The organism is Corynebacterium sp. HMSC066C02, assembly GCF_001814945.1.
GTDB lineage: Bacteria > Actinomycetota > Actinomycetes > Mycobacteriales > Mycobacteriaceae > Corynebacterium > Corynebacterium aurimucosum.
The window spans coordinates 1-56,768 of sequence record NZ_KV818469.1 but is presented as its reverse complement, the minus strand read 5'-3'; the positions used below and the strand labels follow the sequence as shown (position 1 = coordinate 56,768).

Here is a 56,768-nt window from a genome sequence, read left to right as displayed (position 1 = left end):
GCTGAAGAGCTCGAGAAGATTGCGGCCACCGTGGACCCAGCTGAGCTGGGCGCACCGGAGTGGGCCCTGGAAGAGATTCGCGCACGAGGCGAGGACCCGAAGCGCCTTGAGGGGCTGATTGCCCCGGGCCAGTACGTGCTGGATCCGAACATGGATGCCCAGGAGATTCTGACGGACCTGATCACCCGCTCTACGAAGAAGTACAACGACACCAACATCGTTGACCGCGCCCAAGCAATTGGTCTGAAGCCCTATGAGCTTCTAACTGCCGCTTCATTGGTGGAACGCGAGTCCCCGGCCGGTGAATTCGACAAGGTTGCTCGAGTGATCCTCAACCGCCTCGATGAACCGATGCGCCTCGAGTTGGACTCCACCGTGAACTATGGCCTCGAGGACGTGGAGCTGGCCACCACCGATGAGGACCGCCACCGCGAGACGCCATGGAATACCTACGCCAAGGACGGTCTGCCTGATTCGCCGATTGCCTCGCCTTCGGAGGAAGCTATCCAGGCCATGGAGAACCCGGCGGAAGGAAACTGGCTCTTCTTCGTCACCGTCGATGACAAGGGCACCACCGTGTTTACCGATAACTACGATGAGCACCTTGCCAACGTCGATGATGCGGTGCGCTCTGGCATCCTGGACAGCCAGCGCGAGGCCGAAGGTGCGCCGCCAGCCGAGGAGCAGTAAACCAATGCCGCGCGCCGCAGTCGTGGGCAGCCCCATTGCCCACTCGCTCTCACCAGTCCTGCATAACGCTGGGTATGAGGCCCTGAGCCTGAAGGAGTGGGACTATACCAAGCATGAGGTGACGGACTTGCCGGCCTTCCTCGCCGAAGTAGGCGAGGAGTACTGCGGTTTCTCCGTCACCATGCCGCTCAAATTTGATGCCCTTGCTTGTGCCGATATCGTCAGCGAGCGAGCTGAGCTCATTGGCTCCGCGAACACCTTGGTACGCACCCCGGAAGGGTGGCGCGCGGATAACACGGATACCGAAGGCGTGCTGGGCGCGCTCGATGAGCTTTTGGGCTCTTCCCAGCCGTCTTCGGCGCTGCTCATCGGCGCCGGCGGAACCGCGCGGCCGGTCCTGTGGGGGCTGGCTCAGCGCGGAGTGAAGGACGTTACCGTGTTGAATCGCTCCGACCGTTTAGCTGAGCTGCGTCCGCTCGCTGACGCCCTCGGTCTCACACTCCATGCGGCAACCTTCGAGGATGATCTAGCAGGCCTTGCGAGAGCAGTAGATCTCCTTGTCTCCACCGTGCCCTCTGCTGCGTTGGAGGGATACCTGACGCAGCTGGCCAAGGCTCCGGTTTTTGACGTTATTTATGATCCGTGGCCTACTCCGCTCACTGTGCATGCGGCCGCTGATGGCTACCGGGCCGTCGGCGGGCACATCATGCTGGCTAATCAGGCTTATTCGCAATTTGAGCAGTTTACCGGGCATACTGCCCCGCGGGCAGAGATGCTGGCGGCGCTCAACAAGGCGCTCAAGCTGCCCTAAGCAAGTCCCCACAGCTTGGTGCGTGCGTCTTGTCCGCCCACGCGGTAGGCTGCGGGACCATGGGGGAACTGCTTTTCTTGGCGTGGGGGTGCGCTTTAATTATTTATGACCTGCGTTTCAAACGCCTGCCTAACTATCTGACTCTGCCTGCCGCAGCCTTATCGCTGTGCTGGTTCAGCGTGGCCGGGCTGCTGTGGCCGGGTATCTACGTGGTGGCGGCGTTGCTAAGCCGCGCCGGAAGCATCGGCGGGGGAGACCTCAAACTGGCGCTGCCGCTGGGAATGGTGACCGCACACGTGGCGGGCGTACCGGGGGTTGCGCTGGCGATGATGGGGGCGTCGCTGAGCACGGTGCTCTGGGGCTATATAACCAGGGATAGGACACCCGCGCATGGACCCGGGATGTTGATTGCCGCAGGACTTGTTGTGTTATTTAGCCCCGACATGGTGTGATAGCAGGCCTAGTGGCCCCGAAGGAACCCTTGGCGTGTGATAATAGTCCGCATGCTTCGTTGGACTACCGCAGGTGAATCTCACGGCCAGGCACTCGTTGCACTCATTGAGCACATGCCGGCCGGGGTTCCCGTTTCCCAAGACGATATTGCTCTCCAGCTCTCTCGCCGCCGCCTCGGCTACGGCCGCGGCGCCCGCATGAAGTTTGAAGCTGATGATCTCACTCTGCTCAGTGGCATTCGCCACGGCCTTACCCTGGGTAGCCCCATCGCTATCATGATTGGCAACACGGAGTGGCCAAAGTGGACCACCATCATGTCCCCGGATGCGCTAGATCTCGATGACCCGGAGACTGCTAAGGCGATGGCTTCCGGTCGCGGTGCTCCGCTCACTCGTCCACGCCCTGGGCACGCCGATTTCGCCGGCATGGTGAAGTTTGATCACGCGGAGGCCCGTCCCATTCTGGAGCGTTCCTCCGCACGCGAGACCGCTGCCCGCGTCGCCGCGGCCACCGTTGCCCGCAACTTCCTTCGCGAAACCCTGGGAGTCGAGGTGCTGTCCCACGTCATCTCCATTGGTGCCTCAGAACCTTATGAGGGCCCGCACCCTAGCTTTGCGGACCTTGAGGCCATCGACGCCTCTCCGGTTCGTGCCTGCGATAAGGCCGCAGAGGAATCGATGATCTCAGAAATCGAGACCGCCAAGAAGCAGGGCGATACCCTCGGCGGCATTGTAGAGGTCATCGTGGAGGGCCTGCCGATTGGTTTAGGCTCCCATACCTCGGGGGAGGACCGTCTCGACGCGCAGCTCGCCGCCGCCTTGATGGGGATTCAGGCGATCAAGGGCGTTGAAGTAGGCGACGGCTTCGCTGAGGCGCGCCGTCGCGGAAGCGAGGCCCACGATGAAATGGTGCGCACCGATGAGGGAGTGGACCGGGAGAGTAACCGGGCTGGTGGCCTGGAAGGCGGCATGACTAATGGCCAGACGCTGCGTTTGCGTGCGGCGATGAAGCCGATTTCTACCGTCCCGCGCGCCCTGAAGACCGTTGATATGGCTACGGGTGGGCCAGCCACTGCCATCCATCAGCGTTCTGATGTCTGTGCAGTTCCAGCGGCTGGCGTGGTGGCCGAAGCCATGGTGGCTCTCGTCCTTGCGCGTGCCGTGTTGGAGAAATTTGGTGGCGATAGCTTAGCCGAGACCAAGCGAAACATTGCTGCCTACCAGGATTACGTGGCTAGCCGCTTGGATTGGGGTGAGGCATGAATTCCCCGCACGTCGTTCTCGTAGGGCCTCCTGGCTCCGGAAAGACCACCATTGGCCGACGCCTCTCGCGCGCGCTGAACTGCGAGGTTGTTGACTCTGATGCCCTCATCGAGGCCCGCTACGGCAAGGCTTGCGGCGAGATTTTCTCTGAGCTGGGTGAACCAGCATTCCGTGAGGTCGAAGCCGAAGCGGTGCGCGAGGCACTCGCCACTACTGGCGTGGTGAGTCTAGGCGGCGGGGCAGTGCTGACCGAATCTACACGCGCCCTGCTCGATGGCCTGACTGTTGTATTCCTTGATATCACCCCCGAAGAAGGCGTAACCCGCACGCTGGGGGACAGCAACCGTCCCGTGCTGGAGTCTGCGGACCCGCTGGCGCACTACACCCAACTTTTGGAAACGCGCCGACCCCTCTACAGCGAGGTCGCTGACTTAAAGGTGCGCACTGGTGTGCGCTCCCCGCAGCAGGTGGTGGGTGACATCTTGAGCTTCCTCGAAACCCTCTAAGACGACGAAACTTCTTTACCCGCTACGTGTCGACGCCTCACGAACCCTGCCACCCCAGCCGAAGGAGCACCACCCATGCACACCATTGCTGTTAATGGACCATCGCCTTATGAGGTCACTCTTGGCAGTGGCCTGAGTACCGCCATGATTGAGCGCGCCGCGGCGATTGGGGCGGCTAAGGTGGCAATCATCCACCAACCGCCGCTCGCGCAGGCTGCCCAAGACTTAGTTAAACAGGCTCGCGTACAGGGGATTGAGGCCACCGCAGTTGTGGTCCCCGATGCCGAAGCCGCCAAACGGATCGACGTGCTCGCCCGCTTGTGGGATATCTTCGGAGAAGCAGGTTTTAGCCGCCGCGATGCCGTCATTGGCCTAGGCGGCGGTGCGGTAACGGACCTGGCTGGGTTTGCTGCGGCGACGTGGATGCGCGGCATCCCGGTGATTCAGGCGCCGACGACGTTGCTCGCCATGGTGGATGCCGCCGTGGGCGGCAAAACCGGCATCAACACAGCCGCGGGAAAGAACCTGGTTGGGGCTTTCCATGAGCCGGACTCAGTCTTTGTTGATGTGGAGCATTTGCGCACACTGCCAGCCGAGGAAATCGTCGCCGGTTCTGCAGAGATTATCAAGACTGGCTTCATCCATGACCCGCAGATCATTGAGCACTACCTGAAGGATCCCGCCGCATGCCTTGAGCCCGACGGCCTGCTGCCGGAGCTCATCGAGCGTTCTATTGCGGTCAAGGCACACGTGGTGGGTCAGGACTTGAAGGAATCGGGGCTGCGCGAGACTCTCAATTACGGCCACACCTTTGGCCACGCCGTGGAGCGTCGCGAGAACTACTCGTGGCGACACGGCCGCGCGGTAGCGGTGGGCATGATGTTCATTGCCCACCTATCCCACGCGCGCGGGCTTATCGATGCCAACCTCGTGGCCACGCACCGCGACATCTTGACCAGGATTGGGCTGCCGACCACTTATGAGCAGGGCCATTTCGAGGAGCTGCTGGATGCAATGCGCCATGATAAGAAGAACCGCGGCGGCCACATCCGCTTTGTAGCGCTCACCGGGATCGGGGAAACCACGCGCTTGGAAGACGCCACTGATGAGGAGCTGCGCGCAGCCTACGCGCAGCTGACCGTATAGGAATTTAAGGAGTTCGCCATGACCATTCTCGTCCTCAACGGCCCGAATCTGAACCGCTTGGGCAAGCGCCAGCCAGAAATCTATGGCAGCGAAACTTTGGAGGATATAGAGACTCGCGTCCGCGCGGCGGCGGGGGAGGAAGAGATCGTCTTCTTCCAATCCAACCACGAGGGCGAACTCATTGAACAGGTGCATCGCGCTGCCGACGAAGGCTGGCCTGTCATCATCAACCCGGGCGGTTTTACACATACCTCGGTGGCCCTGCGTGATGCCTTGGCGGAGGTAGCCGATGGCCCCGGATTCGTCGAGGTGCACCTATCCAACGTGCATGCGCGGGAAGCATTTCGGCAGCACTCTTACCTGAGCCCCATCGCTCGCGGTGTTATCGCGGGCCTCGGCTCTTATGGATATGTCGCGGCACTGGGGTACTTCCTGGCAGATTAGCTATCATGGAGTATCGCTTGAATTGATTGGAGTGGTTCTCTCATGGCATTAGCCGATACTCGTTATGGCAACCGCCGCCGCAAGCTCATGACTGAGCTGACTGGTCAGCGCATTGACGCCATTATCGTTACCCACCTGACGCACGTGCGTTACTTGACCGGCTTTTCGGGATCGAATGGTGGACTGCTGTTGCGCAAGGACCTCTCCGCGCTCATGGCAACGGACGGTCGCTACACCACGCAGATCGCGGAAGAGGTTCCGGACATCGAAGCCAGCCTTGGTCGCGATGTAGGCCCGCACTTGCTGGGGCAGGTTTCTCAAGATCTGCGGGTGGGCTATGAAGCCGACTATGTCACTGTCGCACAACTGCAGCGTCTGGAGAAAGCAAAGCCGGAGGGCGTGACTCTGGTACCGGTCACCGGCGTGATTGAGAAGATTCGCCTGGTCAAGGATCACGTTGAGCTGCAGAAGCTCGAAGAGATAGCGGCCTTGGCCAACCAGGCGCTCACCGATCTCGTAGAGGCTGGGGAGGTCGCCGCTGGGCGCACGGAACGCCAAGTCGCTGCCGATTTGGAATACCGCATGCGCATGCTCGGCTCGGAGCGCGTGAGCTTTGACACCATTGTGGCTTCCGGTGAAAACTCCGCTAAGCCCCACCACGGTGCGGATGACCGCGAGTTGCGCAAGGGGGATTTGGTTACGATCGACTTCGGTGCCCACCTGCGCGGCTTTAACTCCGACTGCACACGCACCTTCGCTATCGGTGAGGTCACTGAGTTTGCCCGTGAAATCTACGACATTGTCCTGCGCGCCCAGGAGGCAGGTGTGAAGGCAGCGGTGCCAGGTGCCAAGCTTGTCGACGTCGACGCGGCCTGCCGTGACATCATCACTGAGGCCGGCTATGGCGAGTACTTCGTTCACTCGACTGGCCACGGAATCGGCCTCGACGTGCACGAAGGGCCCTCCGCAGCGAAAACCGGCAAGGGCGAGCTCGCCGAAGGGATGACGCTGACCATTGAGCCGGGCATCTACGTTCCTGGTAAGGGCGGCGTGCGGATCGAGGACAGCCTGTTTATTACCTCAGGGGCACCAAAGATCATCACGGCCTATCCGAAGGAACTTCAGGTGCTGTAGCCAGCACCCCTTCGTACCGTGCAGCAGCCGCGTACGGTATGCTTAGACACTGTTTTCATAGTTTCGACTACAAGTTATTTGGGAGAGTCATTTCATGGCAGATACCACTGATTTCAAGAACGGCCTCGTTCTGAAGATCGACAACAAGCTGCAGCAGATCGTTGAATTCCAGCACGTCAAGCCTGGCAAGGGTCCTGCATTCGTGCGCACCAAGCTCAAGGATGTGGTTTCTGGCAAGGTCACCGACAAGACCTTTAACGCTGGTGTGAAGGTGGAGACCGCCAACGTTGACCGCCGCGACATGACCTACCTGTACAACGATGGCCAGAACTACGTGGTCATGGATGATAAGACCTACGAGCAGTACGAGCTGCCGTTTGATAAGTTCGGCGACGCCGGCAAGTTCCTCTTGGAAAACATGCGTGTCCAGGTCTCCTTCCACGACGGCGACGCTCTGTTCGGTGAGCTTCCGATCTCCGTTGACCTGAAAGTTGAGCACACCGAGCCAGGTCTGCAGGGTGACCGCTCCAACGGCGGCACCAAGCCGGCGACACTCGAGACCGGTGCCGAGATCCAGGTGCCGCTGTTCATCGAGACCGGTAACACCCTCAAGATCGATACCCGCACTGGCGAGTACCTCTCCCGCGTCAACAACTAAGATGACCCGACCAGAGCCTAACTATAAGCGGCACACCGCGCGCTACCGCGCGCGCCGCCGAGCTGCGGATATTCTCTTCGAAGCAGAATCACGCGACGTTGATCCGGTAGCCATCGTGGAAGACCGCGTCGAGCTTGCTCGCGACCCGGAAAACGGCGTGGCGCCGATCGCGGACTACACCCGCGAAATTGTCAGCGGAGCAGCTGAAGAGCTGGACGCCATTGACGATGCGATTGCTCGTTACCTCTCCAGCGAGTGGTCGCTCGAACGCATTCCCGCCGTTGACCGCGCGATCATGCGAGTATCGGTATGGGAAATCCTCTTCAACGCGGATGTTCCGAACGCTACCGCGCTCGTTGAAGGCGTGGAGCTTGCTTCCGAATACTCCAATGACAAGGCCGCGCCTTATATCCATGCGGTGCTGGATGACGTCATCCAATCACAGTCTGCGGATAGCCCGATGGCCTCGTCCTCTGCCGAGGAGCCCGCAGAGCCCGCTGAGACTGCGGAAACGGAAGGGGACACCGAATAGGGACCCACCGCTGGCGTTAATTGTTTCGCCAGCCCTTTCCAGAAAAACTCCGGCCAGTTAGCTTTGCGGACTGGCCGGAGTTTTGTCTTGGACGGGTTCAAATAGAAAACTGCCCTTGTTGCCAAAGATCTGGCCAGATCTTGAGGTGAGGGCGAGAAACTTTGGCAACAAGGGCAGTTGCGGCGGTGGTGCCGCGCGTGCGTCGGTGGTTGCAGTGCAGTGCGCTAGAGCAGCGAAGAGAGGAAATCCTTCGTGCGCTGGTGCTGAGGATTGTCCAAGACCTGCTGTGGGGTGCCGGTTTCGATGACGCTGCCGCCGTCCATGAAAACGATGGTGTCGGCGACCTCCCGGGCAAAGCCCATCTCGTGGGTGACAACGAGCATGGTCATGCCATCGGCGGCAAGTTCCTTCATCACGCGGAGCACCTCACCGACGAGCTCGGGGTCGAGGGCGGAGGTGGGCTCGTCGAAAAGCATGAGCTTCGGGTCCATCGCAACCGCGCGAGCAATGGCGACGCGTTGCTGCTGACCACCAGAGAGCTGGACTGGGTAGGCGTCCGCCTTGTGCGCGAGGCCAACCTTTTCCAGCAGCTCCATGGCCTTTTTCTTTGCCTGCTCCGGGTTCTGCTTCTTTACCTGGATGGGGGCCTCGATGATGTTTTCCAGCACGGTGCGGTGGCTAAAAAGATTGAATTGCTGAAAAACCATGCCGATATCTTGGCGCTGGGCGGCGGCTTCCTTCTCGGAGATTTCATAGAGCACGCCGTTGCGCTCGCGGAAACCAATCAGTTCGCCGTCGATGTAGAGGCGGCCGGCCGTGACCTTCTCCAGGTGATTACAGCAGCGCAGGAAGGTGGACTTACCAGAACCGGAGGGCCCCAGAAGGCACGTGACCTCACCGGGCATGACTGTGAGATCGATGCCTTTGAGAACCTCAAGTTGGCCGAAGGACTTGTGCACATTTTGTGCGGAAATCATGGGTGTCGGCATTAGTTCTTTACCTCCGGGATGACAGAGACGTTGCGGGGAATGGTTCCTTCGGCATCCGCCAGCGCGGCCAACTGGCGGCCGGTGAGCTCGCGGGTGGCGCCGCGCTCAAAGCGGCGCTCTAAGAAGTACTGGCCCACCATGAGCAGAGAGGTGATGGCCAAATACCACGTCGCCGCGACCATAAGCAGGGGGATGGGCTCGAAGAGCGCAGCCGAAATGTCCGTGGCGCGGCCAAAAATCTCCGCCGTGTAGGGAATAGCAACCACAAGTGAAGAAGTCTTGAGCAGTGAAATAAACTCGTTGCCGGTCGGCGGGATGATGATGCGCATGGCCTGCGGGAGCACAGTGCGGCGCATGGTCATCCACCATCCCATTCCCAGGGCCTTGCTGGCTTCCTTCTGGCCCTCCGGAACAGAAGAGATACCGGAGCGAACAATCTCCGCCATGTATGCGGCTTCGTTCAAGCCTAAGCCTAAGACGGACAAGAGGAATGCGTTATTGAGTACCTCGGTGAGGGAAATCTCTGTGAATCCAAGGTTGATGGATTGGTAGAGGGCTGAAAGTAGACCCCAGAAGACGAGCTGCACGTAGATTGGGGTGCCACGGAAGAGCCAGAGGAAGACCCACGACACGCCACCTAGCACAGGGTTAGGGGACATGCGCATCACCGCGAGGGCAGCGCCGCCTACGACGCCGATGATCATTGCCAGAATCGTAATGGCAATGGTGTGCAGGGCAGCGGTGGCAATCCGAGTATCGAAAAGATACTGGAAATACGTGCCCCACCCGAAGGCTTCGTTGCGTGCCGAGGAGATGATGAACCATACGGCAAGCAGAGCGAGGACAGTGGCGAATACCCAGCGCCAGGGGTGACGCAGTGGGCGGGCTTCGATCTTTTCTGGGGCAGTCGAAGCCGATGAATTCGACGCTGCCGGGAGAGAGGAGTTAGTCATTGATCGGCCTTTCGTTAATCATTGCGTGTTCGACGAGTCCGTCGTCAACACCCCATTTATCGAGAATTTCAGCGTATGCCCCGGTATCGATGAGATGCTGGAGTGCCGCCGCCACGGCAGGGCCGAGGTCTGAATCCTTTGGCACGGCGAAGCCGTAGGGTGCGGCGTCGAACATCTTGCCGACCATGGACATACGTCCATCTGAGCGGTTGACAGCCCATGCGGAGACTGGTGAATCCGCAGAGAGGGCGTCCGCGCGGCCCATCAAAACCGCAAGGGCGGCGTTATCGCTTGTGTCATAGGGCAGGATGGTCAAGTTACCATCGCAGGCTTCCTGCTTGGGACGCAGATCGTCGGTCTCCGACACCGTCGTGCGCTGCACCGCGACGGTAAGGCCACAGGGATTCGATGGATCGACCTTGTGGGGGCCGTCGGTGAGTTCTGCCCACTGGATGCCGGCGTAGAGGATGTCGACGAAATCGAAGTTTTCCCGGCGCTCATTGGTATCGGTGAACCCGGAACCGCCGAGATCAATCTGTCCCGACTGAACCGCCGGCAAGATCATGGAGAAGTCTTGTTCCACTGGCTGGAACTTGAGCCCCAATACTTGGGCGACTGCATTGGCTAGGTCCATTTCCAAGCCGATGATCGAGCCGTCGGAGTCCTTGAACTCGAAAGGCGCGAACGGTGGGTTCGTGCCGACGGTGAGGACACCATCTGCGTCCTGATACATCGCGGCAATCTCGGGCACTTCGTCCACGTTGGGCGCGGACCAGCCCTCTGGCAGCGCTGGCTCCTCGTTGGTGACGCAGCCGGAGAGGGCAACGGAGGCCAGCGCTCCGACAGCGCCCACGATGGCCTTCTTCTTATTCATGCTTTAACTCTCTTGATAACTTGCGGCTTTGCGCCTATCCACGGCGATGAAAATAGCGACGATGATGCCGCCGAGCGCGAACATAAGCAGGATAAGCGGTGTGGAAGCATCCTGGTCTGCGCCCCACGGCCACAATGCGCGAAGCGAGCCCAGCATAAAGCCGGCCATGGCGGCCAAGGTCGGATCGCGGTGGGTATCGAGTAGGTAATTCAAAACCTTGACGAACGCGACAAGGCCGCACAGCGCGCCGAGGGCGAAGACGCCCACGATGGTCATGTTCCGGTCAGAGACCGCGCCAATGACAGGCTGGTAGAGGCCCATCGTCAGCAAGATGAGTGAGCCCGATACGCCGGGGAGAACGAGCGCGCAGACGGCCACCATGGCCGCCAAGAACACCACAATCAGGCTGGGGTCTTCGACAGGAGTTGAAGTAAAGCCGGTAACGAAGAAGATCGCGACGGTGGCGATGATGAATGCGGCGATGGACGCGGGCGTAAACCGCGACATCATGCTTATTGGAACGATGATGGACACGGCGACCATGCCGAGGAACAATGCGCGGGACAAGGACACTTGTCCTTCCACAAAGTTGTGGAGCAGCGTGGAAAAACCGAAGACGGCAAGGAACATGCCGGCGGCGACTGAGAGGAGGAAGCCCCACTCAACCTTTTTGAAACGGCCGGAAATGAGATCATTGGCGTTGTGCAAAGCGCGTTCATAGATGCCTACGATGAGCGCCACGGTGCCTCCGGAAATACCGGGGACCAACTCGGCCATGCCAATGAGGGCGCCGCAAATGGCGTTAAGAATATAGTGCATAAACCGAAAGTAACGTTGACAGTCTCCTCGGTGGGGATGCCGTGCCGAAGGAGAGGAATGGGCAGATGACTCCTTATTCTCTCACTCCGCGAAGGGCTTATGCAAACTATTCAGCCCATAGAAGGTTATACGTTGCCTACATCGGCAAGCGCTTGGCCACCTCGCCGTAGATCGAACCTAAGATGGCGAAGGCAGCGAGGCCTACAAGGCCGTCGAGAAGCACGGTGTAGAAAGTGTTGAGCTGCGGATCGTCCGAGGACGCCGCAGACTTACGCAGCTCCTGGTAGTAGGAGGAACCTTCCACCTTGGAGGAAACCTCCTTGTCGGCACTCGAATCTGCGGCAGTAGCCACGGTGGTACCACCCAAGGTGAGGGCAACGGCGGTGCTCACAGCGATGATAGTGCGACGCATGGTAACGGATTCCTTTCGGTTGAAAACGCTAACACCCCACAACAGGGTCTGTTGCGGGGTGGAATTGTGCCCCTGGTGAGACTCGAACTCACACTACACGGGTTTTGAATCCGTTGCCTCTGCCAATTGGGCTACAGGGGCGCACAAGCAACGATAGTAGCGCAGCCGACCAATGTGAACCTAATTGCCTGCCTACGGCCCTCAACGGTGCCGCTCCGTGCAACACGTTAGGATGGGCCGGGTGACTACTTCTCAGCCCCGACTCTTGCTCATTGACGGCCACTCCATGGCCTTTCGCGCATTTTATGCACTGCCCGCGGAGAACTTTTCCACCTCGGGTGGCCAGCACACGAACGCGGTATACGGCTTCCTGTCCATGCTGGCGAATATCCTCGCCGAGGAGAAGCCGGACTTCGTCGCTGTAGCCTTCGACGTGGGCCGCAAAACCTTCCGCACGGAGATGTTCCCCGACTACAAGGCGCAGCGCGAAGCCGCCCCGGAAGAGTTCCGAGGGCAGGTTGAGCTCATCCGTGACGTGCTGGAAACGTTGGGAATTACCACGCTCTCGCGCGAGAATTTCGAGGCCGATGACATCGTGGCCACGTTGTCCACACAGGCGGGCGCGGACTATGAGACTTTCCTGGTTACCGGTGACCGCGACTATTTGCAGCTTGTCGACGACTCCACGACCGTCCTCTATCCCATGCGTGGGGTGTCCAAGCTGCATCGCTTCACACCGGAGGCGGTGAAGGAGAAGTACGGCCTGAGCCCCGAGCAGTACCCGGATTTCGCAGCCCTGCGCGGAGATCCTTCCGATAACTTGCCTTCCGTTCCGAAAGTGGGGGAGAAGACCGCCACGAAATGGATTACCCAGTATGGTTCCCTCGATGGCCTCATCGAGCATGCCGAGGAAATCAAGGGAGTGGCGGGCCAGAACTTCCGCGACCGCATTGAACAGGTCAAGCTCAACCGGAAGCTCACCCAAATGGTGACGGACATGGACCTGGAGGTTGGACCGGCAGACCTGGAATTCAAGGGAGCGGTCGCTAGCGAGGTCGCGGCTCGCTTCGACGAGTTGGAATTTGGCACCAACCTGCGCGAGCGGGTCCTCAACGCCGTCCCGCACGATGCCGCCGCTGAAGCTGCCGCGGCGGAGGAAACGCCGGATGTATCGGTGACCGTGGTGGACACGCCGCTGGCTAAGTGGCTCGAAGGTAAAAAGCATGTCGCGGTATTCGTGCAGGGTGACGGAACCCCAGGTGCAGGAGATGCGGCAGCGCTAGCACTGGTCGATTCAGCTTTTGAAGGACTCCAGATTGAATTGGCGGACCTGGATGCAGAAGATGACGCCGCCCTGGCCGCGTGGTTGTCATCAGATGCGCCGAAGTATGTGCACGAGGCAAAGGCTACTTGGCACATGCTGGCGGGGCGAGGGATTGAACTACGTGGAATTGCCCATGACACAGCCCTGGCGGCCTACCTCCTGCGCCCAGGTCAGCGCACGTATGCGTTGACGGACGTGTACCAGCGCCATCTGCAGAAGTCCTTGGGGGTGGCCACGGAGCAGCTTTCCCTCTTGGATGACAATCAACTTGTAGAACAGGCCGGCGCCATCATGGAGCTGGCGGCAGAACTGACTAGTCAACTCCAAGAGATTGATTCCTTCGAGTTGTATACAGACCTTGAGTTGCCGCTCGTGACCATCCTGGCCCAGATGGAGGCCGCTGGTATTGCAGTTGACCGCGATGTCTTGGAAACGCAGCGTGATGCTTTCATTGAGCAGGTCAATGAGCAGGAACGCGCCGCCCGCGAGTTGGCTGGTGATGATTCTCTTAACCTGAATTCCCCGAAGCAGCTGCAGGCGGTGCTCTTCGATACTTTCGATATGCCGAAGACGAAGAAGACTAAGACAGGTTATTCGACCGCAGCTAAGGAAATTGAGCAGCTGGCCGTTACCCATCCGCACCCCTTCCTGGATCACCTGCTGGCGCACCGCGAATACCAGAAAATGAAGACGACGCTGGAGGGGCTCATCAAGACCATTCAGCCGGATGGCCGCATTCACACCACGTTTAACCAGACGGTGACTTCAACCGGCCGCCTATCCTCGACCGAGCCGAATCTGCAGAACATCCCGGTGCGCACGGAGGCTGGTCGCCAGATCCGCTCGGCCTTCGTGGTCGGTGAAGACTTCGAAACCTTGATTACGGCCGATTACTCGCAGATTGAGATGCGAGTCATGGCGCACCTCTCTGCCGACCCTGGGCTTATTGAGGCCTACCGGGAGGGTGAGGACCTCCATAACTACGTTGGTTCCAAGGTCTTCGATGTTCCTGTCGATGAGGTCACCCCAGAGCTGCGCCGCCGAGTCAAGGCCATGTCCTATGGCTTGGTCTATGGGCTATCCGCATTTGGCTTGTCGCAACAGCTGGGCATCCCCGCACGGGAAGCCAAGGAGATCATGGAGAGCTACTTTGAGCGATTTGGTGGTGTAAAGCGCTACCTCGACGAAGTTGTCGTGCAAGCTCGAAAGGACGGCTACACCTCCACGGTCTTCGGGCGCCGCCGCTACCTACCGGAGCTGAACTCCGATAATCGTGTTGCTCGCGAGAACGCCGAGCGCGCAGCGCTCAACGCCCCGATTCAGGGAACTGCAGCAGACATTATCAAGGTGGCCATGATTCGCGTGGACAAGGCGCTTGAAGGTTTGGCCTCGCGCGTCTTGCTCCAGGTTCACGATGAACTCGTCGTGGAGGTGGCTCCCGGCGAAGCGGAGGACGTCCAGCGCATCGTGGAGCGAGAGATGGACAAGGCTATCGAGTTGACTGTGCCCCTTGAAGTCTCCGTTGGTGTGGGCAAAAACTGGGATGCCGCAGCGCACTAGGGCTTAGGTCAAGCCCACCGCGCGCTCGTCTTCGGTGGGCGTGCGTCGCTCGACCAAACATCCGGCAAGGAGGTCGAATGGGGTTTGTCCCAGCAGCAGGACGCTGAGGCCGAGGATGCCCAGGATGGTTGCCTCCACGAAGGGGAGTCCTGTCAACGCGAGAAGTGTGAGAAGGAGCCAGCCGTTGCGAACGGCTGGGCTGCCGATTCCGGGATGCTCAGCAATGACTTCTAGCTTTAGCGACCACTTACCCAGGGAAGTCTGCTTTGCGGCCTCTACCCACACTCGGTAGACGTAGAAGACGAGTGCGAGGGCAACGATGTCATAGACAGCGCCTGCTCGACCGCTCAGCACTTCATCGGCGATGAGGTTGATAAGCCACTTGAGTGCCACGATGATGGCGGCGGCGAGAAAGGCATCAATCCACCAGGCCACTGCGCGGCGCACGAAAATCCCGAGGCGTTCTAGAAGCATGGCTGTCAGCTTAGTTCGCTGCAGCCGATTGATTCGATACCAGGGGAGGTAGTGTCTGACCTACCGTGCTTCGCACACGAAGATGGCGGTGCCGGGGAAAATGGCTCCCCGTTCAGGCGACCATTGTCCCCACGTAAGTGTGTTTTCCTTCGGCCACTCGGGTTCGATGAGGTTGCGAATTTCAAATGCACCGCGCACTTGGAGTGCTCGCACCCAATCGCCCATCGTGCGGTGGAACTCGGCATAGCTGAGCTCACCGCTGTCATCCTGCTCTAGGTAGGCGCGTTCAAAATAAGACAGCTGCGCAGTGAGGTCCTGTGGATCATCGGGGAAGACCCAACGCATGGGGTGTGGCACAGAAAAGACGAAGCGGCCATGAGGGTGCAGAACACGGTGGACTTCGTTCAGTGCCTGGTCAAGGTTGGCCACGAAGGGAAGGGCGCCAAAGGCGGAGAAGACGACGTCGAAGGATTCGTCACGATAGGGAAGTGCTAGGGCATCAGCCTGAACGAGCGGTAGGCCACTCTCGGCATGGGAAAGCATTCCAGACGAGAGATCGAAGCCCGTGGCAAAGCGCGCGCGTCCTTGCAGCCACTGCGTGCAAGGCGCGGAGCCGCAGCCGAGCTCGAGGACGGTATCGGAGGATACATCGCCCAGTAGCTGCGCTTCCGCCTCGTGCAGCATCTCAGGACACCAGTAGAAAGAGGATAGATATTCGGGGTGTTCCGCGTGGTAGGAATCGGCGTCACGATCCCAAAAATTGCGATTGGCTGAGGAAGCAGAAAAGGCTGCAGAAGACATTCTCACTTTTCCAATTTCTTTTCCGTGTTGTATTTGCCGTTTTAGCTGCGAGGATGTAGGGTTGTACGGGCGTGTCTATGACTCGGGACGCGCTGGGCTACTGTAGGAGAGCTCGGCACGGCTGCGAGTCGGGATTGAAATCCATCTTAAGCCTTGCGTATTTGCGCTGCTTAATGACGCTTTTCAAGAGACGCGTAACTGTCCAATTACGATCTCCTACGTTTATTCGGAGCATAACTACATGCCAACTTCTAACACCCCTCAGGTTGCGATCAACGACATCGGAACCGCAGAGGACTTCCTCGCAGCCGTCGACGCCACCATCAAGTACTTCAACGATGGTGACATCGTCGAGGGCACCGTGGTCAAGGTTGACCACGACGAGGTCCTGCTCGACATCGGTTACAAGACCGAGGGCGTCATCCCGTCCCGCGAGCTCTCTATCAAGCACGACGTCAACCCGGATGAGGTTGTCGAGGTCGGCGACGAGATCGACGCACTTGTTCTCACCAAGGAGGACAAGGAAGGCCGTCTGATCCTGTCCAAGAAGCGCGCACAGTACGAGCGCGCTTGGGGCGCCGTCGAAGAGCTGCACGCCAAGGAAGAGCCGGTTACCGGTACCGTCATCGAGGTTGTCAAGGGTGGTCTCATCCTCGACATCGGCCTCCGTGGCTTCCTCCCGGCTTCCCTCGTTGAGATGCGCCGCGTTCGCGACCTGGAGCCGTACATCGGCCAGGAGCTCGAGGCCAAGATCATCGAGCTGGACAAGCAGCGTAACAACGTTGTCCTGTCCCGCCGCGCATACCTCGAGCAGACCCAGTCCGAGGTCCGCTCCGAGTTCCTGCACCAGCTGCAGAAGGGTCAGGTCCGCAAGGGCGTTGTCTCCTCCATCGTCAACTTCGGCGCCTTCGTCGATCTCGGCGGTGTCGACGGCCTGGTTCACGTTTCCGAGCTGTCCTGGAAGCACATCGACCACCCGTCTGAGGTTGTCACCGTGGGCGACGAGGTCACCGTCGAGGTTCTCGACGTCGACCTGGACCGCGAGCGCGTGTCCCTGTCCCTGAAGGCAACCCAGGAAGATCCGTGGCGCGTCTTCGCCCGCACCCACGCTGTGGGCCAGATCGTCCCGGGCAAGGTCACCAAGCTCGTTCCGTTCGGCGCCTTCGTTCGCGTCGAGGAGGGCATCGAGGGCCTCGTCCACATCTCCGAGCTGGCTCAGCGCCACGTGGAGGTTCCGGACCAGGTTGTCAACGTTGGCCAGGAAGTCATGGTCAAGGTCATCGACATCGACCTCGAGCGTCGTCGTATCTCCCTGTCTGTTAAGCAGGCCGACGAGGACTACACTGACGAGTTCGATCCGTCCAAGTACGGCATGGCTGACTCCTACGACGAGCAGGGCAACTACGTGTTCCCGGAGGGCTTCGACCCAGAGACCAACGAGTGGCTCGAGGGCTACGACGAGCAGCGTCAGGCTTGGGAGGCTCGCTACGCCGAGTCCGAGCGTCGCTTCAACCTGCACACCGCTCAGATCGAGCGCAACCGTGCTGCAGCTGCTGAGGCCGCTGAGTCCGCTGCCAACTCCAACTACTCTTCCGAGTCTCAGGATGCAGCTCCGGCATCCGATTCTCAGGCAGAGGTTGGCGGCTCCCTCGCATCCGACGAGCAGCTCGCTGCTCTGCGCGACAAGCTCGCTGGCAACTAAGAATGGATCTTTCTCGGTTCGCACTCAGCGATGAACCCGAGATGGTCTAGCTTTTGAGAAAGGCCGCTTCTCCCACTGTGGGAGGGGTGGCCTTTCGCGTATCCTAAGCCGGTATGAAGCTCATTGGACTCACCGGCGGTATCGGCAGCGGAAAATCTACAGTGGCGCAGCTTCTCCTGCACCACGGATGGGAGCTAGTTGATGCCGATCAGATAGCTCGGGACATCGTTGAACCGGGGCAACCGGCGCTCGCTGAGTTAGCAGACGCTTTCGGGGAGGATATCCTTCAAGCCGATGGAAGCCTCGATCGTGGGCTGCTGGCTTCCCGCGCTTTCGCCAGCCGGGAGAAGACCGATCTCCTCAACTCCATTACGCACCCGCGTATTCAGGAGGAAACCCAGGCCCGCTTCAACTCCGCGCGCCGCGCTGGCGCCGACTTCGTGGTGTATGACATGCCGCTCCTCGTGGACAAGGGTCTACACAAAAATATGGACGCCACCATCGTCGTTGACGTCGATGTGGAGGAGCGGGTTCGCCGCCTCGTGGAGTATCGCGGGCTGGATGAGGGGGATGCGCGCCGCCGGATAGCCGCGCAGGTCCCGGACGATGTGCGCCGCGCCGCTGCTGATTTCATCATTGATAACAACGGCGCTCGCGATGAGCTCGATGCGCAGGTTGACGGGGTCGTCGACAAGCTCCGCTCCCGGTTCGCCTAGGGACGCGCAATTAACTAACGCGTCGCTACGACGTCAGAGACTTCAACGTGGTCGTTGTTTTCCATGTCTTCGCCCACGAAGTCGAGGTCTGTGCGCATGAGCATGGTGTTGTAGTCATGCCAGGACGTCAGAGTGTAATAGAGGTGCTGATCGTCCTGGTTCGGCAGAACGAAGGGAGCATAGGTGTCATTGAGCGGCTGGCCGCTGACGACCTTGGTGGTCTTTTCACTCACCAGCATGCGGCGCGGCGACCATGGGCCTTCTGGGCTATCGGCCGTGCGCATAACGATGCCTTCGCCCTCCACCCCGTACATAGTGATGTATTTGCCCAAGTAGTGGTTGTAAGCCACAGAGAGTTCGGATACCTTGCCGTCGAGTACCTCGGTGGCGCTCGCCGGATTCTTCACCCAGGAGCCGTCAGAGTAGTAGCTGAAGGCTTCCTCGTTAGGAAACTCCGACTTCAACGCACGGGACAAATATGCTGGGCCGCGGCGGCCGTTGCCGGTGGTGAAGCGGTAAATGTACTCGTCGTGCTCGATGAAGGCTGATTGTTGAAGTTTTTCAAACCCTTTGCGGTAGTTGGCGCCGCCGGGAATCGGCGCGTTCGCACCGTGGCTAGTGTTGGTTCGGGTGGCCTCTGGCACTGCGCGCCACGTGACTCCGCCATCAGTCGACTTCACGGTCGCGCCAAAGTTGGTGGACCAGCCGGTCTTCGGATCGTGCCAGGAGCGCACCGACATGTAGTCGATGTAGTGCACGCCGTCGACCACTATGCCGGCCGTGGGGATAGTGGTGCGCTCGCCGTTGGTGTCTTTATCTCCCACCTTCTGGGAAGGGATGAACTCCTTAGCCCGGCCTTGAGCCGACCATCCAGAGTTCGTTAGTGCTTCCTCCAGGCGCAGGCCGTCACCATAGTCGTGGTCGCTCGTGCGCAAAAGGAGGTTGGAACGCCACCCGTCGCCCTCGCTTGAGCAATCCATGGAATCGCCGAAGACATAGTAGGATTTGCCCGCGCCATCCGAGTAGGCGATGCCGAGGTCAGTTCCGGAAATATCAAACTTCCGGTCGGTGCGGTTTGGAGAACCGGAACCAGTGATGAGCTGCATGATTTGGGTTGGCCCGCCGCTGATCTGGCGCTGGTTATAGTTGCTGCGCTGTGGTGCCTCAGTATTGCCCGAACTGCTGGACCGGGAAGAGCTGCCGAGTAGGGCGTCGAGCCCACCGAGCGAAGAGCCGGAAGTCTCGGGTTTCGACGTGAAGCTGCCGGACCTCGAGTAGGCCGTACACGGTGACGCGTGGGCCGCAGGGGAGTGGGTCACGATAGCGACAGGCACTAGTCCGGCAATGGTCAACGCGCTGGTAAGAGAACGAAGCTTCATGTCAGCAGATTCTAAAGGAGAGCGCCAACTTTTAAAGGATATGGCGGCTAAAATTTACCTTGTGCTCGCATCCCGTTCACATTCCCTGCTTAATCTGCACCTCCATGGGAACGTGGGATGTTGGGCCTTTTGATAATCACGCCGCGTGCGAAGTGCTCGCGGCAATCCGTGATGGCTCCTTCGATCTTGATACTTTTAAGAAAAGCTGCGTGGATTCTCCCATCGATGTCGACGATGCTGGGGTAATCATCGCCCTGGGGGCATTGGCCACCACGCCTGAAGATAGGCTCCCCGCTGGAATTAGCGCGGATGACGTTAAAGCATTGCGCACACCACAAACCCGGGCCTGGTTGCGCAAGAAAATCAATACAGCGATGGAGCCCAACAGTTCCCCGATTTATGCGTTGTGGGAAACCACGGGTGAGCTTGAACTGTGGTTGCGCAGGACGCGCGCGGCGTTGCCCTAAAATGCAGTGAGGCCTCCCTTCACAGACACAGGTGAGACAGGTTGCCTAGCCAGTGGGCCCTAGCAGGTTTCGTGGTGTGCGCGTTAGACTGGTCAGCATGGCTTTTGCTGCTGAACACCCCATCCTGCCCGTCTCCGAACATCGCCCTGTTGGCGAAATCGAGCGGCGCTCAGCCGAGTTCCGTGTTGAGTCCGAATTCCAGCCCGCTGGCGACCAGCCCGCCGCCATCGCGGAACTGGATGAGCGGCTCAGTCGCGGCGAGCGCGACGTGGTACTCATGGGTGCCACGGGTACCGGTAAATCCGCGACAGCCGCCTGGCTCATCGAAAAGCAGCAGCGCCCAACACTTGTGATGGCGCCGAATAAAACGCTGGCGGCGCAGCTGGCAAATGAGCTGCGCCAGCTTCTCCCACACAACGCGGTGGAGTACTTCGTCTCCTATTACGACTACTACCAACCGGAAGCCTATATCGCGCAGACGGACACCTACATTGAGAAGGACTCCTCTATTAATGAGGACGTGGAGCGCCTCCGCCACTCCGCCACGTCAGCTCTTCTTTCTCGCCGTGATGTGGTTGTGGTTTCTTCTGTGTCGTGTATCTACGGTCTGGGCACGCCGCAGTCCTATCTTGATCGCTCTGTTGTGCTAGAGGAAGGGGAGGAGATCGACCGCGATCGCTTCCTCCGCTTGCTCGTGGATATTCAGTATGAGCGCAATGACGTGGGCTTTACGCGCGGAACCTTCCGCGTCAAGGGCGATACCGTGGATATTATCCCTGCCTATGAAGAGCGCGCGGTGCGCATCGAGTTCTTCGGCGATGACGTGGACGAGCTCTACTACATCCACCCCTTGACGGGCGACGTGCTGGAGCGGGTCGACGAGGTAAGAATCTTCCCCGCAACGCACTATGTAGCTGGGCCAGAGCGCATGGCCCGTGCCATCGAGGACATCAAGGAGGAGCTCGCGGAGCGCCTCGCGGAGCTGGAGAACCGCGGCAAGTTGCTCGAAGCGCAGCGCCTGCGCATGCGTACCGAATACGACCTTGAGATGATCGAGCAGGTGGGCTTTTGCTCCGGCATTGAGAACTATTCGCGCCACGTTGATGGACGTCCCGCCGGCTCCGCGCCGGCGACACTCCTGGACTATTTCCCAGAGGACTTCCTCACCATCATCGATGAGTCTCACGTGACCGTCCCGCAGATCGGCGGCATGTTTGAGGGCGATATGGCCCGCAAGCGCAACCTCGTGGAGTTTGGCTTCCGTTTGCCTTCTGCCGTAGACAACCGTCCGCTCACTTTCGATGAGTTCGAAGAACGTGTGGGACAAGCGGTGTACATGTCGGCGACGCCCGGTGATTTCGAAATGACGGCTTCCGGCGGCGAGTTCGTGGAACAGGTCATTCGCCCCACCGGCCTCGTAGATCCCAAGGTGACGGTCAAGCCCACCAAGGGCCAGATTGATGATCTCATCGATGAGGTCCGCGCCCGCACCGCGAAGCAGGAGCGCGTCCTGGTCACGACGTTGACCAAACGCATGGCAGAGGACCTCACGGACTATTTGCTGGAACACGGTATCAAGGTGCGCTACCTCCACTCGGATATTGACACGCTTCAGCGCGTGGAGCTGCTGCGCCAATTGCGCTTGGGGGAATTCGATGTCCTCGTGGGCATCAACCTGCTGCGTGAGGGCCTCGACCTTCCTGAAGTTTCACTTGTCGCCATCTTGGATGCCGATAAGGAAGGTTTTCTGCGCTCCACCACCTCGCTTATTCAGACTATTGGCCGCGCCGCCCGAAATGTGTCCGGTGAGGTCATCATGTACGCCGATAAGATTACGGACTCAATGCAGGAAGCCATCGAGGAGACTGAGCGCCGCCGTGAGAAGCAGATTGCCTATAACAAGGAGCACGGCATCGACCCGCAGCCGCTACGCAAAAAGATCGCCGATATCTTGGACCAGGTTTATGAGGACGCCGATGAGCAGGGGCAGGACGCGGATCCCACGGCCATCGTCGACAAGCCGGATGTGTCCTCCATGGCTGCCGACGAGGTGCAGGCGCTTATCGACGACCTAACGACCCAAATGCGCGAGGCAGCCCGGGAGCTCAAATTCGAGTTGGCGGGGCGCTTGCGCGATGAGATCGCTGATCTGAAAAAGGAGCAACGCGGTCTCAAGGAGGCCGGCATTTGACGACGCGCCTAGTCCTGAAATTTGCCAACTCAATGTGCGGGTAAAATCCGTCTCGGCATAGCAGACCGTGTCATACTGTTAAGGATTAATCGCTACTTATAAGGAGAATTATGCTGAGCTACAACGTTATCGCTGTCGGAACCGATGGTTCTCAGACGTCCATGCGCGCTGTTCGTTCTGCCGCGTCCATGGCACGCGCTTATGACGCGACGCTGATTATCGTGTCTGCTTTCTACAACCACTCGGGTTCGATGCTCGGCGCCCCGAACTCAGAGGATGCCCGAGTACCGGTTGTGAGCGAAGAGATGTCGGAAAGCTTCCTCAACAATGCCGCGGAGATTGCGCACGGCGAGGGGGCGGAGCGGATTGAGATCATCGCTAAGTCCGGTGACCCGGTGAATTCGCTCCTCGAGGTCGGCAGGGACCATGACGTTGATATGTTCGTTGTGGGTAACAAGGGAATTCATTCGGTGCGTGGTCGCGTGTTCGGCTCCGTGGCGACGGAGCTCACTCGTAAAGCCCACGCTGACGTCGTCGTGGTCAACACCACTGACTAGGGCAGAACATGGCGCGCTGAGCCTCGTGCGCGCTGATCGACGTGAACGCGCCAGCGTTGTTAGACTAGCGGGTGCGCAAAAGCTTTAAAATTTTGTCAAGCGGTGGCCTCATGGTTGAGGCCAGCGAAGAAAGGTCATCATGAGCGATTACAACAAGATCGTGGTCGGCACCGACGGTTCCAAGTCCTCCCTGCTTGCTGTGGAGCGCGCCGCCAAGATCGCCGCAGCCTTCGATGCCACCCTCATCATCGGTTGCGCCTACTACGAGAACCAGGAGCAGGCTTCCAAGACTTTGCGCCAGGATTCCGTGACGATTCTCGGTGATGAGAAGGCCCAGGCCAACCTCGCCTCTGGCAAGGAGCACGCAGAGAAGTTCGGCGTGGCGAAGGTGGAGACCGCTGTGCGCCCGGGCACCCCGGTTCAGGCCCTGATGTCCATTGTCAACGACAACAAGGCAGACCTGCTCATCGTGGGTAACCGTGGAATCAACTCCCTGACCGGCCGCCTGCTTGGTTCGGTACCGGCGGACGTCGCACGTCAGTCTGATTGCGATGTCATGATTGTCCACACCGTCAACTAACGCTTTATTGCGTGCACGGCGCGCAGCGCCCAGAGACCTTCAAAGAAAGGGTTACCTGGGCCGCTGCGCGCCTTTTCTTATCTTCCTAGCTGGAAGGAAGAGTGCGGTAGGCACGGGCAAGGGCGTTACCGTCGGTGCCTTGAATGAGCGGGATATCGAAAGAAGACTGCTCGTTGACCTTCACCAAGGGAGCGAGCGAGCCGTGGGACAGCAGCTGCTCCTGCGGTGTGAGATTGCGTATCGCAACTGCTGCCACATGGTTAGGATGCTCCGCTGCCGCGTCCGCATAGGTCAAGGGATCGTGCTGGCCATCATCACCGATGAGCAGCCAGCGCAGTTTGCGGAAAGCGATGAACAGGTTTCGCAATTGGACGCGCTTGTGCTCCAGGCCATTGCGGAAGAGGCCGGTAGGTGTAGGCCCCCAATCCGTCAGGAGTAGCGGGCCACGGGGGAATCCGTTGTCCGCCATGAAATTCACCAACGTGTCATAGGTGTTCCACGCACCGGTGGAGAGGTAAATGAAGGGAGCTTCTGGATGCTGCTGGGAGATCTCTCGGTAGAAGCTGGCCATGCCTTCTACTGGTTTGCGCGTATTGGTGCGCTTGACCCAAGAATTCCACGCCGCAATCATCGCGCGTGGCAGCCACGTCACCATGATGGTGTCATCGATATCGCTGACCACACCGAAGGTCGTGTCCTTATCCACGATGAGGACCTCCGCGCTGGCTTCCTCGGCGCCCTTGGCCCGGATGGTGACCTCGTGCCAACCAGGTTCGAGCCCGTGGTCATGGACTAGCACGTCGACATAGCCGTTGTCGTTCGTGGTGCCCGCTACCGTTTTCCCGCCAACCGTAACTTCAACCTCGTGGTGCGTGACCTGAATGGTGAAGAACTGGCGGTATCCGCGTTGAGCCCACGTATCGCGCTCTTCGGCGGCAGGGTCATGCATGAGGACCCGCCCCAGCACGTGGACGAATTCCTCGTTGCCGTAGCCGGCATAGCCAGTAACACTGGGGCGCCAGCCTTTGCGTGCTGAGCGCTTGAGCGAGTAAGCATTTGCGGTGGATTCGACTTTGCGGGCGATATCGGAAAGTGCCATGCGCACCAGATTAACGGAAAACCTCCGCGTAGCGGCCGGCGATGGTGAGGGACTGCGTCGCACGCGTCAGCGCCACGTAGAGGTTGTGCAGACCCTGCGGGGACGCTTCCACGATGTCATCCGGATTGACTACGGTGACGTGGTCAAACTCCAGTCCTTTGATCTGCTCAACGTTGGCTGCGGTGATCACAGCGCGCAGGCGCCCGTCAGCGTCCTGGAAGGTTGCGGGCTGAAGGTCGCTCTCACCGTCCTGCCAGATAACGTCCACACCGTCGCGCACCGCGATGCCTGGCGTCGCCTCGGGGTTGATGGATTGAAGGAGCTGGTTGGCCAGCTCCGTGATCGGGCGCGGGGTTCGGTAGTTGACACTCAGACCGTGCAATCGGAAGCGCTGGCCGACGAAAGGCTCGAGAGTCTCGCCCCAATCATCAACGCCGGCGGGAGCTCCAGTCTGGGAGGTATCGCCGACGAGCGTCATCCACCGGGAAGGGCTGCGCCGGAAAATCATGCGCCACTCCATTGGGGTCAACTCCTGTGCCTCGTCGACGATGACGTGCCCGTAAGCCCACGTGTAGTCCTCGCGGGCACGTTGAGCGGTGGTGCGGGAATCCCGAACTTCGTGGCGTCGAGCGAGGTGCTCGGCATCGATGACGTCGTGGGCAGAGAGAATCTCCGCTTCGAACATGTCATCATCGTTGTCGGTGGAATCAGATGAGCTCAGAATGTCGAGGGCATCTTCTGCCTCGGCGACCTGCTCACGCCATTCCTTCTCCTCTGCAGCGCGTTCCGCTTCTGGGTCTGGCATGCCGATGAGGACAGCGAGCTCGTCGAGAAGCGCAGCGTCGGACGCCGCCCAAGCCCGGCCATCCTCGCGGTAGAGGGCACCCCGGGTTTCCTCATCGTAGGCGCTGGCCGCTGAATCGATGCGTTCGGTGCTGCTCAGGAGCTCGGCGAGCGCATCTGTAGGCGCCAGATGGGGCCAGAACTCGTCGATGAGCTCCAGGACCTGCGGTTCTTCAGCAAGATCATCGTGGAGCTGGTCCACATCTGCGCGGGAGAGCAGGTTGGCGCCTCCCAGCGGATCAGAACCGATGCGTTCGGCCATCTGTTGGGCCAGCGATTCAATGAGGTGTTCCGCAAACGCCGCTTGAGCATCGTTGTGCGGCTTGCGCGAGCGCCGTGCGCGGGTTCGTGCTGCCTTGACCATCTGGGGGTCCACGGTGAGCTCGAGCCGATCGATCTCCAGCGTGCGCAGCTGCTCGGGTAAACGCTGGTAGTCCTTCACCGCGTTGCCGAGAATCTCCACCATGGCCTCGGAACCCTTGATTTCGCGGGCGAGCAAGGATTCAGAGTGTGTAGCCTCGATGCTGGGGAAGAGAGAAGAAATGGTGGAGAGTACAACGCCGGTCTCACCAAGTTCCGGGAGTACTCGGGAAATGTATTCCAGGAAGGTGGAATTGGGGCCCACGATGAGCACGCCCGTGGCGGCTAATTGTTCGCGGTAGGTGTAGAGCAAGTAAGCCACACGGTGCAGCGCCACCGCCGTCTTGCCGGTTCCTGGTCCGCCTTCGACCACCATGACGCCGCGCGTGCTGTCACGGATGATCTCATCCTGTTCGCGCTGAATGGTCTCCACGATGGAGGGCATATGGCCAGTGCGGGCACGCTGCATGACGTGGTGGAGGGCGGATTCACTAGCGACATCGCTGCTTTCTGCAGTGTTGTCTCCTTCGAGGATCTCGTCGCTAATACCGGTGACAGTGCGACCGGTAGTCCTGATATGCCGGCGGACGTGAACCCCTTCAGGGTGCGCAGTGGTTGCCAGGTAGAAGGGCCGCGCCATCGGGGCACGCCAATCCAAAAGAAGCGTGCGGTAGTCCTCCTCCCGGGCATCGAGCCCCATGCGGCCGATATAGCGGCGGTCTAGTCCCTCCGGGGTGGGGTTATCGCCAGGTGCATCAATGTCGATGCGCCCAAAAACTAAACCGAGTTGGGCGACGTTAAGTCGATCCAGCTTGGCTTGTAGGCCGTGGTACTCGGTTTCGCGGCGCACGAGAGCATCAGCATCTGGGGTATGAGGGTCGACGGCTGCTTGCACCTCGTTGAGGCGTACATTGGCCGCGTGGACCTCGTTGTCCAGACGCTCAAAGAGACCGTCGACATAGGCTTGTTCGCTAGCTATTTCGGCGCTCTGCTCGCTCGCGTGGGCGCTGGTTTTCCCGGTGTGAGTCGCAGGTGAAGATTCAGACACAAGGCTCCTTGGGTGCGTATGAAGGCTTCTCGTGAACAGACGGGAAGTAAGAAGGGAGATAAAGGAAGAGTGGACAGGAAAAAGAACAACGGCCCAGCATACTAGCTGAGCCGTTGTTGTCTCCACCGCGGTGATCATCGCGGTGCGTTGCGGGGCTTTCCGCAGCGTAGGAAGGAGAGCTTAGAAGCGGTCACCAAACTTCTTGAAAGCTTTATCCAGCTTCTTGGAGGCTTGCTTCTGGAGCTTCTCAGCGCGCTTGCGAGCCTTCTTCTGGGCGCGCTTTCCGTCGAGCGAATCTGCCTTGGCTAGGGCCTCGTCAGCGCGGTCCTGTGCCTTGCCGGCTGCCTTTACCAGACCCTTGCGGGCGGTTTCGGTGTTGTCACGTGCAGCGTCAAGCCAATCATCTTTGTTCTCCTCAAAGAACTCACGAGCGGTCTCAGCCTTGTCCTCGACGAAGGAGCGCGCGGAGTCGATGAAGTCCCGGCCAGCGGACTCCCAATCATCACGGTTGTCCTCGACGTAGTCCTTGGCGGTTTCGAACCAGTCATTAGCCTTATTGGTCACATCAGAAGAAATCTCGTTGGCGCGGTTGGAGAAGTCTTCTGCGAACTTCTGCTGCTCGGACTTACCCGGCAGCGCCTGCTGGATCTTCTTGTTGGCACGCTCCGAGGCCTTGGCAGCACGCCAACGCACGGAGGGCTTGCCTTCGGTGTCCTGCGTAACAATGGCCAAGGCACCAAGTAGGGCAGTGTTGGTGATGAAGCTGTTGCGCTGTGCTTCCTTGTCCTTCTTGGAATCGGCGGTCCAGAAAGCGTTGCCCACCAGGTTAGGGACGTGCGTCAGCGCGAGCACTGCAGCCGAGGTGCGCGGGGCTTTGCCCAGTGCCAAGGTGGTACCTGCAGCGGTCTTCGCACCGCCGAGTGCGCGGGTAACGAGCTCTGGGTCATTTGGGATGTAGCCTGCATATTCGCGGGGCAGCACCTTGCGCAGGCGCTTGAGCGCGGACTCGGTGTCCGCGACGTGCTCCGAGGTGTTGCGGAGCGTATCCACACCATCCCAGACAAACACGGAGGCCAGCATAGGACGGGCAAATTTACGAATCATAACGTGCTCCATTCAATAGATCTTTAAAGACGTTCGTCACACCATAGTACGCGGGTTAAGCAAGTGCCGCTGTCAGTGCAGCAGTTAATAAGTTGTTACCAACGCCGCTCCCACCATTCGTCCATGTGCGGGCGCTCTGCGCCGAGCGTGGTGGGTGCGCCGTGCCCAGGGCGGACGATCGCTTCGTCCGGGTAGACATCAAAGAGACGCTGCGTGACATCCTTGTACAGACGCACGAAGTCACCTTCCGAGGTGGTCTTGCCCACTCCGCCAGGAAAGAGTGAATCACCAACGAAAAGGTTGGTAACCCCATCAATCTTTGCGGCAATGGCCGCACCGCCGGGGGTGTGTCCGCGCAGAATAATGACGGGTAGTTCGTAGCCGGCGAATGGGAGCGTATCGCCGTGCTCCAGCTCGACGTCGACGGGTGCCGGCAAGGCAGGGGAGTCCAGGAAAGAGGAGTAATGCACGGCACCGGTTTTATCCAGAACCTCTTTGAGCGCGCGCACGTGGTCCCAATGACGGTGCGTGGTGAGAACGGAAGTGATCTTTACCCCATGGTCGGCGGCCAAGGAGAGCAGCGCAGGGGCGTCAGCGGAGGCGTCGATAAGCAGCGCCTCGTCACCGGCGCACAACAGGTAGCAATTGTTGTCCATCTCGGACACGGAAATTTTGTGAAGCTCAAGCGCGTTGTTCATAAGTCCAACCATACGGGTACATTCTGAGTGAGAACTCTCTGAACACACATTCTTTTGTGTAGGAAGGCAGCAACTAGTGGCTGATCGTTTGGTCGTACGAGGTGCGCGTGAGCACAACCTCAAGGGCGTGGATATCGACATTCCGCGCGATAACCTGGTCGTGTTTACCGGTCTATCAGGATCCGGTAAGTCCTCACTTGCCTTTGACACCATCTTCGCCGAGGGCCAGCGGCGCTACGTGGAGTCCTTAAGCTCTTATGCGCGCATGTTCCTCGGCCAAATGGATAAGCCGGACGTCGAGTTTATCGATGGCTTATCACCGGCGGTGTCCATTGACCAAAAATCCACCAACCACAATCCGCGTTCCACCGTCGGAACCATCACTGAAATTTATGACTACCTGCGTTTGCTCTTTTCTCGCGCGGGTACAGCGCACTGTCCTGAGTGCGATGCCGTCATTGAGCGCCAAACCCCGCAGCAGATCGTGGATGAGGTCTTAAGTCACGAGGAGAAGCTGAAGTTCCAGGTCCTTGCCCCTGTGGTGCGCCGACGTAAGGGCGAGTTCGTTGACCTCTTCGCAGATCTCGCGGCGCAGGGTTATTCCCGCGTTCGGGTGGATGGTGAGCTTTACCAGCTCAGTGACCCGCCCAAGCTGAAGAAGCAGATCAAGCACGACATCGATGTCGTCGTGGACCGCCTGCAGGTGAAGGCTTCTCAAAAGCAGCGGCTGACGGATTCGGTGGAAACAGCACTGCGCTTGGCAGACGGCCTAGTCACCCTGGATTTCGTAGACCGCGAAGAGCTCACGCACACCTACTCGGAGAAAGCAGCCTGCCCCAACGGCCACACGCTGACCATTGAGGAATACGAGCCTCGCGCGTTCTCGTTCAACGCGCCTTTCGGTTCCTGCCCGGTGTGCGATGGCTTGGGCACGCGCCTTGAAGTGGATGTGGATTTGTTGATCCCGGATCCGGATGCCCCGGCTGTCGAAGCCATCCAACCGTGGACGTCGAGCCCCAATGCGCGATATTTTGTCAAACTGGTTGAAGGGCTAGCGAAAGCCCTGGACTTTGATCCGCGCACCCCGGTGTCCGAGCTGAGCAAGGAGCAGCGCCACGCGCTGATTTATGGCACGGATGTGGAAGTCAGCGTGCGCTATAAGAACCGCTATGGCCGCCAGCGCAACTGGACCGCGCCGTTCGAGGGTGCCATCGGCTTCTTGGAACGCAAGCTCGATCAGACGGATTCCGAATCCCAGAAGGACCGTCTGCTTCAGTACACCCGCCGCGTGCCTTGTAACGCTTGTGGCGGTACCCGCCTGAAGCCGGAAATCTTGGCGGTGCGCTTAGCCTCCACCGCACATGGCGAGCAGTCCATCGCTGGCTTGACGGCGCTGTCCATCGAGGAGGCGGCGGAGTTCCTCGACTCGCTCGTGTTGGGCCACCGCGAGGAGATCATCGCCGGTGCCGTGCTCAAAGAAATCCAGGCTCGCCTGCGCTTTCTTCTCGACGTCGGCCTGAACTACCTGACCCTTGACCGCGGCGCCTCCACGTTGTCCGGCGGTGAAGCACAGCGCATTCGACTCGCCACCCAGATTGGTTCTGGTCTGGCGGGAGTCCTCTACGTGCTGGATGAGCCCTCGATTGGCCTGCACCAGCGCGATAATCAGCGCCTTATCGCCACGTTGAAGCGCCTGCGCGATATCGGAAACACCTTGATTGTGGTGGAACATGATGAAGACACCATCCGGGAAGCGGACTGGCTTGTCGACGTTGGGCCTCGCGCCGGCGAATTTGGCGGAACTGTGGTCTATCAGGGAGAACCCGCCGGTATCGAATCCGTGGAGGAGTCCCTGACGGGGCAGTATCTGTCAGGAAAGAAGAAGCTTGCGGTCCCGGATACACGCCGTGAGATTGACCCCGAGCGCATGCTCAAGGTCGTCGGCGCGCGCGAGAATAACCTCAAGGGTATTGACGTCGAGATTCCACTGGGCGTCCTCGTCTGCGTCACTGGTGTGTCTGGCTCAGGAAAGTCCACAGTGGTCAACCAAATCCTGGCCAAGACCTTGGCCAACAAGCTCAACCGTGCCCGCCAAGTGCCCGGTCGTGCCACACGCGTGGAGGGCGTGGAACACCTAGACAAGCTGGTGCAGGTGGACCAGAGCCCCATCGGCCGCACCCCGCGCTCGAATCCGGCAACCTACACAGGCGTCTTCGACAAGATTCGTAATCTTTTCGCGGAAACCCAGGAGGCGAAGGTCCGCGGCTACAAGCCGGGGCGGTTCTCCTTCAACGTTAAGGGTGGACGCTGTGAGGCCTGCCAAGGCGACGGCACCATCAAGATTGAAATGAACTTCCTGCCCGATGTTTACGTGCCGTGCGAGGTCTGTGATGGTGCCCGCTATAACCGCGAAACGCTGGAGGTCCTTTATAAAGGTAAGAACATCGCAGAGGTTCTCGATATGCCGATTTCGGAGGCAGCCGAGTTCTTCGAACCCATCACCTCAATTCATCGCTACCTCAACACCTTGGTGGAGGTAGGCCTGGGATATGTCCGCTTGGGTCAGGCCGCCACGACGCTTTCTGGTGGTGAGGCACAGCGCGTAAAGCTGGCATCCGAGCTTCAGAAGCGCACGAATGGACGCACGGTCTACATCTTGGATGAGCCGACGACTGGTTTGCATTTTGAGGACATCCGCAAACTTATGCTCGTCATCCAGGGGCTGGTGGACAAGGGCAATTCGGTCATCATCATTGAGCACAACCTAGACGTCATCAAGGCCGCCGACTGGATCGTGGATATGGGGCCAGAAGGCGGTTCCGGTGGCGGAACTGTCGTGGCCCAAGGCACGCCGGAGGACGTGGCGCAGGTAGAAGGCTCCTATACGGGAGGGTTCCTCCAGGAGATGGTGTGATGGTGGGGCAGAAGAACACACCCATGGCTGCTTTAGCTCTTTGCCTCGCCGTGGCAACAACCTTAACTGGCTGTTCGAGCCCTGAACAGAACATCAAGCATCCATCTACTGAAGAAGCAGGTGAGGGTGATACGCCGAATTTCGACGTGTCCTCGCAGCTGCGCGCCGTTATCGCCGACGTAGAAAGCGAGTTTGACGTTCGTGCCGGTGTGTCCGTGGCGGATAAAAAGAAGACGTTCAACGCTGGCCTCAAGGGCCATGAACCTGCATGGTCGACCGTGAAGGTTCCCATCGCCATTGCCGCTCTGCGTGATGGAGCTAGCCTCGAGCTCGTGGACCTCGCAATTAAAGAATCTGATAATGATGCAGCCTATGCACTGTGGTCCCACGTCCAATGGACCGAGGGGGATGCCGGCAGCGCGGTGAAATCCCTGTTGAAAGAGTATGACTCAACCGGTGAATTTGCCGAACCCTTTGGCTATTCCACGTGGTCGCTCGAAGAACAAGCGAAGTTCGGCGCGCACTTGCCGTGCATACCAGAAGCTGAGCAAGTGTATGACGCGATGGATGACATCGTGGAGTGGCAAGACAATGGGCTTGATAAGCTGCCGGACACCCGCGCCAAAGGTGGCTGGGGATTATCTGAAACTGATAACGGATATACTCACCGTCAAATTGGAGTTCGAGAAACTGCAGGCGGCGGAACTGCGGAGAATAGCGCGGTGGGTCTGGCCATTGAGGTCACTATGCCTGGGGAGTATGCCGATGAAGCGATACCCGCCCTCGACATGCTAGCCGCCGGAGTTGACCGAGTGGTCTCTGAGGCGCTGAAAGCCAGAGCACTAACGCCGTTGGAAGGTTGCGCGCAACCCGGTGCGCCATCAGCGGTGGTAGGGACGTCGTCAACCGCTACAAGAGAGGTATCGACAAACACGTCGGCACGCCGATTTGGCTCACGATGATCGCGGTGATAGAGTAGTGCGCACTACCGCCCGTAGCGCCTCCTCCAGGAGGTACTTGGGCCGCAAGCGGAGTTTCTCCCACCCGATGCCGCGCAGGATGAATTGTCCAGTGCAGGATAAAGGTTAAGAGTAGGTGCCATTTATGGCGCGTGCTTGAAAAGAAACTCCCGGATGCCTATGGCACCGGGATTTATTCGTTTGTGGTCACGGTAGGCACACTACTAGCCCCCACAATCGAGGAGAACCACAATCAGCGCTGAAGCTCGCATTAATGAGCGCATCCGAGTACCCGAGGTCCGTCTTGTTGGCCCCGGTGGTGAACAGGTGGGCATCGTTCGTACAGACGATGCTCGCAAGCTCGCGTACGAAGCAGACCTTGACTTGGTCGAGGTCGCCCCGAACGCGAAGCCGCCCGTAGCCAAAATTATGGATTACGGCAAGTTTAAGTACGAGCAGGCCCAGAAGGCCCGCGAGTCCCGTAAGAATCAGCAGCAAACCGTGGTGAAGGAACAGAAGTTCCGTCCGAAGATTGATGATCACGATTACGAGACCAAAAAGGGCAACGTGGTGCGCTTCCTGGAGAAGGGTTCCAAGGTAAAGGTAACCATCATGTTCCGTGGTCGCGAGCAGTCGCGCCCGGAGCTCGGTTTCCGTCTGCTGGAGCGTTTGGCTGATGACGTCGCAGAGGTTGGCGTCGTGGAGTCGCGCCCCAAGCAGGATGGTCGCAACATGACCATGGTTCTTGGGCCCGTCCGCAAAGGCAAGAAGTAGACCACGCTCCACTTAGGATTTAAGGATTTAATTCTCATGAAGCAGAAGACTCACAAGGGCACCGCCAAGCGCATCAAGGTGACCGGCTCCGGCAAGCTGCGTCGCGAGCAGGCCAACCGCCGCCACCTCCTGGAAGGCAAGCCTTCCAAGCGCACCCGTCGCCTGAAGGGCACCGAGGACGTTGCCAAGGCAGACACCAAGCGCATCAAGCGCCTTCTCGGCCGCGCATAGTCAGCGCCGAAACACTCCATTTCCACACACCACAATCAAGATAAGGAAGTATTACTGTGGCACGAGTAAAGCGCTCAGTTAACGCCAAGAAGAAGCGTCGCGCGATCCTGAAGTCCGCTAAGGGCTACCGCGGCCAGCGCTCCCGTCTCTACCGCAAGGCCAAGGAACAGTGGCTGCACTCCATGACTTACGCTTACCGCGACCGTCGCGCCCGTAAGTCTGAGTTCCGCAAGCTGTGGATCCAGCGCATCAACGCTGCTGCTCGTATGAACGACATCACCTACAACCGCCTCATCCACGGCCTGCGACTGGCTGAGATTGAGGTTGACCGCAAGATCCTGGCTGAGCTTGCTGTTAATGACTTCGAGGCTTTCTCCGCACTGTGCGAGGCCGCCAAGGCTGCACTGCCGGAGGACGTTAACGCTCCGAAGGCTGCTTAAGCTTTCACTAGCCTGCCCACGCCCACTGCTTCCCACAACAAGGAAACGGTGGGCGTTTGGCGTTCCAAGCTTCAATTATGGGAACAGGAGCCAATGGGGAATAGGCCCCAGTGAGGTGAAGAAAAAGGGGACATGGCGTGTGCTTTGTGTTACCTTAATCAAGTTCCCACGTTCTCTTCCTGTGTTTACAGGCTTAAAAAGGAGTCTTTCTCATGACCAACCCCAACGGCGGTTTCCAGCAGAACAACCCGAATGCTTCGGGCAATAACCCTCAGTACTCCAATCCGTTCGACTCCAACGGAAATCAGTACCAGGGCGGCAACTACGGCCAGAACCTGCCGGCCCAGCAGGGCGGGTACCAAGGTCAAGGCCAGTATTACTCTCAGCAGGCCCCGGTCAACGCGCCGCAGAAGTCCTGGCTGGTTGCCCTTTTGCTGGCTTTCTTCCTCGGTGGCTTCGGCGCTCATAACTTTTACGTTGGCCGCACGGGTCGCGCTATCGGCCAGGTATCCCTCTGTGTCTTTAGTGTCTTAACGTCGTGGCTGGGTATTGGTGCAATCTCGGCGGGTATCCTCTGGATCTGGGTGATTATTGAGTTCATCATGATCATCGCCGGTGCAGGCGGTTATGACCGAGACTCCAACGGCATCCCGCTGAAGAAGTAGTCTTTTGCACATATTTTCTAGCCCACCTCTCTCAAGCTTGGAAGAGGTGGGCTAGCTGCATTGTGCTGCCCATGCGATCTGTGAGCTCGCAGGAGGCCTCGGTAGGGTGGGGGCTATGATACTGGACTTTGAGAATGCCTTCACCGAGCGCACGCCGCGCATAGTCAATGCCGCAAAATTGCATCGTGCCGCTAGCCGTCGGAAGGCAGAGCGTTTCCTTATTGAGGGTGAAAATGCTGTCGACGCAGCGGTGTCCACAGGCGCAGCCACGGACGTTTTCATAACGGAAAAGGCCGCCGAACGCTTTGCACATATTGTGCAAACCTGCGGCTATATGGACGTCTATGTTCATCCCATCTCCGACAAGGCAGCCAAGCACCTCTCCGATACGGCCACGAGCACAGGCCTCTTTGCTGTGTGCCGTCCTGTCCTGTGGACTGCAGGTAAAATCCTGGCGGGCAAGCCGCGTTTGGTCTCAGTCCCAGTGCTTACTTCCGAGCCGGGCAATGCAGGTACCTTGATCAGGACTTCGGATGCCATGGGCGCCGATGGCGTCATCTTCGCGGGTGAGACGGTCGACCCCTTGGGCTGTAAAGTCGCGCGTGCATCAGCTGGCTCACTCTTCCATATTCCCGTGGCTCGTGATCCCAATATCAAAGATGTCTTGGGTAAGTTGCGCTCCTCCGGCATGCAGGTGCTGGCAACGGCCGCTGACGGCGAGGTGGACCTCGCGGATGCGGACCTTTCCCAACCCACCGCATGGCTGTTTGGAAACGAAGCCCATGGTCTGGGAGAGCTGTTGGATGAAGCCGATATGCGCGTGCGCATTCCGATTTTGGGCCGTGCAGAGTCTCTGAACCTTGCCACGGCTGCCAGCATCTGCCTGTACGAATCTGCCAAGCAGCAGAACCGCTAGTCTCTCCTTGGGCTGGGGCTGGTGGCCACAGAAGTCGGGGAGCACGGTAAGATAGCTCGCGTTAGTTTTTGTGCGAGAAGAAGGTAATCAAGGCACGTGTCCGACACACCTCAGATCGAATTGACCGAAGAGGCCCTCGAGGCCGCCGCGCAGAAGGCCATTGCCGCCTTCGAGGCTGCATCCGACCTCGACGAGCTCACTTCCGCCCGCCGTGAGCACCTTGGTGATGGCGGCTATATCCCGCAGGCCCGCCAGTCGCTGGGGCAGTTGCCAAAGGATCAGCGCAAGGATGCTGGGCGTGCGGTAAACATCGCGCGCGGCAAGATGGAGAAGCGCTTTGCACAAATTCGTGAAGTGCTCGAGCAGGAGGCTCGCGCCGCGCAGCTCAAGGCGGAGAAAGTCGACGTCACCGTCCCAACTACCCGGGCGCAGACCGGTGCTTTACACCCAATTACTGCGCTGTCGGAGCGCATTGCGGACATCTTCGTGGGCATGGGGTGGGAAATCGCCGACGGCCCAGAGGTCGAGGCTGAGTACTTCAACTTCGATGCTCTGAACTTCAAGCCCGACCATCCGGCACGTACGTTGCAGGACACCTTCCATGTGGGTAAGGAGGGCTCGAAGCAGGTTCTCCGTACTCACACGTCGCCGGTGCAGGTGCGTACGATGCTCGAGCGTGATGTACCGCTCTACATCGCCTGCCCAGGCCGAGTTTTCCGTACCGACGAGCTCGACGCGACCCACACGCCGGTCTTCCACCAGGTGGAAGGCCTTGCCGTGGATAAGGGACTGACCATGGCCCACCTGCGCGGCACTCTGGAGCACCTGGCCAAAGTTCTCTTCGGTCCGGAGACCACCACTCGCATGCGGGTGAACTACTTCCCGTTCACCGAGCCTTCTGCTGAGGTCGATGTGTGGTTCCCGAACAAGAAGGGCGGCGCCGGCTGGATCGAGTGGGGTGGCTGCGGCATGGTTAATCCCAACGTTTTGCGTGCGGTCGGCATCGATCCGGAGGAGTACACCGGCTTCGCCTTCGGCATGGGCCTTGAACGCACCCTGCAGTTCCGCAATGGTCTCACCGACATGCGCGACATGGTGGAAGGCGATGTCCGCTTTACCTTGCCATTCGGCGTGCAGGCATAGGAACCCAGAGAAAGGATAGAAAGAAAACAATGCTTATTTCCCAAGACTGGGTTACCCGCCTCCTCGGCACCGCAAACTCTGGCTGGAACGTATCCGCCGAAGAGCTAGACTCCGGTTTTGTCCGCGTCGGATTCGAAACCGAGGGCTATGAGGCTCTTCCGGAGACCACGGGCCCGCTCGTTATTGGCCAAGTCGTGGAGATTGAGGAGCTCACCCAGTTCAAGAAGCCAATCCGCTACTGCCAGGTGAATGTTGGCAAGGCCAATGGCACCGGCGAACTCCAGGGCATTATCTGCGGCGCGCGTAACTTCCGCCTCAATGACTATGTCGTGGTTTCCCTTCCGGGTGCTGAGCTGCCGGGAGGCTTCAAGATTGCTGCCCGTGAGACCTATGATCACATCTCCAACGGAATGATGTGCTCCGCGGCTGAACTGGGCTTTGGTGCGAAGGCTGATGGCATCATCGTTCTGGGAGAGGAAGTCGCCGACAAGGTCGGTGAGGACGCTCGCCCCCTCATTGGGCTGTCCGATACGGTTTTCGACGTCAACATCACCCCAGACCGCGGCTATGCTTTGTCGGCACGTGGCCTGACGCGGGAGATTGCCTCCGCTTTCGACCTCGCCTTCCCCGACGTGGCGCAGGATCCGAACGTTGCTGGAGTCGATACCTCTGCTGTACCGGCGCCGAAGGGCGAGCTGATCGCCGTCGATCTGCGTGAAGAAACCAAGGCCCAGCGCTTTGGTCTGCGCAAGGTTAGCGGCATTGATCCCGCTGCCCGCACACCCTTCTGGATGGAGCGCGAGCTCATGCTGTCCGGCCAGCGCAGCGTCAATCTGGCGACCGACATCACCAACTACGTTATGCTGCTCCTCGGAGCACCGATGCACGCCTTCGATGCCAACGTCGTGAACGGCGAACTCGTGGTGCGCAATGCTAGCGAGGGGGAGACATTTGAGACCCTCGACCATGTCAAGCGTGAGCTTTCGGCGGGTGACGTGGTCATTTGCGATGGCAACGGAATTCAGTCCCTGGCTGGTGTCATGGGCGGCACGACCTCTGAAATCTCCGAGACGACCACTGACGTGTACTTCGAATCGGCCATTTGGGATCCGATTACCGTGGCCCGCACGTCGCGCCGCCACAAGCTGTCCTCGGAAGCCTCCCGCCGTTTCGAGCGTGGCGTCGACCCGGCCATCGTAGAGGTTGCTCTCGACGTTGCGTGTGCGCTGCTGCAGCAAATCGCGGGCGGCACCATCGAGGAGGGCCGGACGCTCGTGGGAGACGTCGCCAAGCGCGAGCCCATTACACTGCGCGCCGCCAAGCCGAGCGAATACGCCGGCGTTGAGTACTCCCGCGAGACCGTGGTGAAGCGCCTTACTGAGGTTGGTTGCGAGGTCTCTGGCGAAGAAGAGTTTTCCGTCGTCCCCGCGTCTTGGCGCACCGATATCGACATGGATGTGGATCTCATCGAGGAGATCCTGCGTCTGGAGGGCCTCGAAGATATTCCGACCATTCTGCCTACCCCGGTGGGAGGTCGCGGCCTTACTCCGGCGCAGAAGCGTCGCCGTGCAATCGGACACGGCTTGGCTTATGCGGGCTATGCCGAGGTTCTGCCTTCGCCGTTCATTGCCAACGACACCTTCGACACCTGGGGTCTGGATAAGGAAGACCCGCGCCGCCGCACTGTTGCCGTGCAGAATCCTCTCGAATCGGATAAGGCCATTCTGTCCACGACGTTGCTTCCGAATCTCCTTGAAGCCATCGCCCGCAACGTGGCCCGTGGTCGAAGTGACCTCGCCCTCTTCGGTCTCCAACAGGTGGCATTCAAGCGTGCTGATGCGTCCCCGATGCCGTCGGTGGAGACGCGCCCGGAGGACTCCGTGGTGAGCGAGCTTTTGGAGTCGCTGCCGCTACAGCCGCTGCACGTGGCCACGGTCGCTACCGGCAACATTGAGCACGAGGGTCCGTGGGGCTCTGGTCGTGCTTATAGCTACGCAGATGCCATTGAGTCCGCGCGCCAGGTTGCCCGCGCCGCCGGTGTTGACATCACTGTCAAGGCGGCCGAGCAGCTCCCGTGGCATCCGGGCCGCTGTGCCGCCTTGGTCCTCGCTGCAGACGAGGAAACCGTCGTGGGCTATGCCGGCGAGCTGCATCCGCAGGTACTGGAGGCCCTTGAGCTTCCAGCCCGCACGTGCGCCATGGAGCTCGATGTCACTGCGCTGCCGTTGGAGGAGAAGTTCCCAGCACCGGTCCTCTCCTCCTTCCCGGCCTTGCACCAAGACATCGCACTGGTGGTGGATGAGGATACCCCGGCAGAGGCAGTGCGCCGAGTGGTTGAGGAAGGCGCCGGCGAGCTCTTGGAATCTGTGGAGCTCTTCGATGTCTTCCGTGGTGAGCAGCTCGGTGAAGGTAAGAAGTCCCTTGCCTTCCAGCTCTTGTTCCGCGCAGATGACCGCACGCTGACTGATGAAGAAGCTAACGAGCACCGACTCGCTGCCGCAGACCTAGCCAAGCAGCGTCTTGGTGCGGAGATGCGCGCTTAGCGTTTACTGGCACCTTTGGTTCCTTAACCCGGCTCACGCACCATGTGAGCCGGGTTTTCTTATGCTGCAAGGAGTGAAGGGGTGGGGACAGGTCCCCTGGAACTGGATGTAGTGTGGCTTGGCTCATAACCTCAAGGGGGCAGCGTTTCCACACCGAAAGGATTGTTCACACCATGCGTTTGATTTCTCGTCTTACAGCTACCGCCGCGGTCGTCGGCGCACTGACCATCGCCCCACATGCTTCCGCTGACTTGTCCCAGGGTTTCTCCAATGCTGATGGCACCGTCAACTGCGAAGCGGCGAATATTGAAGGAACTTACGTCGCTTGTCTGTCCAATGGCGCACGTGCCACTAGTCCGGAATGCAACCCGCCGGGGCAGTTGGCACCACGCTTCTTCTACCATGCGGGCCGGTCCAAGGCTGATTGTTTCAACCAGGGGCTCACGACTTCCAACTTCAAGCGCTTGCAGCCTGGCCAAGTTCACCAATTCAATGAGGTCACCGCCATCGCGGACGCCCAAGGTGGTATCCACTTCGTTGGCCCACAGGGTTACCTGGGCTACGCAGGAAAGAAGGCCGTGTCAGGCGCCGAAGGCCTCGGACAGGTTTCCTCCCGCGTCATGTAGGCTTCGCTCCTATCCCTACTGCAAGGCTCGAATTTTCGCAGGACACTGCGGAGATCCGAGACTTATTCTCTGCGGAATGAAGAAAGTGCTTCCAATTTGATTGAATAACATACGGCGGACTGCATTATTTGCTACTGTGGCTGCATGACTATTTCAGTAGCTATTGCCGGAGCCACGGGTTATGCAGGAAGCGAGATTCTGCGCCTCTTGCTGTCGCACCCAGCGTACCTTTCAGGTGACCTGCACATCGGCGCGCTGACGGGGCACTCCAATGCTGGTCAGCGAGTCTCCGAACTCATGCCGCACCTGCCGCAGTTAGCAGATCGCGTCATCGAGGACACCACTCCGGAAATTTTGGCGGGCCATGACATCGTTTTCCTCGGTTTGCCGCATGGGCATTCCGCGGAGATTGGTCGTCAGCTGGGGGAGTCCGTCACTGTCATTGATTGCGCCGCCGATTTCCGCCTCCGCAACAAGGAAGATTGGGATGCATTTTATGGCGGGGAGTATGCCGGTTCGTGGCCTTATGGAATTCCTGAAGTTCCCGGCAACCGGGACAAGCTTAAAGGCAGCAATCGTGTGGCCGTCCCTGGGTGTTTCCCCACCACGATTACACTCGGCGCGCTGCCTGCCGTGGCGAAAGGGCTGATTGAACCGGATCTGTCCGTCATTGCGATTACCGGTGTTTCCGGCGCGGGAAAGAAGGCCTCCGTGGCCCAGCTAGGCGCGGAAACAATGGGCAATCTCAAGGCTTATAAGCCGGGCGGTACTCATCGACACACTCCGGAAGTCCTGCAAAACTTACAGCCCTTTACGCAGAATTCGGTTTCGGTGAGCTTTACTCCGGTGCTCGCGCCTTTGCCGCGTGGCATCCTGGCGACGATTACGGCGCCGCTGAAGGGGGATGCTGACAAGCGCAGCGTTGTTCAAGCTTTCCGCGAGTTCTATGCGGAAGAGCCGTTCTGCCTGGTTCTGCCGGAAGGTCAGCAGCCGGAAACACAGAACGTAGTGGGGACCAACATGGTCCACATCCAGGCTCACGTGGACGAACGCGCTCAGCGTCTGGTGATAACCGCAGCCCTAGACAACTTGTGCAAGGGCACCGCCGGTGCAGCTGTCCAATGCATGAACCTGACCTTGGGCTGGGAGGAAACCTTGGGTCTGCCGCAAGCGGCCGTCGCACCTTAGATGTCCGAATGCTTACGCGCATTCATACTGCTAGTCAATCTCGCTGGAACTTGAATTCCACTAAGACAAGGAGAAAATAAAAATGATCACTGCACCCGCAGGTTTCCAGGCAGCGGCCACGAGGGCGGGGATTAAGCCCTCGGGAAAGCCTGATATGGCACTCGTGGTTAACCAGGGGCCGAATTTCGACGCAGCGGCGGTGTTCACCCGCAACCGCGTGGTGGCCGCACCCGTGAAGCTTTCCCGTGAGGCAGTAGCCGATGGCACACTTCAAGCAGTTATTTATAACTCTGGCAACGCTAACGCCTGCAACGGCGAGCAGGGAGACAAGGATGCCGCGGCGATGGTTGCCGCTGTCTCCGAACACACGGGCATTCCTGTAGCCAACGTTGCTGCGTGCTCGACGGGCCTCATCGGAGAGCCACTGCCCATGGAGCAGGCCCTAGCAGGCATCGGGGTGGTTGCCGGGAATTTGGGTGCAGATAAGGCTCACGGTCAAGCTGCGGCAGAGGCCATCATGACCACCGATACCGTAATTAAGGAAGCAGTCGTCGAGTCCGACGGCTGGAGCATAGGCGCGATGGGCAAAGGCGTGGGTATGATGGCTCCCTCGCTGGCCACCATGCTGGTATGCGTGACCACGGATGCCGTGGCCTCCCCGCAAGCATTGCACTCGGCCCTGCAGGCCGCCAGTGATCAGACCTTTAACACGCTCGATGTGGACGGTTCGACGTCAACGAACGACACCGTCATCATCCTGTCCTCTGGTGCTTCTGGTGTAGAACCGAGCCAGGAGGAGTTGGATGCAGCGGTCCTGGCCGTGTGCTCCGATATCGCGGATCAGCTCCAGGCAGACGCTGAGGGCGTGACCAAGCGCGTAAAGATCACCGTGGAGGGAACGAGCACCAATGAGCAGGCGCTGAACGCTGCGCGGACGTTAGGGCGCGACAACCTTTTCAAGTGCGCGATGTTCGGCTCGGATCCCAACTGGGGCCGCGTGCTCGCCGCAGTGGGCGTGGCGGATGCCGATATGGACCCGGAGAATATTTCCGTGTTCTTCAATGACCAGGCCGTATGCGTTAAGTCCACTGGTGCGCCCGGCGCGCGCAATGTTGACCTTTCTGGCGCCGACATTGACGTGCGCGTGGACCTCGGAACCGGAGGAAGCGGTACTGCCTTCGTGCGTACCACCGACTTGTCCCATGACTACGTGGAGATCAACTCCGCGTATAGCTCTTAGTTCTCACGGGGAGGAAGAATGCTTCAGGGATTAAGCAATGTGGACCGCGCCACAGTACTCGCGGAAGCTTTGCCGTGGCTGCAGCACTACCGCGACAAGATCGTCGTCGTCAAGTACGGCGGTAACGCGATGGTGGATGACTCGCTCAAGGCTGCCTTCGCCGCCGACATGGTTTTCCTGCGCACCGTGGGCGCTAAGCCCGTGGTGGTGCATGGTGGCGGCCCGCAGATCAATGAGATGCTAGGCAAGCTGGGCATTGAAGGGGAATTCAAAGGTGGCTTCCGGGTGACCACCCCGGAAATCATGGACGTGGTCCGCATGGTTCTCTTCGGCCAAGTGGGGCGTGGGTTGGTCAACCTCATCAACTCCCATGGTCCCTATGCCGTGGGAACTTCCGGTGAGGATGCTGGGTTGTTTAAAGCCCGCAAGCGGCTCGTTGACGTCGACGGTGAGCCCACCGATATTGGCATGGTGGGGGACATTGTTAGCGTCGAACCTTCTGCTGTCATGGACATCATCGAGGCCGGGCGCATCCCGGTGGTGTCCACCATCGCTCCCGGAAATGACGGCGAGGTCTACAACATTAACGCGGATATCGCTGCCGGCGCGCTGGCACGAGCCCTAGGTGCCGAACGCCTGGTTATCCTCACCAATGTGGAGGGTCTGTATACCGATTGGCCCAACCGCGAATCCCTGGTATCGAAAATTGAGGTTGACAAGCTCAGGGCACTGCTCCCCGGCTTGGATTCGGGCATGATTCCGAAGATGGAGTCCTGCCTCATGGCCGTCGAGGGTGGTGTGAGCGCCGCCCATGTCATCGACGGGCGTATTGCTCACGCCGTGTTGCTGGAGCTGCTCACTACGGGCGGCATCGGCACGATGGTGCTGCCCACTGATTACAACCGTGAGGACTACCCAGAAGGCACGATCTTTAGGAAGGACGATAACAAGTGACTGCGCAGACCACACTGACGCAACGGTGGGGACAGGTGCTGAGCAACACCTATGGCACCCCACCCGTGGCCATCGTATCTGGCAAGGGAGCCACGGTTACTGATGAAGACGGTAAAGAATACATTGATATGCTCGCCGGCATTGCAGTGAATTCGCTGGGCTATGCCCACCCGGCCATCGTTGAAGCGGTGAGCACTCAGGTGGCGACCGTGGGGCATGTCTCCAACCTCTTCGCCAGCAAACCCGTCATTGAGGCTGCCGGAAAGCTCCTGGAAAAGGTGGGGGACAGCGACGCCCGTGTCTTCTTCTCCAACTCCGGCGCGGAAGCCAATGAGGCTGCCTTTAAGCTGGCTCGCCTGACGGGGCGTCGCCGCATTCTCGCCGCGCATCATGGTTTCCACGGCCGGACGATGGGCTCTCTCGCTATGACGGGGCAACCTGCAAAGCGCAAGGCTTTCGAACCTTTCCCAGGCGGAGTGGAGTTCTACACCTACGGCGATATTGATTATTTGACCACGTTGGTGGAGCAAAACCCGGAGGATACCTCCGCCATCATCTTGGAGCCCATCCAAGGGGAGACCGGTGTGATTCCAGCGCCCGATGGATTCTTGAGCGCCGTGCGCGAGCTGTGCACCAAGCATGGGATCCTCATGATTGTCGATGAAGTCCAAACGGGTGTGGGGCGCACCGGCGATTTCTTTGCCTTCCAACATGAGAACGTCCTTCCGGATGTCATCACCATGGCCAAGGGCTTGGGCGCGGGTATGCCGATTGGTGCCACGATTGCCCGTGGTCAGGCTAAGGATCTCTTTACTCCGGGTTCGCACGGCACGACCTTCGGCGGAAATCCCGTCTCCTGTGCGGCGGCAGCGACGGTGCTGGAGCTTGTCGACGCCCCCTTCCTCGCCGACGTTAGCCGCAAGGGCGAGTGGCTACGCACCGAGCTAGCTCAATCTCCGGCTGTGCAGTCTGTCCGGGGCCGAGGGCTTATGCTAGGAGTTGTATTAAATAAGTCGGTGGCTAAGGACGTTGTGGCTGCGGGCCTGCAACACGGTCTTATTCTCAACGCCCCAAGTAGCGAGGTCGTGCGCCTGACCCCGCCGCTAGTGATTACCGATGAAGAACTCGCGCAGGCTGTGGAGCGCCTGCATAAGGTACTGGAGGATTTTGGATGAGCGTGCGCCATTTCTTGGCCGATGATGACCTCACACCGCAGGAGCAAGCGGAGGTCCTTGATCTCGCGCTGAGGTTAAAGAAGGACCCTTTTGCCGAGCGTCCTTTGGAGGGACCGAAGTCAGTCGCGGTTCTTTTTGACAAGACCTCGACGCGCACGCGCTTCTCCTTCGAGGCAGGAATCGCTCACCTAGGCGGCCACGCCATCGTCACGGAGACTAAGTCCACGCAGATGGGGAAGGGCGAGACTTACCAAGACACCGCAGCCGTGCTCTCCCGTTTTGTCGAGGCTATTGTCTGGCGCACCTATGCACACCAGAATTTGTTGGAGATGGCTGAAACTGCGACGGTCCCTATCGTCAACGCTCTGTCCGACGACCTACACCCCTGCCAGATCCTGGCGGATTTGGTGACCTGCCGCGAGAATTTCGGTGACCTTGCTGGCCGCAAGGCCGTCTACCTGGGTGATGGCAACAACAACATGGCTAACTCTTATATGTTGGGCTTTGCCACCGCGGGCATGGAGATGACGATCATTGCGCCGGAAGGTTTCCAGCCGCAGCCGGAATTTGTAGAACGTGCCCGCACGCGCGGCACGGTGACCGTGACTGATTCCCTTGATGCTGTCGGCGGCGCCGACGTTGTTATCACCGATACCTGGGTTTCCATGGGGCAGGAAGATGACGGCAAGGACCGTCGCACCCCGTTCCTGCCTTACCAGGTCACCCCAGAGGTCATGTCCCGTGCCAAGGAAGAGGCAATCTTCCTGCACTGTTTACCGGCCTATCGCGGCAACGAAGTGACCGCTGAGGTGATTGACGGACCACAGTCCCGTGTTTTCGACGAGGCGGAAAACCGCCTCCATGCGCAGAAGGCGCTGCTCGTGTGGCTTCTTGCAGCTCAGGAGGAGAACTAAGCGCATGACGACAACACCAACTACGCGCAATGCCCGCCAAGCAAAGATCTTGGAGATTCTTGACCGCACGCGGGTCACGAGCCAAGTCCAGCTCTCCGAGCTCTTGCTCGATGAGGGAATCGACATCACACAAGCCACCTTGTCGCGCGACCTCGATGAGCTGGGCGCCAAGAAAGTGAAACGCGATGGTGGCCGGTCCTTCTACGTGGTGGGCGGCGAGTTGGAGCAATTCGAAGACCAGCTCAACGGTCCGCGCGAGAAGCTGCGTCGCATGCTCGATGAACTCGTGGTCTCCCACGACTTCTCCGGCAACATCGCGATGCTTCGTACTCCCGCGGGCGCTGCCCAGTACCTAGCATCCTTCATTGATCGCGTGGGCCTGCCAGATGTGGTGGGTTGTATTGCTGGCGATGACACCATCTTTGTCCTTGCCCGTGAAGGACTAGGAGGCCGTGAGCTTGCAGAAAAGCTCACCAGCCGTACTATTTAACATTTATACGTAAGTCTGTATAATATAAATCAGTTCAATTTTTAGCACCTGTCTGTCTTAAAGGAGCAAACTACTATGACTGCACGCGTTGTGCTTGCCTACTCTGGCGGTCTGGATACTTCCGTCGCCATTCCCTACCTGGCCAAAATGACCGGCGGCGAGGTTATCGCTGTGTCCCTCGACCTTGGTCAGGGCGGCGAGGATATGGAATCTGTGCGCCAGCGTGCTCTCGACTGCGGTGCTGTCGAGTCCATCGTTGTCGACGCAAAGGATGAGTTCGCAGAAGAGTACTGCTTGCCCACCATCAAGGCGAACGGCATGTACATGAAGCAGTACCCGCTGGTGTCTGCTATCTCGCGCCCGCTCATCGTCAAGCACCTCGTAGAGGCCGCTCAGGCCCACGGTGGTACGCATGTTTCGCACGGCTGCACCGGCAAGGGTAACGACCAGGTGCGTTTCGAGGTTTCCTTCCGAGCATTGGATCCGGCACTGGAAATCATTGCGCCGGCGCGTGACTACGCCTGGACCCGCGATAAGGCGATTGCCTTCGCTGAGGAAATCGACCTTCCGATCGAGCAGTCCGCTGCGTCCCCGTTCTCGATTGACCAGAACGTGTGGGGCCGTGCGGTCGAGACCGGCTTCCTGGAAGATCTGTGGAACCCGCCGACAAAGGATCTCTACGCTTATACCGAGCAGCCGGACCTGGGCAATGCCCCGGACGAGGTGACCATCACCTTTGACAAGGGTGTGCCCACCGCTATCGATGGCAAGCCGGTTACCGTCCTTCAGGCCATCGAGGAGCTCAACCGCCGCGCCGGTGCACAGGGTATTGGCCGTCTCGATATGGTGGAGGACCGCCTGGTGGGCATCAAGTCCCGCGAGGTCTACGAGGCACCTGGCGCCATGGTTCTCATCAAGGCCCACGAGGCATTGGAAGATGTCACTGTGGAACGCGAGCTGGCCCGCTACAAGCGCCTTACGGACGCCCGCTGGTCCGAAGAGGTCTACGATGGCCTCTGGTTCTCGCCGCTGAAGCGCTCTCTGGATGCCTTCACCGAGTCCACCCAAGAGAATGTCACCGGCGATATCCGCATGGTTCTGCATGCCGGCCCCGCCACTGTCAACGGCCGCCGCTCTGGTCAGTCTCTGTACTCCTTCGACCTGGCTACCTATGACACGGGCGATACCTTCGATCAGACTGCGGCCAAGGGCTTTGTTCAGCTGCACGGCCTGTCGACGCAGATCTCCAACCAGCGTGACCGCGACGGCGGTTTCCCCACCGGCAAGTAAGCAAGCTCCGCCAAGGTCAAGGTAAGGAAACGATGCACAAGACTAACGAGGGCGCGTTGTGGGGAGGCCGCTTTTCGGGCGGCCCATCCGAGGCGATGTTTGCCCTGTCCGTATCCACCCACTTCGACTGGGTCCTCGCCCCCTATGATGTGCTGGCCTCCAAGGCACACGCTAAGGTCCTGCACAAGGCCGGATTGCTGTCCGACGCCGACTTGGGCACCATGCTCAACGGCCTCAGCGAACTAGGGGAGAAGGTTGCTTCTGGTGAATTCACCCCGCTACCGACGGACGAGGACGTCCACGGCGCGATGGAGCGCGGGCTCATCGACATTGTAGGCCCCGAGGTTGGTGGACGCCTGCGCGCCGGTCGTTCCCGCAACGACCAGGTAGCCACCCTGTTCCGGATGTGGATCCGCGATGCTATCCGCGATATCGCGCTCCAAGTCACCGACTTGGTGGACGCTCTGGCTGGTCAGGCCGAAGCTCATCCGGATGCAATTATGCCGGGCAAGACCCACTCCCAAGCGGCGCAGCCAGTTCTGCTAGCGCACGAGTTGCTCGCACACGCCCAGCCGTTGCTGCGTGATATCGAGCGCCTCCAGGATCTGGACAAGCGTTTGGCCGTGTCTCCTTATGGCTCGGGTGCACTCGCTGGTTCCTCGCTGCACTTGGACCCGGAGGCTATTGCCGAGGAGCTCGGTTTCGACTCCGCCGCAGAGAACTCGCTGGACGGTACGGCAGCGCGGGATTTCGCCTCTGAAACGGCCTTCGTCCTTACCCAGATTGCCGTGGATATGTCGCGCCTATCCGAAGAGATTATCTACTGGTGCACCCCGGAATATGGCTACGTCACCTTGGATGATGCTTGGTCCACTGGCTCGTCGATCATGCCGCAGAAGAAGAACCCGGACGTACCGGAGTTGACCCGTGGCAAGACCGGCCGGCTCATTGGCAACCTCACCGGCTTGCTGGCAACGCTTAAGGCGCAGCCCTTGGCCTATAACCGTGACCTGCAGGAGGATAAGGAACCTATCGTCGACTCAGTGGCGCAGCTGAACCTTTTGCTGCCGGCGATGACCGGATTGGTCGAAACCCTGACCTTCCACGAAGATCGCATGCGCGAGCTCGCCCCGCGCGGTTTCACCTTGGCCACTGATCTGGCCGAGTGGATGGTGCGCCAAGGCGTTCCTTTCCGCGAGGCTCATGAGGCTTCTGGTGCGTGCGTGCAGATTGCAGAGTCCCGCGGCGTTGACCTAGTGGATCTCACGGATGAGGAATTGGCGGGCGTCGACAAGCGCCTGCTCCCCGAGGTCCGCGAGGTGTTGACCATTGATGGGGCAGTGGCATCGCGCTCTACTAAGGGCGGCACCGCCGGTGTCCGCGTGGTGGAGCAGCGCGAAAAGGTTCGCGAGCGTGCTCGTGGCGCACGCGACTGGGCGCAGACTCCGCTGCGCTAAACGCGCCAGCTTCTCTAACCGCATGGTCCTTCTGGCCATGCGGTTCTTTTCTTATGTGGGGGTGACGCAGAGCGCTCTTTTCCACTGCGTATAGTTGTCGTGCATCACAGCACGGGGGTAGGAGTGAGTTGCGTCTCATAAGGTTCCTATAACGTTTCCTTAGGGAATGCGAAGCTCCATCGCGTTCCGGATTCGGAAAGGACTATCTCCCTTATGACTGAAACACTTCGGCCGCCCAACGCGGAGTCTCATGAGAAAGAGAAGGCGGTCTATGCTTCGGAAGACCACGGCCTCCAGAAGGGGATGAGCAACCGTCAGCTGCAGATGATTGCCATCGGCTCTGCCATCGGTACTGGGTTGCTGCTCGGCACCGGCGGGCGCCTCCAAACGGCGGGACCCTTCCTGGCCGTCTTGTACTTGGTGTGTGGATTCTTCGGCTACATCATTTTGCGCTCGCTCGGTGAACTCATCGTGTACCGCCCGAGCTCAGGTTCTTTCGTCTCCTACGCGCGTGAGTTTTATGGCGAAAAGACTGCCTTCGTGACCGGTTGGCTCTACTGGGGAAATTGGGCGGCGACGTTGGTGGCAGATGGCACCGCAGTGGCCATCTACATCAAGTGGTTTGGGCAATATACCACGTGGCTTGACGCCGTCCCGCAATGGTTGCTCGCTCTCGGTGTGGTGTGCAGCATCCTGCTGTTCAACATGCTCTCAGTGAAGATCTTTGGCGAGCTGGAGTATTGGTTCTCCATGATCAAGATCGTTGCGCTGATCATTTTTATGGTGGTGGCGATTGGTGTGGTTATTTTAGGCCATCCGAATGGTGATCCGACTGGGTTTAGCCTCATTGCTGATGCCGGCGGTTGGCTGCCGAATGGTCTGCTTCCTGCGGTTATCGTCATTCAAGGCGTGGTCTTCGCCTACGCCGGCATCGAGCTGGTGGGCACCACCTCCGGCGAGACCAAGGACGTCGAGAAGCATATTCCGCGTGCGGTCAACAGCGTGTTGTTCCGCATCGTGGTCTTCTACTTCGGCAGCGTCCTGCTGCTGACCTTGGTGCTGCCGTATACGACCTACGTGGCGGAGGTTTCGCCCTTTGTGACCTTCTTTGAGACCCTCGGGGCAGGCTATGCGGCGCCCATCTTCCAGCTGGTGGTTATCACTGCAGCTATTTCCTCTCTGAACGCCGGGCTATATTCCACGGGCCGCATCATGTACAACATGTCCACCGCTGGATCCGGCCCTAAATTCGGTGCCCGCATGTCTAAATCCGGCGTTCCCTATGGCGGCATCGTGATGGCTGCCTTCGTCGGCCTCGCCGGTGTGTTTCTCAACTATGTCGTGCCGGAGATGGCTTTTGAAATCGTGTTGAACCTCGCGGCGCTCGGAACATTGGCGTCGTGGGCTGCAGTAGCCATGTCACACATTAAATTTGTGCAGCTGGCCAAGAAGGGTCGCTATACCCGCCCGACATACCGCTCACCATTCGGACAAGCCGGTGACTGGTCGGTGTTGGCTTTCATCGCCGTGGTCATCCTTCTCATGGCCTTCGATTACCCAATCGGAACTTTTGCCTTGGCTTCGACGCTGCTGCTCATTCCGGTATTCGCAGCCATGTGGTTTGCCTGGCGTGAGCGCATTTATGCCATCGCGGCGGAGAGGAAGGCCAAGCACCTGCCCACATCGCGCTTCCCGGCTGCGCCGCAGACGGACCTTCACCCTAAGAACTAAGACAAGAATCAAGAGCGGAGAAAGAGATGAATCACGCAGTCAAGTTTGTTGATGTAGAAAACATGGCACGCTGGATACAGCGCGAGGGAGTAGAAAACATCATCACCGGTATGGTGGATTACCTTGAAGCGGACTATCGCGAATGGGAGCGCTTCGACAAAATCGCCCGAGTTGCCTCCCACACCCCGTTTGGCGTCATCGAACTTATGCCCACTTCCAACGGTAGGGAGTATTCCTTTAAGTACGTCAACGGTCACCCCTCCAATCCCGCGCGCGGATTCCAAACGGTTACGGCCTTCGGCGTGCTTGCCGACGTCGACAATGGCTACCCCACCTTCGAAGCAGAGATGACTCTGCTCACAGCGCTGCGCACGGCCGCTACCTCGGCCATGGTTGCCAAACACCTGGCCCGGCAGGATTCGAAAAGGATGGCCATGGTCGGGGCTGGTTCCCAATCGGAATTTCAAGCACTGGCCTTCCGCGGAGTCATGGGGATTGATGACATAGCCATCTACGACATTGACCCACAGGCGGTAGAAAAGTTTAGGCGCAATCTTGAGCCGCTGGGCTTTAGTATCACTGCCTGCACGAGTGTCGATGAGGTGGTGCAGGGCGCGGATATCATCACCACCTGCACGGCGGATAAAGCGCAGAACCAGATTCTGGCTGAGCGCCATGTTCTCCCGGGCGTGCATCTCAACGCTGTGGGCGGTGATTGTCCCGGCAAGACGGAGCTGGAAAGCTCGATTTTGGACAAGTCAAAAGTCTTTGTTGAGTTTCCCGAGCAAACCCGCATTGAGGGCGAGATTCAGCAGAAGCCGGAGGATTTCCCAGTCGTCGAGTTTTATCAGGTACTGACAGGCCAGGCCACGGGCCGCGATAGCGAGGAGCAGATTACGCTTTTTGATGACGTCGGATTCGCTATTAATGATTTCTCTGCTCTGCGTTATCTACGCGATTCTGTTCGGGGCACCGACCTAGAGTCCGAGATTGAAATCATCGCTAACCCTGAGGACCCGAAGGACCTCTACTCTTTGGTAGCGAACGTTCCTTCTCTTCTTTAAAGAACTGGGTGAGGCAGGACAGCGGGCTCCCGCTTTACCCCCTCACCCCCTTCCTTTACCCAGCAATGAGAAGAAGATCACTTTATGATTTAGATCATGAGCAGCACATCGTCGACGAAGCGTACTAAATCCTTCGTATTCGCCGCAGTGTTCATCGCCCTCGCCGTGGCCTCCCTCGTGGTGGGGCGTGGCGGAGATTCCCTGCCGAAGTTCAACTTTTTCAAGGACACGACCCTTGTCACGGGCGCAATTAGTCCAGAACTGGAAGCTACCTTTAAAGACCCGGCCCTGCTCGAGGCTTTAGAGAAACACAACATCGAGCTCGACCTCGATGTTGTGCCGGCTCGTGACTTCGTTGAGCACAGCAGCAGCGTGGACAAGAATTATGACTTCATTTTGACGGACCCCAATGGCGCTGCGTGGGTGTCTGACCTACGCAATACCAACCCGGAGTTGGCGGAACTGGATAAAGGTTCTCCGATGGTATTTGGCAATCAGTTGTTGGTGCTGGTGCATAGCGAGCTTGTAGAGGACATGAAGAACCACGACTTGGTCACGGAATCCGACAACCTAGCTTCGTTGAACGTAGAGACCTTGGTGGACATGTCCCAGGAAAACACTCGCTGGCGTGACATTAGCCCAACCTTCGGCTCGCCGCGTGTCGTGGATGTTGCAGTGCCCCAGGTAAGCCAGTCTTTTGCCGCATTGCGCTACGCCCGTGTCCTACGCACCGTTGGGGCGGATTACGCGGAGAAGAAGCTAGGACGCGATGACAAGGCGAAGATTGATGCGGAAGCTGATGACATCATGCGGGGTCTCGTAGCGGAACAAGGCTACAGTGAGACCACCGACCAGGGAATTCTCGATGCTTTTCTTCGGGTAGATAAGGGGGAGATGCCCATGGTCTTGGCAACTACCGATCAGTACGTGCGCCTGCTCCACGAGGGTGAGGACCTGTCCCGCTATACGTCCTTAGCCCTGAACCCACCGACGACGTTGACCAGCATCGTCATTCCTCGCACTGAGGAGGGAGCGCTGTTTGCTAAAGCAATGAATGAGGACGGCATCCCTGCGGTGATGGAGAGGCTCGAGCTCAGCACAGAGGGCTCCGGCTTCAGCTCGAAATTTGATCCATCCAGCGATCACAGTATCCCCGTGGATGGCGGAGAATATAGTCAGCTGCGGTGGGCTGATTTTGAGGAAATTCTGCAGGCAGTCGGTTAAGGCTCCGCAGTAACAAGCATCAGGAAGGTTGTGAGGGAATGTTTCGGTCACTAAGAGTACTGCTCATCCTAGTGGGCACCATGGCGCTGACGGCCTGTTCGATGGGTGATCTGTTGGATGACTCTCAGAAACCCGGCGCTGGGAATTCATTCAGCGGGGGTCTCAGAATCGTGGCGGCAACGGAGCTCGAACCTCTGGAGCCCGTGCTTGCCGAAGCCTCCCAAGACCTCGGCTTCGACATCACCATGACCACCGAGGACGGAACGCTGGCGAATTCTCACACACTTAAGCAAGGTGGTTTCGAAGGGACCTATGACGCGACGTGGTTTGCCACCAATCGCTATGCGCGCATTATCGGTGCAGATGGCCAGCTGGGAAGAGAACACAGCGTGGCGCGTTCCCCAATAGCTCTCGGCGTGCAGTCCTCTGTGGCACAAAAGCAAGGCTGGACCGGCAAGCAGCCGACGTGGCAAGAAATAGCTGACTCCGGAATAACTTTTGGCATGACGGATCCTTCTACCTCAAATTCGGGTTTCTCCGCACTATCGGCAGCAACGACTGCTTTTGCGGACACAGGACGCGCCCTCACGGAAAAGGACATCAGGCAATCCACTGGCAAAGTGCAGGAGCTCTTTGGCAACCAAACCCTGACATCAGGTTCCTCTGGCTGGTTGGCCGACCGCTTCCGCGAACACCCGGAGCAAGCCGATGCCATCTTCAACTATGAATCTGTGCTTTACCAGCTCAAAGATGACGGAGCAGACATAGAGGTGGTCATCCCCTCCGATGGAGTGATTTCGGCAGACTATCCGTTGTCTTCCTTGGCGAGCTCTTCAGACAAAAACGCAGAAGCAAAAGTACAGGCGCTTGCTGAGTGGTTTGCGGAGCATCCAGACAAGCTCACAAGCTTCCATTTGCGGGTAGATAATTCTGACTTGCCCGGCACTGTTTTTGAGCTGCCCTACCCAGCAAACGAGCAAACCGTTGATGCGCTGGAGGCTGCCTTTGCCCATGAACTGCGCAATCCTGGCAACACGGCATTGGTCCTCGATACCTCCGGCTCCATGGAAGGCGAGCGTATGGATCTACTCAAGAGTAGTTTGCTCCCGCTTATCGACGGCTCAGCTGACGGCACCCCAGATGGCGAAGGCCAAGTTGCCTTCCGAAATCGCGAGCATATCAAGCTGATTCCGTATTCTTCAGTACCCCAGCAACCGACTCGTGCACGCGTGGATAAGGATAAGCCGGCAACCACCAAGGAGCTTGCAGACCGCGTGGAACGCCTCGTTGCGGATGGCGATACCGCGACCTTCGAGGCCGTCCTGAATGCTTTCGATGAAGTGGATACCAGTGGCGGCGATATTGGCACCGTGGTGCTCATGACCGACGGCGAAGTTACACGTGGGCGCACATTTGCACAGTTCAAGGAAGCCTATGAGCAGCTGCCCGAGGATAAAAAAGAGATTCCGGTCTTTGTCATCTTGTATGGTGAAGCCAATATCCAAGAGATGGAAGAACTTGCTCAGCTCACTGGTGGCAAGACCTTTGATGCGCTCAACGGCGATCTCGTTGCCGCATTCGAAGAAATTCGTGCCTACCAGTAAACCAACTCCACCTTTCCCAGGAGGATCTGCCCTACATGAACGCCTTGAACTCGCGAAAAGTTGTTGTCGGCGTTGCGGTTACCGCGCTCGTCGTTGTCCTCCATGTGTTAAGTGGCGGCGGTTTGGGCTTCCTGTGGCCGGTCGTCGCAATCTGCACAGGTATGGCTGCTGGATTCGTGACGCCGCCACGGCAAGAGAAGGTTTTGGAGCCACCAAAGGCAGGGGAAGGCGAGCTTATCCATACCTTGGAGGAAGTCCGGTACACCTTTACAGCGCACAAGCTTCCTAGTCCTGTCCAACGTGCGTGGGATTCTTTCGATGAGTCAGCGGTGTGGGTGTTAGACAATTGGCACCGACTCGATGAGGCTCCGCACCAGCAAGCCCTCGTGCGCGACATGATTGAAGAACACTCCAAAGAACTGGTGAGGTCTTACCTCGATGTGACAGACCTGGAGGATCCGGTTGCTGTCGAGGAGATGAGTGAATCGCTCAGCATCCTGGGCCGCGAAATGGAGCAAATCAAGGAGGCGATTTCCCAGAACTCGGTCCGCAAGCTTCGCAATCATTCCATGGCGCTCAAGCTCGAATATGGTGGGACCCTTCCTTCTTTGGAATCTAGGGAAGTGTAGGCTTAGCGCTTATGAGTCTCGATTCGCAACTGCTTGACATCTTGGTGTGTCCGCAGGATAAAGGTCCGTTGAAGTATCTGGCCGAGGAACAGGTCTTGGTCAATGAACGTCTTGGCGTGGCCTATCCCATTGAGAACGACATCCCCGTCATGCTGGTGGACCACGCTACGCCGTGGCCGCGGCAGAACTAGATTTCAAAAGAACGAATCGATTTTCAAAGGAGCCTTCATGAATATCATTGATGAGCTGCAGTGGCGCGGCCTCATTAACCAGTCCACCGACCTCGACGCACTCCGTGAGGCCTGCGAAGAACCCATCACGTTGTACTGCGGTTTTGACCCGACAGGCGATTCGCTGCATGCCGGACACCTCGTACCGATGATTATGCTTCGCCGCTTCCAGAAGGCTGGTCACCATCCGATTGCCCTGGCAGGTGGCGCGACGGGCCAGATCGGTGACCCGCGCGATGTAGGGGAGCGCACCATGCTCTCGCAGGAGACCATCAACGACAATATGGTCGCCATTAAGAAGCAACTGCGTCAGTTCATTGATTTTGAGGGCGATAACGCCGCCACCATGGTCAACAATGCTGACTGGACTTCGAAAATGACCGTCATCGATTTCTTGCGTGATGTGGGAAAGAACTTTTCTCTCAACACCATGCTGGACCGTGACACCGTCAAGCGCCGTTTGGAGTCTGATGGCATCTCGTACACCGAGTTTTCCTACATGCTCTTGCAGTCCAATGACTATGTCCATCTGCACGACGAGTTTGATTGTGTTCTGCAAATCGGTGGTGGTGATCAGTGGGGCAATATCGTTTCGGGCGTCGATCTCAACCGACGCGTCAAGGGAGCCAAGGTGCACGGCCTGACGGTTCCGCTCGTGACGGATGCCCAGGGACAGAAGTTTGGTAAGTCCACTGGTGGCGGAAAGCTCTGGCTCGATCCGGAGAAGACATCGCCTTACTCCTGGTACCAGTACTTCCTCAACGCGGGTGACTCCGTGGTCATCGACTACTTGCGGTGGTTTACCTTCCTCAGCCAGGAAGAAATCGTTGAGTACGAGCAGAAGGTTGCCGAGGAGCCCTTCCGTCGTGAGGCACAGCGCCGCCTGGCGCAGGAAATGACCAATTTGGTCCACGGTGAGGAAGCCACGAAATCCGTTGAGCTTGCCGCACAGGCCTTGTTCGGTAAGGCGGAGCTTGCTGAATTGGACGAGCAGACACTGGTTGGTGCGCTGTCTGAGACCACTGTCGCTGACATTGCTGCTGATGAGCCACGCACGATTGTGGACCTGTTGGTTGCTTCTGGCCTTGCCGATTCCAAGGGCGCAGCTCGTCGAACCATCAAGGAGGGCGGTGCATATGTCAATAACCAGCGCATCGAGTCTGATGATTGGGAGCCAGCCGCCGAGGACTTGCTGCACGGTGCGTGGCTTGTGCTTCGTCGTGGCAAGAAGAACTTTGCTGGTGCCAAGCTCAACTAGTTAGGCCCGCCATCGGAGATCCTGCAGTGGTTAATCCCGTCGCATAGTGCGGCGGGATTCGTCGTTTTCCGGTGAGATAGCGCTGTAAGGCCGCAAAAGGACCAAATATAGACGTTGACCAGCGGATTTGGTGTTATATGGAGCTCTGCGTATATTTATCGAGGTCGCCGCGAGAAGCTGGTGACACGGAGATTAACTCCCAGTTGACAAGATTCAAACTTGTTGGCTAGAGTGTGAACTCCAGCCGCTCAGGGCAGTGAATAAAAAGATTCAGTGCAAAGAGTGTGCGGATGATGTTTGAGAACTCAATAGTGTGCCAATGTACTTTTTTGTTGGTTGATTTTATTTGTTCTGGCCGTGTTGTGCCGTATGTGTGGCACGGTTGGTGTATGCCGGATGGCGCTTTTCCTTTTAGCGGCGTCATTGTAAATAACATAAGTTGTTTGGGCGTATTGTTTAAAATCTTCTGACTTGGCCAGCCTCCTTTTGTGCCCCGTCGGGTTGGGGGTTGGTTGAAGGATTT

55 protein-coding genes and 1 tRNA gene (1 of these 56 running past the window's edge) are annotated in these 56,768 nt (G+C 58.9%); 42 read left to right on the top strand and 14 right to left on the bottom strand.

What is annotated here, in order from left to right:
• The 10 genes from mltG to nusB form a co-directional block, all read left to right on the top strand.
• Window positions 1–690 carry the 3' portion of an endolytic transglycosylase MltG gene (gene mltG, locus HMPREF2996_RS09715; protein ID WP_070644989.1) on the top strand. Its footprint begins 486 nt before the window's first position, so 690 of the gene's 1,176 nt are visible here — the last part of the coding sequence; the start codon falls outside the window, past its left edge; the stop codon is at window positions 688–690.
• A gap of 4 nt (window positions 691–694) precedes the next feature.
• On the top strand, window positions 695–1,501 hold the full coding sequence (locus HMPREF2996_RS09710) for a shikimate dehydrogenase (RefSeq protein ID WP_070711275.1): 807 nt from the start codon (window positions 695–697) through the stop codon (window positions 1,499–1,501).
• 59 nt (window positions 1,502–1,560) lie between these two features.
• Window positions 1,561–1,953, top strand: coding sequence for a prepilin peptidase (locus tag HMPREF2996_RS09705; protein ID WP_070644867.1), 393 nt, complete (start codon window positions 1,561–1,563; stop codon window positions 1,951–1,953).
• A 51-nt stretch (window positions 1,954–2,004) separates the two neighbouring features.
• Window positions 2,005–3,216 (top strand): chorismate synthase, encoded by a 1,212-nt coding sequence (gene aroC, locus HMPREF2996_RS09700; protein ID WP_070644865.1) that lies wholly within the window; start codon window positions 2,005–2,007, stop codon window positions 3,214–3,216.
• Window positions 3,213–3,722, top strand: a complete 510-nt coding sequence (locus tag HMPREF2996_RS09695) for a shikimate kinase (RefSeq protein WP_070446851.1) — start codon at window positions 3,213–3,215, stop codon at window positions 3,720–3,722. Before aroC ends, HMPREF2996_RS09695 begins: the two co-directional genes overlap by 4 nt.
• Before the next feature lie 75 nt (window positions 3,723–3,797).
• Window positions 3,798–4,868 carry a 3-dehydroquinate synthase gene (gene aroB, locus HMPREF2996_RS09690; protein WP_070644863.1) on the top strand — a complete coding sequence of 357 codons (1,071 nt, stop codon included), beginning with the start codon at window positions 3,798–3,800 and terminating at the stop codon, window positions 4,866–4,868.
• A gap of 18 nt (window positions 4,869–4,886) precedes the next feature.
• Window positions 4,887–5,312, top strand: a complete 426-nt coding sequence (gene aroQ, locus HMPREF2996_RS09685) for a type II 3-dehydroquinate dehydratase (RefSeq protein ID WP_070446855.1) — start codon at window positions 4,887–4,889, stop codon at window positions 5,310–5,312.
• A gap of 42 nt (window positions 5,313–5,354) precedes the next feature.
• A complete protein-coding gene (locus HMPREF2996_RS09680) occupies window positions 5,355–6,446 on the top strand; it encodes a M24 family metallopeptidase (RefSeq protein WP_070446856.1) in 1,092 nt (363 codons plus the stop codon).
• A 94-nt stretch (window positions 6,447–6,540) separates the two neighbouring features.
• A complete protein-coding gene (gene efp, locus HMPREF2996_RS09675) occupies window positions 6,541–7,104 on the top strand; it encodes an elongation factor P (RefSeq protein ID WP_070446858.1) in 564 nt (187 codons plus the stop codon).
• Window position 7,105: 1 nt separating this feature from the next.
• Window positions 7,106–7,636: a transcription antitermination factor NusB gene (nusB, locus tag HMPREF2996_RS09670; RefSeq protein ID WP_070644861.1), complete on the top strand. Its 531-nt coding sequence runs from the start codon at window positions 7,106–7,108 to the stop codon at window positions 7,634–7,636.
• A 224-nt stretch (window positions 7,637–7,860) separates the two neighbouring features.
• Here the strand turns inward: nusB and HMPREF2996_RS09665 are convergent, their stop codons facing one another.
• From HMPREF2996_RS09665 to HMPREF2996_RS09640, 6 genes are all read right to left on the bottom strand, one after another.
• A complete protein-coding gene (locus HMPREF2996_RS09665; RefSeq protein WP_070446863.1) occupies window positions 7,861–8,625 on the bottom strand; it encodes an amino acid ABC transporter ATP-binding protein in 765 nt (254 codons plus the stop codon).
• On the bottom strand, window positions 8,625–9,578 hold the full coding sequence (locus HMPREF2996_RS09660; protein ID WP_070446865.1) for an amino acid ABC transporter permease: 954 nt from the start codon (window positions 9,576–9,578) through the stop codon (window positions 8,625–8,627). The genes HMPREF2996_RS09665 and HMPREF2996_RS09660 overlap by 1 nt, the downstream gene beginning before the upstream one ends.
• Window positions 9,571–10,452 carry an ABC transporter substrate-binding protein gene (locus HMPREF2996_RS09655; RefSeq protein WP_070731215.1) on the bottom strand — a complete coding sequence of 294 codons (882 nt, stop codon included), beginning with the start codon at window positions 10,450–10,452 and terminating at the stop codon, window positions 9,571–9,573. The genes HMPREF2996_RS09660 and HMPREF2996_RS09655 overlap by 8 nt, the downstream gene beginning before the upstream one ends.
• Window positions 10,453–10,455: 3 nt before the next feature.
• Entirely contained in the window at window positions 10,456–11,271 is an 816-nt protein-coding gene (locus HMPREF2996_RS09650) for a DUF368 domain-containing protein (protein ID WP_070446869.1), read from the bottom strand.
• A gap of 136 nt (window positions 11,272–11,407) precedes the next feature.
• Window positions 11,408–11,683 carry a hypothetical protein gene (locus tag HMPREF2996_RS09645; RefSeq protein WP_070446871.1) on the bottom strand — a complete coding sequence of 92 codons (276 nt, stop codon included), beginning with the start codon at window positions 11,681–11,683 and terminating at the stop codon, window positions 11,408–11,410.
• Between the two features lie 67 nt (window positions 11,684–11,750).
• Window positions 11,751–11,824: transfer RNA gene (locus HMPREF2996_RS09640), tRNA-Leu, on the bottom strand.
• Between the two features lie 91 nt (window positions 11,825–11,915).
• On the opposite strand from HMPREF2996_RS09640, the gene polA reads away from it, so the two are divergent.
• The gene (gene polA / locus HMPREF2996_RS09635; protein WP_070731214.1) at window positions 11,916–14,567 is read left to right on the top strand and encodes a DNA polymerase I; all 2,652 of its coding nucleotides are present in this window, start codon (window positions 11,916–11,918) and stop codon (window positions 14,565–14,567) included.
• 3 nt (window positions 14,568–14,570) lie between these two features.
• Here polA and HMPREF2996_RS09630 read toward each other — a convergent pair whose 3' ends face one another.
• Window positions 14,571–15,041 (bottom strand): RDD family protein, encoded by a 471-nt coding sequence (locus HMPREF2996_RS09630; protein WP_070446875.1) that lies wholly within the window; start codon window positions 15,039–15,041, stop codon window positions 14,571–14,573.
• 60 nt (window positions 15,042–15,101) lie between these two features.
• Complete coding sequence (locus HMPREF2996_RS09625; protein WP_070446878.1) at window positions 15,102–15,842, bottom strand: class I SAM-dependent DNA methyltransferase; 741 nt, start codon at window positions 15,840–15,842, stop codon at window positions 15,102–15,104.
• Between the two features lie 241 nt (window positions 15,843–16,083).
• On the opposite strand from HMPREF2996_RS09625, the gene rpsA reads away from it, so the two are divergent.
• Both rpsA and coaE read left to right on the top strand, forming a co-directional pair.
• Complete coding sequence (rpsA, locus tag HMPREF2996_RS09620; RefSeq protein ID WP_010190105.1) at window positions 16,084–17,544, top strand: 30S ribosomal protein S1; 1,461 nt, start codon at window positions 16,084–16,086, stop codon at window positions 17,542–17,544.
• 113 nt (window positions 17,545–17,657) lie between these two features.
• Complete coding sequence (coaE, locus tag HMPREF2996_RS09615) at window positions 17,658–18,260, top strand: dephospho-CoA kinase (RefSeq protein WP_070731211.1); 603 nt, start codon at window positions 17,658–17,660, stop codon at window positions 18,258–18,260.
• A gap of 14 nt (window positions 18,261–18,274) precedes the next feature.
• Here coaE and HMPREF2996_RS09610 read toward each other — a convergent pair whose 3' ends face one another.
• Window positions 18,275–19,639 (bottom strand): DUF4185 domain-containing protein, encoded by a 1,365-nt coding sequence (locus HMPREF2996_RS09610; RefSeq protein ID WP_070711269.1) that lies wholly within the window; start codon window positions 19,637–19,639, stop codon window positions 18,275–18,277.
• 104 nt (window positions 19,640–19,743) lie between these two features.
• Between HMPREF2996_RS09610 and HMPREF2996_RS09605 the strand changes: the two genes are divergently transcribed.
• From HMPREF2996_RS09605 to HMPREF2996_RS09590, 4 genes are all read left to right on the top strand, one after another.
• Window positions 19,744–20,106, top strand: coding sequence for a DUF4259 domain-containing protein (locus tag HMPREF2996_RS09605; RefSeq protein ID WP_210398921.1), 363 nt, complete (start codon window positions 19,744–19,746; stop codon window positions 20,104–20,106).
• Window positions 20,107–20,203: 97 nt separating this feature from the next.
• Window positions 20,204–22,297 carry an excinuclease ABC subunit UvrB gene (gene uvrB / locus HMPREF2996_RS09600; protein WP_070731206.1) on the top strand — a complete coding sequence of 698 codons (2,094 nt, stop codon included), beginning with the start codon at window positions 20,204–20,206 and terminating at the stop codon, window positions 22,295–22,297.
• Window positions 22,298–22,407: 110 nt separating this feature from the next.
• Window positions 22,408–22,854: a universal stress protein gene (locus HMPREF2996_RS09595; RefSeq protein ID WP_070644846.1), complete on the top strand. Its 447-nt coding sequence runs from the start codon at window positions 22,408–22,410 to the stop codon at window positions 22,852–22,854.
• 139 nt (window positions 22,855–22,993) lie between these two features.
• On the top strand, window positions 22,994–23,434 hold the full coding sequence (locus HMPREF2996_RS09590; RefSeq protein WP_070446890.1) for a universal stress protein: 441 nt from the start codon (window positions 22,994–22,996) through the stop codon (window positions 23,432–23,434).
• 85 nt (window positions 23,435–23,519) lie between these two features.
• Here HMPREF2996_RS09590 and HMPREF2996_RS09585 read toward each other — a convergent pair whose 3' ends face one another.
• From HMPREF2996_RS09585 to HMPREF2996_RS09570, 4 genes are all read right to left on the bottom strand, one after another.
• Window positions 23,520–24,533 carry an App1 family protein gene (locus HMPREF2996_RS09585; RefSeq protein WP_070731203.1) on the bottom strand — a complete coding sequence of 338 codons (1,014 nt, stop codon included), beginning with the start codon at window positions 24,531–24,533 and terminating at the stop codon, window positions 23,520–23,522.
• Window positions 24,534–24,543: 10 nt separating this feature from the next.
• Window positions 24,544–26,784: a HelD family protein gene (locus HMPREF2996_RS09580; RefSeq protein WP_070731202.1), complete on the bottom strand. Its 2,241-nt coding sequence runs from the start codon at window positions 26,782–26,784 to the stop codon at window positions 24,544–24,546.
• Window positions 26,785–26,964: 180 nt separating this feature from the next.
• On the bottom strand, window positions 26,965–27,888 hold the full coding sequence (locus HMPREF2996_RS09575) for a DoxX family protein (RefSeq protein ID WP_070446965.1): 924 nt from the start codon (window positions 27,886–27,888) through the stop codon (window positions 26,965–26,967).
• 95 nt (window positions 27,889–27,983) lie between these two features.
• Window positions 27,984–28,586 carry an MBL fold metallo-hydrolase gene (locus HMPREF2996_RS09570; protein ID WP_070731199.1) on the bottom strand — a complete coding sequence of 201 codons (603 nt, stop codon included), beginning with the start codon at window positions 28,584–28,586 and terminating at the stop codon, window positions 27,984–27,986.
• Window positions 28,587–28,662: 76 nt separating this feature from the next.
• Between HMPREF2996_RS09570 and uvrA the strand changes: the two genes are divergently transcribed.
• The 25 genes from uvrA (at window position 28,663) to tyrS (ending at window position 56,245) form a co-directional block, all read left to right on the top strand.
• On the top strand, window positions 28,663–31,500 hold the full coding sequence (gene uvrA / locus HMPREF2996_RS09565; protein ID WP_070644840.1) for an excinuclease ABC subunit UvrA: 2,838 nt from the start codon (window positions 28,663–28,665) through the stop codon (window positions 31,498–31,500).
• Between the two features lie 23 nt (window positions 31,501–31,523).
• Entirely contained in the window at window positions 31,524–32,462 is a 939-nt protein-coding gene (locus HMPREF2996_RS09560) for a serine hydrolase (RefSeq protein ID WP_246817296.1), read from the top strand.
• A 249-nt stretch (window positions 32,463–32,711) separates the two neighbouring features.
• Window positions 32,712–33,233: a translation initiation factor IF-3 gene (gene infC, locus HMPREF2996_RS09555; RefSeq protein WP_080550383.1), complete on the top strand. Its 522-nt coding sequence runs from the start codon at window positions 32,712–32,714 to the stop codon at window positions 33,231–33,233.
• Window positions 33,234–33,269: 36 nt separating this feature from the next.
• Window positions 33,270–33,464 carry a 50S ribosomal protein L35 gene (gene rpmI, locus HMPREF2996_RS09550; RefSeq protein WP_039675593.1) on the top strand — a complete coding sequence of 65 codons (195 nt, stop codon included), beginning with the start codon at window positions 33,270–33,272 and terminating at the stop codon, window positions 33,462–33,464.
• A 56-nt stretch (window positions 33,465–33,520) separates the two neighbouring features.
• Window positions 33,521–33,904 carry a 50S ribosomal protein L20 gene (gene rplT, locus HMPREF2996_RS09545; protein WP_005323264.1) on the top strand — a complete coding sequence of 128 codons (384 nt, stop codon included), beginning with the start codon at window positions 33,521–33,523 and terminating at the stop codon, window positions 33,902–33,904.
• 212 nt (window positions 33,905–34,116) lie between these two features.
• A complete protein-coding gene (locus tag HMPREF2996_RS09540; RefSeq protein WP_070446903.1) occupies window positions 34,117–34,569 on the top strand; it encodes an NINE protein in 453 nt (150 codons plus the stop codon).
• A 115-nt stretch (window positions 34,570–34,684) separates the two neighbouring features.
• The gene (locus HMPREF2996_RS09535) at window positions 34,685–35,485 is read left to right on the top strand and encodes a TrmH family RNA methyltransferase (RefSeq protein WP_070731197.1); all 801 of its coding nucleotides are present in this window, start codon (window positions 34,685–34,687) and stop codon (window positions 35,483–35,485) included.
• A gap of 96 nt (window positions 35,486–35,581) precedes the next feature.
• A complete protein-coding gene (gene pheS, locus HMPREF2996_RS09530) occupies window positions 35,582–36,628 on the top strand; it encodes a phenylalanine--tRNA ligase subunit alpha (protein ID WP_070446907.1) in 1,047 nt (348 codons plus the stop codon).
• A 29-nt stretch (window positions 36,629–36,657) separates the two neighbouring features.
• On the top strand, window positions 36,658–39,171 hold the full coding sequence (gene pheT / locus HMPREF2996_RS09525) for a phenylalanine--tRNA ligase subunit beta (RefSeq protein WP_070731194.1): 2,514 nt from the start codon (window positions 36,658–36,660) through the stop codon (window positions 39,169–39,171).
• 173 nt (window positions 39,172–39,344) lie between these two features.
• Entirely contained in the window at window positions 39,345–39,797 is a 453-nt protein-coding gene (locus HMPREF2996_RS09520) for a hypothetical protein (RefSeq protein WP_070719261.1), read from the top strand.
• A 144-nt stretch (window positions 39,798–39,941) separates the two neighbouring features.
• Window positions 39,942–40,985, top strand: coding sequence for an N-acetyl-gamma-glutamyl-phosphate reductase (gene argC / locus HMPREF2996_RS09515; RefSeq protein WP_070731191.1), 1,044 nt, complete (start codon window positions 39,942–39,944; stop codon window positions 40,983–40,985).
• Between the two features lie 82 nt (window positions 40,986–41,067).
• Window positions 41,068–42,225, top strand: a complete 1,158-nt coding sequence (gene argJ, locus HMPREF2996_RS09510; RefSeq protein WP_070731188.1) for a bifunctional glutamate N-acetyltransferase/amino-acid acetyltransferase ArgJ — start codon at window positions 41,068–41,070, stop codon at window positions 42,223–42,225.
• Window positions 42,226–42,243: 18 nt separating this feature from the next.
• Entirely contained in the window at window positions 42,244–43,179 is a 936-nt protein-coding gene (argB, locus tag HMPREF2996_RS09505; RefSeq protein WP_070731185.1) for an acetylglutamate kinase, read from the top strand.
• Window positions 43,176–44,354 (top strand): acetylornithine transaminase, encoded by a 1,179-nt coding sequence (locus HMPREF2996_RS09500; protein WP_070731182.1) that lies wholly within the window; start codon window positions 43,176–43,178, stop codon window positions 44,352–44,354. Before argB ends, HMPREF2996_RS09500 begins: the two co-directional genes overlap by 4 nt.
• Window positions 44,351–45,268 carry an ornithine carbamoyltransferase gene (argF, locus tag HMPREF2996_RS09495; RefSeq protein WP_070719266.1) on the top strand — a complete coding sequence of 306 codons (918 nt, stop codon included), beginning with the start codon at window positions 44,351–44,353 and terminating at the stop codon, window positions 45,266–45,268. The genes HMPREF2996_RS09500 and argF overlap by 4 nt, the downstream gene beginning before the upstream one ends.
• A 4-nt stretch (window positions 45,269–45,272) precedes the next feature.
• The gene (locus tag HMPREF2996_RS09490) at window positions 45,273–45,758 is read left to right on the top strand and encodes an arginine repressor (protein ID WP_070446922.1); all 486 of its coding nucleotides are present in this window, start codon (window positions 45,273–45,275) and stop codon (window positions 45,756–45,758) included.
• Window positions 45,759–45,833: 75 nt separating this feature from the next.
• The gene (locus tag HMPREF2996_RS09485) at window positions 45,834–47,048 is read left to right on the top strand and encodes an argininosuccinate synthase (RefSeq protein ID WP_070731179.1); all 1,215 of its coding nucleotides are present in this window, start codon (window positions 45,834–45,836) and stop codon (window positions 47,046–47,048) included.
• A 32-nt stretch (window positions 47,049–47,080) separates the two neighbouring features.
• On the top strand, window positions 47,081–48,505 hold the full coding sequence (gene argH, locus HMPREF2996_RS09480; RefSeq protein ID WP_070731176.1) for an argininosuccinate lyase: 1,425 nt from the start codon (window positions 47,081–47,083) through the stop codon (window positions 48,503–48,505).
• 213 nt (window positions 48,506–48,718) lie between these two features.
• Window positions 48,719–50,236, top strand: coding sequence for an amino acid permease (locus HMPREF2996_RS09475; RefSeq protein WP_070711257.1), 1,518 nt, complete (start codon window positions 48,719–48,721; stop codon window positions 50,234–50,236).
• Window positions 50,237–50,262: 26 nt separating this feature from the next.
• The gene (locus tag HMPREF2996_RS09470; protein WP_070731174.1) at window positions 50,263–51,300 is read left to right on the top strand and encodes an ornithine cyclodeaminase; all 1,038 of its coding nucleotides are present in this window, start codon (window positions 50,263–50,265) and stop codon (window positions 51,298–51,300) included.
• A gap of 96 nt (window positions 51,301–51,396) precedes the next feature.
• Window positions 51,397–52,524, top strand: a complete 1,128-nt coding sequence (locus HMPREF2996_RS09465; protein WP_070731172.1) for a hypothetical protein — start codon at window positions 51,397–51,399, stop codon at window positions 52,522–52,524.
• 38 nt (window positions 52,525–52,562) lie between these two features.
• A complete protein-coding gene (locus HMPREF2996_RS09460) occupies window positions 52,563–54,128 on the top strand; it encodes a vWA domain-containing protein (protein ID WP_070731170.1) in 1,566 nt (521 codons plus the stop codon).
• Between the two features lie 35 nt (window positions 54,129–54,163).
• The gene (locus tag HMPREF2996_RS09455; RefSeq protein WP_070711253.1) at window positions 54,164–54,757 is read left to right on the top strand and encodes a hypothetical protein; all 594 of its coding nucleotides are present in this window, start codon (window positions 54,164–54,166) and stop codon (window positions 54,755–54,757) included.
• Window positions 54,758–54,768: 11 nt separating this feature from the next.
• Window positions 54,769–54,948, top strand: a complete 180-nt coding sequence (locus HMPREF2996_RS09450; RefSeq protein WP_010190039.1) for a Trm112 family protein — start codon at window positions 54,769–54,771, stop codon at window positions 54,946–54,948.
• Window positions 54,949–54,985: 37 nt separating this feature from the next.
• Entirely contained in the window at window positions 54,986–56,245 is a 1,260-nt protein-coding gene (gene tyrS, locus HMPREF2996_RS09445; protein WP_070731167.1) for a tyrosine--tRNA ligase, read from the top strand.
• Between the two features lie 226 nt (window positions 56,246–56,471).
• Here the strand turns inward: tyrS and HMPREF2996_RS12910 are convergent.
• The coding region (locus HMPREF2996_RS12910; RefSeq protein ID WP_210398920.1) for a hypothetical protein at window positions 56,472–56,768 on the bottom strand (297 nt) is incomplete at its 5' end.

What these genes read in the sequence shown, in the direction of transcription:
- HMPREF2996_RS09710 (WP_070711275.1), top strand. Translation starts at nt 695, where the DNA reads ATGCCGCGCGCCGCAGTCGTGGGCAGCCCCATTGCCCACTCGCTCTCA.
- HMPREF2996_RS09705 (WP_070644867.1), top strand. Translation starts at nt 1,561, where the DNA reads ATGGGGGAACTGCTTTTCTTGGCGTGGGGGTGCGCTTTAATTATTTAT.
- aroC (WP_070644865.1), top strand. Translation starts at nt 2,005, where the DNA reads ATGCTTCGTTGGACTACCGCAGGTGAATCTCACGGCCAGGCACTCGTT.
- HMPREF2996_RS09695 (WP_070446851.1), top strand. Translation starts at nt 3,213, where the DNA reads ATGAATTCCCCGCACGTCGTTCTCGTAGGGCCTCCTGGCTCCGGAAAG.
- aroB (WP_070644863.1), top strand. Translation starts at nt 3,798, where the DNA reads ATGCACACCATTGCTGTTAATGGACCATCGCCTTATGAGGTCACTCTT.
- aroQ (WP_070446855.1), top strand. Translation starts at nt 4,887, where the DNA reads ATGACCATTCTCGTCCTCAACGGCCCGAATCTGAACCGCTTGGGCAAG.
- HMPREF2996_RS09680 (WP_070446856.1), top strand. Translation starts at nt 5,355, where the DNA reads ATGGCATTAGCCGATACTCGTTATGGCAACCGCCGCCGCAAGCTCATG.
- efp (WP_070446858.1), top strand. Translation starts at nt 6,541, where the DNA reads ATGGCAGATACCACTGATTTCAAGAACGGCCTCGTTCTGAAGATCGAC.
- nusB (WP_070644861.1), top strand. Translation starts at nt 7,106, where the DNA reads ATGACCCGACCAGAGCCTAACTATAAGCGGCACACCGCGCGCTACCGC.
- HMPREF2996_RS09665 (WP_070446863.1), bottom strand. Translation starts at nt 8,625, where the DNA reads ATGCCGACACCCATGATTTCCGCACAAAATGTGCACAAGTCCTTCGGC.
- HMPREF2996_RS09660 (WP_070446865.1), bottom strand. Translation starts at nt 9,578, where the DNA reads ATGACTAACTCCTCTCTCCCGGCAGCGTCGAATTCATCGGCTTCGACT.
- HMPREF2996_RS09655 (WP_070731215.1), bottom strand. Translation starts at nt 10,452, where the DNA reads ATGAATAAGAAGAAGGCCATCGTGGGCGCTGTCGGAGCGCTGGCCTCC.
- HMPREF2996_RS09650 (WP_070446869.1), bottom strand. Translation starts at nt 11,271, where the DNA reads ATGCACTATATTCTTAACGCCATTTGCGGCGCCCTCATTGGCATGGCC.
- HMPREF2996_RS09645 (WP_070446871.1), bottom strand. Translation starts at nt 11,683, where the DNA reads ATGCGTCGCACTATCATCGCTGTGAGCACCGCCGTTGCCCTCACCTTG.
- polA (WP_070731214.1), top strand. Translation starts at nt 11,916, where the DNA reads ATGGGCCGGGTGACTACTTCTCAGCCCCGACTCTTGCTCATTGACGGC.
- HMPREF2996_RS09630 (WP_070446875.1), bottom strand. Translation starts at nt 15,041, where the DNA reads ATGCTTCTAGAACGCCTCGGGATTTTCGTGCGCCGCGCAGTGGCCTGG.
- HMPREF2996_RS09625 (WP_070446878.1), bottom strand. Translation starts at nt 15,842, where the DNA reads ATGTCTTCTGCAGCCTTTTCTGCTTCCTCAGCCAATCGCAATTTTTGG.
- rpsA (WP_010190105.1), top strand. Translation starts at nt 16,084, where the DNA reads ATGCCAACTTCTAACACCCCTCAGGTTGCGATCAACGACATCGGAACC.
- coaE (WP_070731211.1), top strand. Translation starts at nt 17,658, where the DNA reads ATGAAGCTCATTGGACTCACCGGCGGTATCGGCAGCGGAAAATCTACA.
- HMPREF2996_RS09610 (WP_070711269.1), bottom strand. Translation starts at nt 19,639, where the DNA reads ATGAAGCTTCGTTCTCTTACCAGCGCGTTGACCATTGCCGGACTAGTG.
- HMPREF2996_RS09605 (WP_210398921.1), top strand. Translation starts at nt 19,744, where the DNA reads ATGGGAACGTGGGATGTTGGGCCTTTTGATAATCACGCCGCGTGCGAA.
- uvrB (WP_070731206.1), top strand. Translation starts at nt 20,204, where the DNA reads ATGGCTTTTGCTGCTGAACACCCCATCCTGCCCGTCTCCGAACATCGC.
- HMPREF2996_RS09595 (WP_070644846.1), top strand. Translation starts at nt 22,408, where the DNA reads ATGCTGAGCTACAACGTTATCGCTGTCGGAACCGATGGTTCTCAGACG.
- HMPREF2996_RS09590 (WP_070446890.1), top strand. Translation starts at nt 22,994, where the DNA reads ATGAGCGATTACAACAAGATCGTGGTCGGCACCGACGGTTCCAAGTCC.
- HMPREF2996_RS09585 (WP_070731203.1), bottom strand. Translation starts at nt 24,533, where the DNA reads ATGGCACTTTCCGATATCGCCCGCAAAGTCGAATCCACCGCAAATGCT.
- HMPREF2996_RS09575 (WP_070446965.1), bottom strand. Translation starts at nt 27,888, where the DNA reads ATGATTCGTAAATTTGCCCGTCCTATGCTGGCCTCCGTGTTTGTCTGG.
- HMPREF2996_RS09570 (WP_070731199.1), bottom strand. Translation starts at nt 28,586, where the DNA reads ATGAACAACGCGCTTGAGCTTCACAAAATTTCCGTGTCCGAGATGGAC.
- HMPREF2996_RS09560 (WP_246817296.1), top strand. Translation starts at nt 31,524, where the DNA reads ATGGCTGCTTTAGCTCTTTGCCTCGCCGTGGCAACAACCTTAACTGGC.
- rpmI (WP_039675593.1), top strand. Translation starts at nt 33,270, where the DNA reads ATGAAGCAGAAGACTCACAAGGGCACCGCCAAGCGCATCAAGGTGACC.
- HMPREF2996_RS09540 (WP_070446903.1), top strand. Translation starts at nt 34,117, where the DNA reads ATGACCAACCCCAACGGCGGTTTCCAGCAGAACAACCCGAATGCTTCG.
- HMPREF2996_RS09535 (WP_070731197.1), top strand. Translation starts at nt 34,685, where the DNA reads ATGATACTGGACTTTGAGAATGCCTTCACCGAGCGCACGCCGCGCATA.
- pheT (WP_070731194.1), top strand. Translation starts at nt 36,658, where the DNA reads ATGCTTATTTCCCAAGACTGGGTTACCCGCCTCCTCGGCACCGCAAAC.
- HMPREF2996_RS09520 (WP_070719261.1), top strand. Translation starts at nt 39,345, where the DNA reads ATGCGTTTGATTTCTCGTCTTACAGCTACCGCCGCGGTCGTCGGCGCA.
- argC (WP_070731191.1), top strand. Translation starts at nt 39,942, where the DNA reads ATGACTATTTCAGTAGCTATTGCCGGAGCCACGGGTTATGCAGGAAGC.
- argJ (WP_070731188.1), top strand. Translation starts at nt 41,068, where the DNA reads ATGATCACTGCACCCGCAGGTTTCCAGGCAGCGGCCACGAGGGCGGGG.
- argB (WP_070731185.1), top strand. Translation starts at nt 42,244, where the DNA reads ATGCTTCAGGGATTAAGCAATGTGGACCGCGCCACAGTACTCGCGGAA.
- argF (WP_070719266.1), top strand. Translation starts at nt 44,351, where the DNA reads ATGAGCGTGCGCCATTTCTTGGCCGATGATGACCTCACACCGCAGGAG.
- HMPREF2996_RS09490 (WP_070446922.1), top strand. Translation starts at nt 45,273, where the DNA reads ATGACGACAACACCAACTACGCGCAATGCCCGCCAAGCAAAGATCTTG.
- HMPREF2996_RS09485 (WP_070731179.1), top strand. Translation starts at nt 45,834, where the DNA reads ATGACTGCACGCGTTGTGCTTGCCTACTCTGGCGGTCTGGATACTTCC.
- argH (WP_070731176.1), top strand. Translation starts at nt 47,081, where the DNA reads ATGCACAAGACTAACGAGGGCGCGTTGTGGGGAGGCCGCTTTTCGGGC.
- HMPREF2996_RS09475 (WP_070711257.1), top strand. Translation starts at nt 48,719, where the DNA reads ATGACTGAAACACTTCGGCCGCCCAACGCGGAGTCTCATGAGAAAGAG.
- HMPREF2996_RS09470 (WP_070731174.1), top strand. Translation starts at nt 50,263, where the DNA reads ATGAATCACGCAGTCAAGTTTGTTGATGTAGAAAACATGGCACGCTGG.
- HMPREF2996_RS09465 (WP_070731172.1), top strand. Translation starts at nt 51,397, where the DNA reads ATGAGCAGCACATCGTCGACGAAGCGTACTAAATCCTTCGTATTCGCC.
- HMPREF2996_RS09460 (WP_070731170.1), top strand. Translation starts at nt 52,563, where the DNA reads ATGTTTCGGTCACTAAGAGTACTGCTCATCCTAGTGGGCACCATGGCG.
- HMPREF2996_RS09455 (WP_070711253.1), top strand. Translation starts at nt 54,164, where the DNA reads ATGAACGCCTTGAACTCGCGAAAAGTTGTTGTCGGCGTTGCGGTTACC.
- HMPREF2996_RS09450 (WP_010190039.1), top strand. Translation starts at nt 54,769, where the DNA reads ATGAGTCTCGATTCGCAACTGCTTGACATCTTGGTGTGTCCGCAGGAT.
- tyrS (WP_070731167.1), top strand. Translation starts at nt 54,986, where the DNA reads ATGAATATCATTGATGAGCTGCAGTGGCGCGGCCTCATTAACCAGTCC.